The sequence below is a fragment of the Nakamurella sp. genome (assembly GCF_044224575.1).
Lineage (GTDB): Bacteria > Actinomycetota > Actinomycetes > Mycobacteriales > Nakamurellaceae > Nakamurella.
In genome coordinates, this window is the sequence record NZ_JBGAKE010000017.1 from 57,672 (window position 1) to 106,691 (window position 49,020).

The 49,020-nt window shown below is 70.0% G+C and carries 49 protein-coding genes, 1 tRNA gene and 2 pseudogenes (1 of these 52 cut by a window edge); 30 read left to right on the forward strand and 22 right to left on the reverse strand.

The features are described 5' to 3' along the window. Positions 1 to 1,606 carry the 5' portion of a gamma-glutamyltransferase gene (ggt, locus tag ACILSK_RS18150; RefSeq protein ID WP_395728586.1) on the reverse strand. 254 nt of this gene lie to the left of the window's left edge, so 1,606 of the gene's 1,860 nt are visible here — the first part of the coding sequence; the start codon lies at positions 1,604 to 1,606; the stop codon falls past the left edge of the window. A 260-nt stretch (positions 1,607 to 1,866) separates the two neighbouring features. Next, a complete protein-coding gene (locus tag ACILSK_RS18155; protein WP_395728587.1) occupies positions 1,867 to 2,430 on the reverse strand; it encodes a TetR/AcrR family transcriptional regulator in 564 nt (187 codons plus the stop codon). Between the two features lie 95 nt (positions 2,431 to 2,525). On the opposite strand from ACILSK_RS18155, the gene ACILSK_RS18160 reads away from it, so the two are divergent. Next, positions 2,526 to 3,458: a ketopantoate reductase family protein gene (locus ACILSK_RS18160; protein ID WP_395728588.1), complete on the forward strand. Its 933-nt coding sequence runs from the start codon at positions 2,526 to 2,528 to the stop codon at positions 3,456 to 3,458. A 39-nt stretch (positions 3,459 to 3,497) separates the two neighbouring features. Here the strand turns inward: ACILSK_RS18160 and ACILSK_RS18165 are convergent, their stop codons facing one another. After that, positions 3,498 to 4,199, reverse strand: coding sequence for a winged helix-turn-helix transcriptional regulator (locus ACILSK_RS18165; protein ID WP_395728589.1), 702 nt, complete (start codon positions 4,197 to 4,199; stop codon positions 3,498 to 3,500). 137 nt (positions 4,200 to 4,336) lie between these two features. Here ACILSK_RS18165 and ACILSK_RS18170 point away from each other — a divergent pair, with 137 nt between their 5' ends. Continuing rightward, a complete protein-coding gene (locus tag ACILSK_RS18170; protein ID WP_395728590.1) occupies positions 4,337 to 5,161 on the forward strand; it encodes a methyltransferase domain-containing protein in 825 nt (274 codons plus the stop codon). 82 nt (positions 5,162 to 5,243) lie between these two features. Then, positions 5,244 to 5,678, forward strand: coding sequence for a DUF1801 domain-containing protein (locus ACILSK_RS18175; protein WP_395728591.1), 435 nt, complete (start codon positions 5,244 to 5,246; stop codon positions 5,676 to 5,678). A gap of 21 nt (positions 5,679 to 5,699) precedes the next feature. On the opposite strand, the gene ACILSK_RS18180 is transcribed toward ACILSK_RS18175, so the two are convergent. Genes ACILSK_RS18180 through ACILSK_RS18190 form a run of 3 tightly spaced genes read right to left on the reverse strand, consistent with a single transcriptional unit; the run spans position 5,700 to position 8,238 of the window. Further along, positions 5,700 to 6,791, reverse strand: coding sequence for a hypothetical protein (locus ACILSK_RS18180; RefSeq protein ID WP_395728592.1), 1,092 nt, complete (start codon positions 6,789 to 6,791; stop codon positions 5,700 to 5,702). Continuing rightward, positions 6,788 to 7,288, reverse strand: a complete 501-nt coding sequence (locus ACILSK_RS18185; RefSeq protein ID WP_395728593.1) for a hypothetical protein — start codon at positions 7,286 to 7,288, stop codon at positions 6,788 to 6,790. The genes ACILSK_RS18180 and ACILSK_RS18185 overlap by 4 nt, the downstream gene beginning before the upstream one ends. Then, positions 7,285 to 8,238, reverse strand: a complete 954-nt coding sequence (locus ACILSK_RS18190) for a hypothetical protein (protein WP_395728594.1) — start codon at positions 8,236 to 8,238, stop codon at positions 7,285 to 7,287. Before ACILSK_RS18190 ends, ACILSK_RS18185 begins: the two co-directional genes overlap by 4 nt. 163 nt (positions 8,239 to 8,401) lie before the next feature. Between ACILSK_RS18190 and ACILSK_RS18195 the strand changes: the two genes are divergently transcribed. Then, a complete protein-coding gene (locus tag ACILSK_RS18195; protein ID WP_395728595.1) occupies positions 8,402 to 8,569 on the forward strand; it encodes a hypothetical protein in 168 nt (55 codons plus the stop codon). Between the two features lie 100 nt (positions 8,570 to 8,669). Here the strand turns inward: ACILSK_RS18195 and ACILSK_RS18200 are convergent, their stop codons facing one another. Together ACILSK_RS18200 and ACILSK_RS18205 are read right to left on the reverse strand one after the other, a co-directional pair. Further along, complete coding sequence (locus ACILSK_RS18200; protein ID WP_395728596.1) at positions 8,670 to 9,578, reverse strand: toll/interleukin-1 receptor domain-containing protein; 909 nt, start codon at positions 9,576 to 9,578, stop codon at positions 8,670 to 8,672. A 351-nt stretch (positions 9,579 to 9,929) separates the two neighbouring features. Then, a complete protein-coding gene (locus ACILSK_RS18205; protein ID WP_395728597.1) occupies positions 9,930 to 10,253 on the reverse strand; it encodes a pyridoxamine 5'-phosphate oxidase in 324 nt (107 codons plus the stop codon). 79 nt (positions 10,254 to 10,332) lie between these two features. Here ACILSK_RS18205 and ACILSK_RS18210 point away from each other — a divergent pair, with 79 nt between their 5' ends. The 3 genes from ACILSK_RS18210 to ACILSK_RS18220 all read left to right on the forward strand — a co-directional run bounded on the left by ACILSK_RS18210 (position 10,333) and on the right by ACILSK_RS18220 (position 13,406). Further along, positions 10,333 to 11,460 (forward strand): FAD-dependent monooxygenase, encoded by a 1,128-nt coding sequence (locus ACILSK_RS18210; protein ID WP_395728598.1) that lies wholly within the window; start codon positions 10,333 to 10,335, stop codon positions 11,458 to 11,460. 135 nt (positions 11,461 to 11,595) lie between these two features. Beyond that, positions 11,596 to 12,573, forward strand: coding sequence for an ATP-binding cassette domain-containing protein (locus tag ACILSK_RS18215; RefSeq protein ID WP_395728599.1), 978 nt, complete (start codon positions 11,596 to 11,598; stop codon positions 12,571 to 12,573). Further along, positions 12,570 to 13,406, forward strand: a complete 837-nt coding sequence (locus ACILSK_RS18220) for an ABC transporter permease (RefSeq protein WP_395728600.1) — start codon at positions 12,570 to 12,572, stop codon at positions 13,404 to 13,406. Before ACILSK_RS18215 ends, ACILSK_RS18220 begins: the two co-directional genes overlap by 4 nt. A gap of 88 nt (positions 13,407 to 13,494) precedes the next feature. On the opposite strand, the gene ACILSK_RS18225 is transcribed toward ACILSK_RS18220, so the two are convergent. Further along, positions 13,495 to 16,752, reverse strand: a complete 3,258-nt coding sequence (locus ACILSK_RS18225) for a BTAD domain-containing putative transcriptional regulator (protein ID WP_395728601.1) — start codon at positions 16,750 to 16,752, stop codon at positions 13,495 to 13,497. Positions 16,753 to 16,979: 227 nt separating this feature from the next. On the opposite strand from ACILSK_RS18225, the pseudogene ACILSK_RS18230 reads away from it, so the two are divergent. Continuing rightward, positions 16,980 to 17,186, forward strand: a pseudogene (locus ACILSK_RS18230) (acyl-CoA dehydrogenase family protein); the annotation flags it as partial. A 479-nt stretch (positions 17,187 to 17,665) separates the two neighbouring features. Continuing rightward, positions 17,666 to 17,875: a hypothetical protein gene (locus ACILSK_RS18235; RefSeq protein WP_395728636.1), complete on the forward strand. Its 210-nt coding sequence runs from the start codon at positions 17,666 to 17,668 to the stop codon at positions 17,873 to 17,875. A gap of 25 nt (positions 17,876 to 17,900) precedes the next feature. Here ACILSK_RS18235 and ACILSK_RS18240 read toward each other — a convergent pair whose 3' ends face one another. Together ACILSK_RS18240 and ACILSK_RS18245 are read right to left on the reverse strand one after the other, a co-directional pair. Next, a complete protein-coding gene (locus ACILSK_RS18240; RefSeq protein ID WP_395728637.1) occupies positions 17,901 to 18,530 on the reverse strand; it encodes a hypothetical protein in 630 nt (209 codons plus the stop codon). Continuing rightward, positions 18,527 to 19,741: a hypothetical protein gene (locus tag ACILSK_RS18245; protein ID WP_395728602.1), complete on the reverse strand. Its 1,215-nt coding sequence runs from the start codon at positions 19,739 to 19,741 to the stop codon at positions 18,527 to 18,529. The genes ACILSK_RS18240 and ACILSK_RS18245 overlap by 4 nt, the downstream gene beginning before the upstream one ends. Here ACILSK_RS18245 and ACILSK_RS18250 point away from each other — a divergent pair. The 14 genes from ACILSK_RS18250 to ACILSK_RS18315 all read left to right on the forward strand — a co-directional run bounded on the left by ACILSK_RS18250 (position 19,691) and on the right by ACILSK_RS18315 (position 32,603). Next, the gene (locus tag ACILSK_RS18250; protein WP_395728603.1) at positions 19,691 to 20,014 is read left to right on the forward strand and encodes a TcmI family type II polyketide cyclase; all 324 of its coding nucleotides are present in this window, start codon (positions 19,691 to 19,693) and stop codon (positions 20,012 to 20,014) included. The genes ACILSK_RS18245 and ACILSK_RS18250 overlap by 51 nt on opposite strands. Positions 20,015 to 20,116: 102 nt before the next feature. Further along, on the forward strand, positions 20,117 to 20,335 hold the full coding sequence (locus ACILSK_RS18255; RefSeq protein ID WP_395728604.1) for an acyl carrier protein: 219 nt from the start codon (positions 20,117 to 20,119) through the stop codon (positions 20,333 to 20,335). Further along, complete coding sequence (locus ACILSK_RS18260) at positions 20,332 to 20,817, forward strand: SRPBCC family protein (RefSeq protein WP_395728634.1); 486 nt, start codon at positions 20,332 to 20,334, stop codon at positions 20,815 to 20,817. The genes ACILSK_RS18255 and ACILSK_RS18260 overlap by 4 nt, the downstream gene beginning before the upstream one ends. Positions 20,818 to 20,832: 15 nt before the next feature. Then, on the forward strand, positions 20,833 to 21,255 hold the full coding sequence (locus tag ACILSK_RS18265) for a cupin domain-containing protein (protein ID WP_395728605.1): 423 nt from the start codon (positions 20,833 to 20,835) through the stop codon (positions 21,253 to 21,255). Next, the gene (locus ACILSK_RS18270; protein ID WP_395728606.1) at positions 21,252 to 22,511 is read left to right on the forward strand and encodes a beta-ketoacyl-[acyl-carrier-protein] synthase family protein; all 1,260 of its coding nucleotides are present in this window, start codon (positions 21,252 to 21,254) and stop codon (positions 22,509 to 22,511) included. Before ACILSK_RS18265 ends, ACILSK_RS18270 begins: the two co-directional genes overlap by 4 nt. Beyond that, a complete protein-coding gene (locus ACILSK_RS18275) occupies positions 22,508 to 23,791 on the forward strand; it encodes a beta-ketoacyl synthase N-terminal-like domain-containing protein (protein WP_395728607.1) in 1,284 nt (427 codons plus the stop codon). The genes ACILSK_RS18270 and ACILSK_RS18275 overlap by 4 nt, the downstream gene beginning before the upstream one ends. Positions 23,792 to 23,795: 4 nt before the next feature. Further along, entirely contained in the window at positions 23,796 to 24,296 is a 501-nt protein-coding gene (locus tag ACILSK_RS18280; protein WP_395728608.1) for a hypothetical protein, read from the forward strand. A gap of 30 nt (positions 24,297 to 24,326) precedes the next feature. Beyond that, a complete protein-coding gene (locus tag ACILSK_RS18285) occupies positions 24,327 to 25,268 on the forward strand; it encodes an anthrone oxygenase family protein (protein ID WP_395728609.1) in 942 nt (313 codons plus the stop codon). Between the two features lie 114 nt (positions 25,269 to 25,382). Further along, positions 25,383 to 26,060, forward strand: coding sequence for a class I SAM-dependent methyltransferase (locus tag ACILSK_RS18290; RefSeq protein WP_395728610.1), 678 nt, complete (start codon positions 25,383 to 25,385; stop codon positions 26,058 to 26,060). After that, positions 26,053 to 27,264, forward strand: a complete 1,212-nt coding sequence (locus ACILSK_RS18295) for an FAD-dependent monooxygenase (protein WP_395728611.1) — start codon at positions 26,053 to 26,055, stop codon at positions 27,262 to 27,264. Before ACILSK_RS18290 ends, ACILSK_RS18295 begins: the two co-directional genes overlap by 8 nt. 80 nt (positions 27,265 to 27,344) lie before the next feature. Further along, positions 27,345 to 28,958 (forward strand): MFS transporter, encoded by a 1,614-nt coding sequence (locus ACILSK_RS18300; protein WP_395728612.1) that lies wholly within the window; start codon positions 27,345 to 27,347, stop codon positions 28,956 to 28,958. A 26-nt stretch (positions 28,959 to 28,984) separates the two neighbouring features. Next, entirely contained in the window at positions 28,985 to 29,860 is an 876-nt protein-coding gene (locus tag ACILSK_RS18305) for an alpha/beta fold hydrolase (RefSeq protein WP_395728613.1), read from the forward strand. Further along, positions 29,860 to 30,186, forward strand: a complete 327-nt coding sequence (locus ACILSK_RS18310) for an antibiotic biosynthesis monooxygenase family protein (protein ID WP_395728614.1) — start codon at positions 29,860 to 29,862, stop codon at positions 30,184 to 30,186. Before ACILSK_RS18305 ends, ACILSK_RS18310 begins: the two co-directional genes overlap by 1 nt. A gap of 2 nt (positions 30,187 to 30,188) precedes the next feature. Continuing rightward, positions 30,189 to 32,603, forward strand: coding sequence for an MMPL family transporter (locus ACILSK_RS18315; RefSeq protein WP_395728635.1), 2,415 nt, complete (start codon positions 30,189 to 30,191; stop codon positions 32,601 to 32,603). A 96-nt stretch (positions 32,604 to 32,699) separates the two neighbouring features. Here ACILSK_RS18315 and ACILSK_RS18320 read toward each other — a convergent pair whose 3' ends face one another. The 4 genes from ACILSK_RS18320 to ACILSK_RS18335 form a co-directional block, all read right to left on the reverse strand. Further along, on the reverse strand, positions 32,700 to 34,928 hold the full coding sequence (locus ACILSK_RS18320) for a heterodisulfide reductase-related iron-sulfur binding cluster (protein ID WP_395728615.1): 2,229 nt from the start codon (positions 34,926 to 34,928) through the stop codon (positions 32,700 to 32,702). Positions 34,929 to 35,239: 311 nt separating this feature from the next. Beyond that, positions 35,240 to 35,830 carry a TIGR03086 family metal-binding protein gene (locus ACILSK_RS18325; RefSeq protein ID WP_395728616.1) on the reverse strand — a complete coding sequence of 197 codons (591 nt, stop codon included), beginning with the start codon at positions 35,828 to 35,830 and terminating at the stop codon, positions 35,240 to 35,242. A 149-nt stretch (positions 35,831 to 35,979) separates the two neighbouring features. Beyond that, a complete protein-coding gene (gene dcd / locus ACILSK_RS18330; RefSeq protein WP_395728617.1) occupies positions 35,980 to 36,561 on the reverse strand; it encodes a dCTP deaminase in 582 nt (193 codons plus the stop codon). A gap of 71 nt (positions 36,562 to 36,632) precedes the next feature. Further along, the gene (locus ACILSK_RS18335; RefSeq protein WP_395728618.1) at positions 36,633 to 38,111 is read right to left on the reverse strand and encodes an alpha-amylase family glycosyl hydrolase; all 1,479 of its coding nucleotides are present in this window, start codon (positions 38,109 to 38,111) and stop codon (positions 36,633 to 36,635) included. A 251-nt stretch (positions 38,112 to 38,362) separates the two neighbouring features. On the opposite strand from ACILSK_RS18335, the gene ACILSK_RS18340 reads away from it, so the two are divergent. Both ACILSK_RS18340 and ACILSK_RS18345 read left to right on the forward strand, forming a co-directional pair. Continuing rightward, entirely contained in the window at positions 38,363 to 39,010 is a 648-nt protein-coding gene (locus ACILSK_RS18340) for a class I SAM-dependent methyltransferase (protein WP_395728619.1), read from the forward strand. Positions 39,011 to 39,022: 12 nt separating this feature from the next. Next, a tRNA-Gly gene (locus tag ACILSK_RS18345) sits at positions 39,023 to 39,096 on the forward strand. A gap of 19 nt (positions 39,097 to 39,115) precedes the next feature. Here ACILSK_RS18345 and ACILSK_RS18350 read toward each other — a convergent pair. Both ACILSK_RS18350 and ACILSK_RS18355 read right to left on the reverse strand, forming a co-directional pair. Further along, positions 39,116 to 40,729: a sulfatase-like hydrolase/transferase gene (locus ACILSK_RS18350; protein ID WP_395728620.1), complete on the reverse strand. Its 1,614-nt coding sequence runs from the start codon at positions 40,727 to 40,729 to the stop codon at positions 39,116 to 39,118. 96 nt (positions 40,730 to 40,825) lie between these two features. Then, entirely contained in the window at positions 40,826 to 41,482 is a 657-nt protein-coding gene (locus ACILSK_RS18355) for a TetR/AcrR family transcriptional regulator (RefSeq protein WP_395728621.1), read from the reverse strand. Between the two features lie 173 nt (positions 41,483 to 41,655). On the opposite strand from ACILSK_RS18355, the gene ACILSK_RS18360 reads away from it, so the two are divergent. After that, positions 41,656 to 42,060 carry a cupin domain-containing protein gene (locus ACILSK_RS18360; RefSeq protein WP_395728622.1) on the forward strand — a complete coding sequence of 135 codons (405 nt, stop codon included), beginning with the start codon at positions 41,656 to 41,658 and terminating at the stop codon, positions 42,058 to 42,060. A gap of 274 nt (positions 42,061 to 42,334) precedes the next feature. Continuing rightward, positions 42,335 to 42,859, forward strand: a complete 525-nt coding sequence (locus ACILSK_RS18365; protein WP_395728623.1) for an LURP-one-related/scramblase family protein — start codon at positions 42,335 to 42,337, stop codon at positions 42,857 to 42,859. Positions 42,860 to 42,875: 16 nt separating this feature from the next. Here ACILSK_RS18365 and ACILSK_RS18370 read toward each other — a convergent pair whose 3' ends face one another. Further along, on the reverse strand, positions 42,876 to 43,370 hold the full coding sequence (locus ACILSK_RS18370; protein ID WP_395728624.1) for a TIGR03668 family PPOX class F420-dependent oxidoreductase: 495 nt from the start codon (positions 43,368 to 43,370) through the stop codon (positions 42,876 to 42,878). Positions 43,371 to 43,649: 279 nt separating this feature from the next. On the opposite strand from ACILSK_RS18370, the gene ACILSK_RS18375 reads away from it, so the two are divergent. After that, the gene (locus tag ACILSK_RS18375) at positions 43,650 to 44,111 is read left to right on the forward strand and encodes a hypothetical protein (RefSeq protein WP_395728625.1); all 462 of its coding nucleotides are present in this window, start codon (positions 43,650 to 43,652) and stop codon (positions 44,109 to 44,111) included. Here the strand turns inward: ACILSK_RS18375 and ACILSK_RS18380 are convergent. The 4 genes and pseudogenes from ACILSK_RS18380 to ACILSK_RS18395 all read right to left on the reverse strand — a co-directional run. Next, complete coding sequence (locus ACILSK_RS18380) at positions 44,052 to 45,704, reverse strand: bifunctional 3'-5' exonuclease/DNA polymerase (RefSeq protein WP_395728626.1); 1,653 nt, start codon at positions 45,702 to 45,704, stop codon at positions 44,052 to 44,054. The genes ACILSK_RS18375 and ACILSK_RS18380 overlap by 60 nt on opposite strands. Before the next feature lie 13 nt (positions 45,705 to 45,717). Next, the gene (locus ACILSK_RS18385; protein ID WP_395728627.1) at positions 45,718 to 46,002 is read right to left on the reverse strand and encodes a hypothetical protein; all 285 of its coding nucleotides are present in this window, start codon (positions 46,000 to 46,002) and stop codon (positions 45,718 to 45,720) included. A gap of 263 nt (positions 46,003 to 46,265) precedes the next feature. After that, the gene (locus tag ACILSK_RS18390) at positions 46,266 to 46,436 is read right to left on the reverse strand and encodes a hypothetical protein (RefSeq protein WP_395728628.1); all 171 of its coding nucleotides are present in this window, start codon (positions 46,434 to 46,436) and stop codon (positions 46,266 to 46,268) included. Between the two features lie 331 nt (positions 46,437 to 46,767). Then, positions 46,768 to 47,577: pseudogene (locus ACILSK_RS18395) on the reverse strand (SDR family oxidoreductase); the annotation flags it as partial. Between the two features lie 173 nt (positions 47,578 to 47,750). On the opposite strand from ACILSK_RS18395, the gene ACILSK_RS18400 reads away from it, so the two are divergent. Then, on the forward strand, positions 47,751 to 48,608 hold the full coding sequence (locus tag ACILSK_RS18400) for a helix-turn-helix transcriptional regulator (RefSeq protein WP_395728629.1): 858 nt from the start codon (positions 47,751 to 47,753) through the stop codon (positions 48,606 to 48,608). A gap of 120 nt (positions 48,609 to 48,728) precedes the next feature. After that, the coding region (locus ACILSK_RS18405) for a hypothetical protein (protein WP_395728630.1) at positions 48,729 to 49,020 on the forward strand (292 nt) is incomplete at its 3' end.

Genomic DNA, 49,020 nt, shown 5'->3' on the forward strand with positions numbered 1-49,020 from the left:
CGAGGTGGCCCAGCAGGACCTGGGTGACGGTGGTGATGATCGTCGCACCACCCGGCGATCCGACGGCCAGGACCGGGCGTCCGCAGTCGAGCACGATGGTCGGGCTCATCGACGATCGCGGCCGCTTGCCCGGCCCGGGGAGATTGGGATCCGGCACGTTCGGGTCGGCCTGCTGGAAGTTGAAGTCGGTCATCTCGTTGTTCAGCAGGAAGCCGTAGCCCGGCACGGTGATGCCGGAACCACCGGTCTGCTCGATGGTCAGCGTGTACTCGGCGACGTTGCCCCACCGGTCGGTCACGGTCAGGTTCGTCGTGCCGTGTTCCTCCTTGTCGGCCGGTGCCGGCGCCACCGCCGGCCGGCAGCCCGCGGTCGAATATCGACCGTCCGGCTCGCCGAACGGGATCGGTCGAGCCGCCGCCTTCATCGGGTCGAAGAACTGGCAGGCCCGTTCGTCGGCGAAGCCCGGGGACAGCAGCTCGCGGGTCGGCACCCGGCGCACGTCGCCGACCCAGCGGTTGCGGTCGGCGAACGCGGTGGCGGTCGCCTCGGCGAAGCGGTGCAGGTACTGGACGTCGTCGACCGCCGACAGCAGTTGGCCGGTCATGCCCTGGTACGACTCGATCAGGTTGAGGGACTCGCCGACGGCGATTCCGCCGGATGACGGGGTCGGCATCCCGTAAATGTCCAGACCGTCGTACTGGGAGCGGGTCGGCGCGGGCGTCAGGGCCCGATACTGGCGCAGGTCGCGGCTGGTGATCTGGCCGGGGTAGACGGTCACGCCCGGCGCGGTGGCCGGCGTCCGCGCGGCCTGGACCAGGGCATGACCCATGTCGCCCCGGTACAACTCGTCGACGCCCCGATACCGCAGGGTCCGGTAGGCGGCGGCGAGATCGGGGTTGCGGAAGGTGCTGCCGACCACCGGAAGCTGTCCGCCCGGCAGGAAGACCCGGGCCGTCTCGGGGAACTTGCGGAACCGGGTCTCGTTGTCCTTGGTCTGCTGGGCGAAGGTCGCATCGACGACGAACCCGTCCGCGGCAAGCTGCTCGGCCGGGCGGAGCAGGTCGCGCAGCGGCCAGGTGCCGAACTGGCGAGCTGCCTTGTCCCACAACGCCGGCGTCCCCGGCACGCCCACCGACAGTCCCGAGCTGACCACGTCGGCGAACACCAAGGGCTTGCCCGAGCTGTCCAGGAAGGTGCGTTCGGTGAAACTCGCCGGGGCCGTCTCCCGGCCGTCGACGGTGAACACGGCTCGGCGCCGAGCGTCGTAGTAGACGAGGAACCCACCGCCGCCGATGCCGGCGGAATAGGGCTCGGTGACGCCGAGCGCGGCGGCCGTCGCGATCGCCGCGTCCGCCGCGTTCCCGCCGGCCCGCAGGACGTCGATGCCGACCTGGCTGGCATCCCGGTCGACCGTCGCGACCGCACCGCCGCTGCCGGTCATCGCCGGCTGTTTCGGAAGATCGGAGCCTCCGCCGTGGCCGCCGCCGCGGAACTCCCCCTGGTCCGCGGGCCGGGGTGCCCCGGACGCCGGAACGGCCGGGGCGAGGACCAGCGCGACGGTCGCGACGATCAGCGTGATGAGCGTGCGAGAAGCAAGGTGGCGCATCCTCAACTCCAGCGGTAGACCCGAACGATCGGTTCGCCATCACTCACTCAGGGTGGCTGTGCACTTACTGTGCGCCGCAGGTCAGCGCTGCGCCACCCTGCCGAGCGAATGATCCCGTCAAGTCCGAGTCCGCCCGTTCGTGCACCACCAGGGTCCAGACTCCCTGTATCGAGCGCGGAAGGTGGACGGTCTGGCGGAGAACCAGAACGACACGGACACCACCGGAACTCTCCGGGGGTACCGACGGCCCACGGAGATCGCTACGTGGCCTTGAGGCCCCGGAGCAGTATTTCGACGGCCTGCCTCGCCTCGGTTGCCCAGTGGGTGCGCGAAGCGGCCGCGCCGATGCCGTGCAGGATGAGCATGAGTGCGCCCGGGTCGGTGTCCTGACGAACGCTGCCTTCGCGTCTCGCGGCAGCGACGAGATCGGCCACCGTTCGCTCCAGCGCGTACCCCGCTTCGGCGTGGTCGTCGGACAGGCCGCTGACGCGGACGGCGAGCGTTCGCGCGAGCGCCACATGCGTGACGACGTAGTCGACGAATTCGCGCAGGAAGGTCGCCAAGGCCTCGCCGGCCGGTTGCCGGGCCAGCAGTTCGCGGGCGCGATCGCACAGCGCGGTGACCTCCCCCTGGTAGACGGCCATTGCCAGGGCCTCGCGCGTCGGGAAGTGCCGGTACAGCGTTCCGACGCCCAGACCCGCGAGCGCGGCGAAGTCATCGAACCGGATCGGCTCCTCGCCGCAGTCGAACGCCGCGCGCGCGGCGGCCACGAGCGCGGTGCGGTTGCGCTGGGCGTCGGCGCGCAGGACCCGCTTCTCGGTCACTCCAGACCCTCTCGTTGACAAACGGAGATCATCTCCATAACTTATCAGAAAAGCGGAGGCAACGTCCGTTTCAACCGTGAGCGACGAGGTGCGATGTGCGGATCTTGATGTTCGGCCGAGGAACGATTGCCACGATCTACGGCTGGGCACTGTCGCAAGCCGGCCATGACGTCGAGTTCTACGTCCGCCCCGGTCGTGCGGCCGAATACGGTGACACCATTCAGTTCGACCTGCTGGATGCCCGGGGCCGGCGGGCCGGCGAACGCGTCGTCGGTGAGTTCTCGATCCGGCTTCGCGAGGAGTTCGGCCCCGACGACGGTTTCGACCTGGTCGTCGTCAGCGTCGCGCACCACCGGCTGACCGCCGCCGCGGAGTTCATCGCTCCGCGCATCGGCGAGGCGACCGTCCTGGTGTTCGGCAACGTCTGGGCGGAACCGAGCACCGCGGTCGGGCCGATCCCGGCCGATCAGATCGTCTGGGGGTTTCCGCTGGCGGGCGGCGGATTCGACGATGCAGGCGTCCTCCGCGGTGCACTCCTCCGGAGGGTGGTCTTCGGCACGCTCAGGACGGCGCCGAGCGCGCGCGGTCTCGCCACCCGCGAGGCGTTCAGGCGCGCCCGCCTGATCATCCAGGAACAGCAGGACATCCGCGGGTGGCTCTGGATCCACTTCATCGCCGACGCCGGGATGCACGCGCAAGGCGTTCGGCTCGGGTCCCTCTCCAGGCTCATCGGGAATCGACGCGGCCTGCGCGAGGCGCTGCTGACCAGTCGTGAATTGTTGCCCGTCGTCGAGGCGCGAGGCGTCGACCTGCGCCGCCACCGCGCCAGTACTTCGCCGTTCCGGGTACCGGCCTGGCTGGTCGCACCCGCGATCGCATTGGCGACGTCCCGGGTGAGGCTCGCCCGCGCCAGCCTCGAAATGCATACCGACCCGAACGCGACCGAGCCGGCAGCGGTGTGCCGGGACGCGCTCCTCGAAGCGCGGCGCCTCGACGTCGCCGTACCGCGGCTCGACGCGGCAATGTGACGCCGACGCCAGCCCGGAACGCTCTGGGGGCACCGCACGTCACCGCACCTCGCGCGCCCCGGCCGGATCACCCGGTCGATCGACCGGCGCGAAATCCGACCGGGTGAGCCAGTACGGCAGATTTCGCCGGACCGAACCGGGCCCGTCGACCCTCAGTTCGCCGGACCGGAATGCCTGGGCCCAACCGACGTCGCCGCGCCACACCCGGGTGAAGAGTTGCAGTGGGGTATCGACCCGGCCGGTCACCGGGTGACCCGGATCGAAGTCGCACAGGTCCACCGCACCCTGACCGAGCACCAGCCACCAGTTCCGCTGACCCGGCGGCACGTCGCGGAAGCAGAACTGCAAGACGGTGCGACCCGGGGGCAGCGCATCGACGTCGATGTGGCGCTGCACATCCCACATCAGCAGATGCGGGTCGTAGTCCTCGTCACCGAGTTCCGGCATCCACCGGATGCCCCACCGGCCGATCGACTCGATCACCGGTTGCAGCTCGCGGCCGGCCGGGGTGAGTGTGTAATACACCCGCTTACCCTGCTCGTGCCGGTCGATCACCCCGGCGCGGGCCAGGGTCCGTAATCGGGTCGTCAGCAGCGTGGGCGACATCTTCGGCACGCCTCGCTGCAGGTCGCCGAAGGTGCGGCTGCCGGCGATCAGCTCACGAACGATCAGCATGGTCCATCGCTCGTCGAGCAGCTCCATCGCCTTGGCCACCGGGCAGAACTGGCCGTATTGGGTCATGCCCACGCTCCTCGTTCACTCCAGATCTTGTAGTGGATCACTACAAAACCCGCACTGACCAGCACCGCGGTCCCGGGAGCACGCTCAGTGACGTCACCGGGCCGGAACCGCCGGCCACGTCACTGTCAGGAGTCACCATGACGACCAGCACCGCTGCCGGACCCGATCTCGTGGCGCTCAAGACCGGGCAACATCAGACCTGGAGCAGCGGCAATTACGGGAGGATCGCCTGGATCACCGAACCGCTGGCCGACGAGCTCGTCGCGGCGGTCGATCTGGTCCCGGGCCGCACCGTCCTCGACGTCGCCACCGGCACCGGTCACGTCGCTATCGCGGCCGCCCGGGGTTTCTGCCCGACCACCGGGATCGACTATGTCGCCGGACTCGTCGACACCGCCGCCCGCCGGGCGGCCGCCGAGGGCCTGGACATCACCTTCGAGGTCGGCGACGCGGAAGCGCTGCCGTACGCCGACGGCCGGTTCGACTACGTGCTGTCCGCGATCGGCACCATGTTCACCGCGAACCACCAGCAGACCGCCGACGAGATGGTCCGGGTCTGCCGCCCCGGCGGCCGGATCGGCATGGCCAACTGGACACCGTCGGGCTTCGTCGGGCGCATGCTGCAGACCGTCGGGCGCCACGTCGCGCCGCCGGCCGGCGCCCTGCCGCCCACCCGCTGGGGAGATCCGCGCGTGGTGGCCGAACTGTTCGGCGGGCAGGTCGACGACCTGCGCACCTGGACCACCGCCGTGCGGCAACGGTTCCTCGGGGCCGAGCACTTCGCCGACTTCTTCCTCGCGAACTACGGACCCACCCTGAAGGCCGCCGGGAAGCTGAACGACGCCGGCCGGGCCGCGTTCCGGGCCGATCTCGTCGCCCTCGCCGAGGAATTCAACCTCGCCACCGACGGCACCTTCGTCTCCGAGTGGGAGTACCTGCTGGTCTCCGCCCGGAAGCGATGATCTGCCCGTCCACCTGCATGCCGGGTGCCGGGTCGCGTCGACGAGTCCCGGCACGGACGCCCTGGGGCATAGCATCTGGGCCGTGACGGATATCCCCGCACAGATCGAGGCCTACCTCGCGAGTCATCCCGAGCCCAAGCAGGCCGATCTCCGCCGGTTGCACGCGCACATGGTCGCGGAGTATCCCGATTGCCGGTTGTGGTTCAACGACGGCCGGAACGAAAGCGGCAAGGTGGTCGCCAACCCCAACATCGGCTACGGCGTCTATCCGATCAGCTACGCCGACGGGTCGTCGCGGGAGTTCTACCGGATCGGCCTGAGCGCCAACACGTCCGGAATATCGGTCTACGTGCTCGGACTCGACGACAAGAGTTTTCTGATGCGAACCTACGGGGCCTCGATCGGGAAGGCCACCATCACGGGCTACTGCATCAAGTTCCGGCGCCTGTCGGCGATCGACACCGAAGTACTCCAGTCGGCCATCCGCCACCGCATGCACGTTGATGGGGCGGGCTGAGGACTACCTGCTGACCTCCTTCTACTCATCGACCGATCGATCGGGCCGATCCGGCAGGATCTTCCGCACATATTTGCGTAGCCGCGCTCGAAAGTCCTCCACCAGCGTCGGCCCGGCGCCTGATTCGAAGGTCACGATCGCATGTGGCTTGAGGTAGAACGGTATCTCCGCCGGGTCGACATCGATCGCCACGCGCTGGTAGAGCAGGGGCGAGACGCCTTTCGCATGGACGTGACCCAGTTCGTACATGACGTTCCGGTTGAATCCCGTGATGTCGACGAGAACGACGTCCGCGGCGGCCAGGGATCGGGTGAACTTGTCGTAGATCTCACCACCCTCGGGTTCGAGGTCGACCCGATCGACCACCAGTCCTTCATCCTCGATCACCATCTGGACAACGCCGGCAAAGAACTCCTTGGATTCTCCATCGAAGGGGAGGAGCGCCAGGCATCGCCGCTCGATCCCGCGCCAGAGATACGTGAGGACCCGTTCGGCGAGTTCGGTCATCGCCGCACCGTCCAGCGAGCCGAGATCGACTGCCTCGAGCCCGTTCCACTCGTCGTCAGACAGCTTGAACCACTTCTGGATCTGCGGGCGATTTCTCCGCCAGTATCGTGCCGAGGCCGAGGCCGCCCCGGTGAAGGGGAGGGGCAGGGCGCTCCGGTTGATCGCGAGAGCAAGGTCGAGCACCTGAGCGGTATTGGCCTTTCCTTCAACGGTGACGACGGCATCGACGCCTTTGACCAGCACGAATCGCCGGGCCTGGGGTGTGGCGCCGTCTATGCTCCTGACCGCTCCCGCCCGGAAGTAGCGGGCGTCATCGGAGCCGCGGTTGAATTCCGAGGGCAGCCAGGTCTCGATCCACTCGGCTTCGCTCCGCTGCCCAGCGCCGAGGACTTCCCGCGCGCCCTCGACGGCCTCGTAGTCGGTGGACGTCAGCCTGGCCTCGTTCGGATCGGCGTCGGCTCCCTCACCGGAGACCCGGTCGCTGAAGCCGCCGGTGACCAGGGTCAGCCTGGTATCCGTGGCGATCGCCTGACCGAGGCAACGCGCGAACCGGGCAACGTGGCCATCAAGACTCGAGCCACCGTGGACGGCAACGCGGTGAATCACGGCTCCACCTCCAGCGCCCATCCGGCGCCCTCGAACAGACCCTTCCGCGCGGCCTCGAGCGGCGCGGTCGGCAGGTTCAGCACACCAAGGAAATCCAACTGCCGAAAGGTGCTGCACAGATGCCCATCGGGCGGGCGCACCTGGCCGGCGGCCTGAAAGGCCAACCGGATGGCGTCAATATCACCGGCGGATTCCAGGATGACCCGATGGAGCAAGCATTCGGCGATAGCTGCAGCGGCCCAGTAACGTTCATCGGGTCTGGCCAGGGCGAGACCCGATGCGACCCGGACGACCGGCAGCAGTTCGCGGGCCTGGGCGGCGGACCGCACATCACCGTCGCCGACGGCCAGGGTGACGTCGATCGCGACGACGTTGACGCGCATCAGGTCGGCGTCCCGCAGTTCCCGGGCCAGTGTCAAGGAGTGGCGCGTCGACTCCCACCGGTTGTCGGGAACCGTGCGTCGGCGCACCAGCCCCCACCGCGCAACCTCCATCACCGACTGGACGGCGAATCGTTGGCCGGTCGCTTGCCGGCCCGGGCGACGAACCCGCCCAGGGCCGACCATGCCTCGACGGCCGCGTCGTCGGAGATGCCGGCCGCGTCGTCGCGGTAGCGGACGTGCCGCAGGGCGGACACGTCGAACGGCGCCCTCGTGCCGGCCGGGCCGATCAGTATCGTCTGACCCGGCCGAAGCAGGTGGCGCAGGCCGAGTTCCCAGCCGACATTGAAGTTCCCGGTCTGCAGATCGGCGATGACCAGGTCGGCCCGGGCCAGTGACTCGATCATCGGCTCAAGCACGATTCCCGAGTCGATCTGCGCGTCCGCGCGTTCGTAGTCGAGTTGGGCGTTCTCCAGGGTCGGCACCAGGATCTTGGAGTACACCAGATCGCAGTCCACCTCGAACCTGCGCTCCGCATCGGTCCTGACCCCGAAGGGCATGAGGATGAAGCACTTCGGCCGGCTCGGGATGTCAACGGTCGGATCGATCCGCAAGACCGGCGTGCCGGTCAGAGCCGACCGGTGCAGCAGATCGTCGATCATCCGACCCTCGCCCGGAGCGGCCACCACCAGCCCCACGCACCGCTGATCCCCCTCGGCAAGCTCGGCGGCGCGGTCCAGAATGACCTGATTCGCCCGGCGATACGCCCCCTCCCCGGGTTCCAGATCGAGCGTCTCCACGGTTCCGCCGCGCTTCAGCACCTCCGCCACCACGTTGTCGAAACGATGGCGCGACCCGGATTCCACGGAGTCCTCGCGAAAGATCTGGCGGGTGGTCGGCAGCACCACATGCACCGCGGGGCCGTCCGGGAGGGCCAACGCGGCCTCCAGCACCAGCAAGTCCGCTCCGTCGGCGGCGGCGCCCACCACGGCCGAGGGCGCCAACCCGGCCAGCAACCGTCGGACCCGAATCCCGACCACCTCGGGATTGCCCTCGAGAGACCTCATGCGACGTCCCGCGTAGGCCACGATCACCGGCCGACTGTAACCCCGTAACCGGATTGCGGCCGATCGGAATGTCCGTGACGATTTCCCTTTGTCCGAATTCGAGGAGGGGGCATCACGGTCACCGATGTGCTGCCGGACCGGGCCTGACGAGCGGCAAGGACAGGTGGGGCGACACGCCGAGCTCACGCCACGATGGCTCGAGGAGAACGACCTGGGCCGCATTCGCGCCCGGCACGTCCAGGCCCTCGACTCGGTCGACCACCTGGACGAACTCCGCGAAGTGGGCCGGAAGGTCGCCGAACAGGTTGTCGCCGAACACTTCGCCGGGTAGTGGGAGCGAGCAACGCGCGCACCGACACCACCGTCACCCCCGCGGGGGGGACCCGACTATGAAGGCAGCGTCCCAACTCCCCCGCAGGCCGGGCAGGTGGTCAGCACGTGTAGTAATTCCCGAACTGGTCCTGGCACACGTCGGTTCCGCCCGCAGCGCCCCCTGACATGCCGCCTGCAATGGCCCCAAAGACGATCAAGGCCACCACAATTCCGCCGATCCAGGCGAAGACTTTGACCGTCGTCGTTGTACCGGTCGCCGGCCGAACGAGATTCTGCCCGGCACCGGGCCCAGCAGCCATTGCGGATCCGTTCGAACCGACCCGATTGTCGTTCATCGCGGCTGGGAACGCAGCCGGTCCCGCTGCGAACTGAATTCGTTCTATGTGCTGAGCGGTGTCGGCGTAGATGTCCCGGCGGCTACGCAGCCGGCTGAGGAGCGCAACACCACCGCGCCGCTCGTCGAGATCCTCCGACCGCGCAGCATTCTGCAATTGGTTCACGATGGCGATCTGCTCTTCGTACGAGAGTTGCCGTCCCAGATCGATCTGATCGCTCAGATTCGACAGATAGGACAGCGGAATCGGCGGAGGTGATGGCAATGGGCGCGGCAACGGCCGTACCGGCGGCAGCCGATTCAGTGCCCGGACCAGGGCTGCCGTCTCGCTGCCGATGTCGGCGGTGGTCGCGTCGACCAGTTGAACCATGCTGAGGTCCGCCGGGAGGGCGGACACGGATATCGGGGCGATCATGATCGGTAGAATGCTTTTTCCCAGCCGGTTGGCATAGTCCCGCTCGAAGCGACACGCCTGGGATGCCAACGAGGCGGGGGACAGGATCACGATCATGACGTCGGACTCCTGAATGGCCCGAATGATGACGTCCCACCACAACTGGCCCCCGGATAGGTGCCGGTCGGCCCAGGGCTGGTGATCGATCTCCGCCAGCAGAGCGCTGATGCGGTCGGCAGCCGGCTTGTCGTCGCGCGAATAGGAAACGAAGATCTTCACGGAGCGCCCCCCACCGAGTCGCTGTCACTGAATGCAGATTCTCTCGCAACCGACGATGCCTTTGGCATCGCATCGATCAACGTCCGTTCGGCACCACCCCCGACACTCTTGAGAGTAGTGCCGGCCGGCTCGTACACAACTGATTTTCCATTCATGCCAGTTGATACGTCGGCCGGTGACCACACGGTTCTCGCCGACGGGTCAATCGTGGATGCGCTGGCCCCGTCGCACGCTCGGCGGCCGCCCGGCTCGCTCGGCCAGGGGCAGACCAGAACGACGCAACCGCATCGCGACATGCACCGGCGGAGGCGAACGTGAATACCGCCGCACCGGGGCCAGGCGAGATGGTGTTCAGGCCGGCTTGTGCAGCACCCCGCTCGCCGGCGTCACCCGCAGGTCCTCCCCCTCGCATTCGGCACTGCCGTCCACGATCAATGACATCCCGCCCGGCTCGCGCGGCGGCCAGACGACCGTGACGGCCGGGTTCGCCCGGGCGTTCGCGATGGATCCCCGCCCGGGCCGAGTGATCACCAGCCGGCCGTCGGCGAGCGACGGCCGCACCGACACCACCTTCACCCGCGCCGGGGACCCCACAGGATCCACGGTCAACAGGTAACCGGCGTCGAAGTCACCCAGCACTCGCGGCAGGTCGTCGGGTTCCACCTTGATGCTCATGGCGGCGAGGCTATCGCCGCACGTCTGCCGGCAACCAGCGCGCAGCACGAAACCACCGGCGCGGGGTAAGGATGGTGGGGTGAGCATCCGCACCGTGCTGGTGGTGGGGGCGGGCATCGCCGGCTCGACGGTCGCGTGCCTGCTGGGCCGGCGTCGGCTCGCCGTGACGGTCGTGGAGCGCTCCGGCGGCCACCGCTCCAGCGGCAGCCCGGTGGACGTCCGCGGGCCGGCCCTGCGGGTGGTCGAGCGGATGGGCCTGCTGCCGCCGATCCGAGCCCGCGCGACGAGAACGACCCGGCTCGCCGCGGTCGACGCCGACGGCGCCCTGATCGGTTGGATCCCCACCCAGAGCGGACCGCGGGCGATCGAGATCCCGCGCGGCGACCTCGCCGCGATCCTGGCCGCCGCCGCCCGCGACCAGGCCGAGTTCCGCTACGACGACACCGTGACCGGCCTGCGGGGGGACGCCGGCGGCGTGGACGTAGCGTTCGAGCACGGTCCCGCGCAACGGTTCGATCTCGTCATCGGCGCCGACGGCCTCCACTCGACGGTGCGACGTCTCGCGTTCGGTCCGGAGCAGCGGTTCGCCACCCACCTCGGCCTGTCCATCGCGACGCTCATGCTCGGCGCGCCCGCCGCCGACCCGCGGACGGTGCTCATCCACGGAGCGCCCGGGCGGGCCGCGATCCTGCATCCGACGAACGGACGGGAGGGCGCGGCCTTCATCTTCCGACACGCCCGGTTCCCGGCCGAGGCCACCCGGGACCCCGGTGCTCGACTCGACCTGCTGACCACCACGTACGACGGCATGCAGTGGCGCGTACCCGAATTCCTCGACCGGTTCCGTACCGCCGACGACATCTACTTCGACGGGGTCAGCCGAATCCGGGTGGATCGCTGGTCGCGCGGGCGGACCGTGCTGGTCGGTGACGCGGCCGGCTGCGTCTCCCTGCTCGGCGAGGGATCGAGCATGGCCGTCGTGGGCGCCGCGACCCTGGCCGCGCACCTGCGGCAACAACCCGATGACGTCGCCGTCGCACTGCGCGAGTACGAGCGGGTTCACCGCCGACGGCTCCGCCCGCACCACGCCGGCGCCCCCCTGGCCGGACACCTGCTGGTGCCGGCCACCCGGGGCGGCGTCGCCACCCGCGACGCCCTGTTCCACGCCTACGCGGCGACGCACCCGCGGGCATACGGCGGCCGCTGATCACCGGTGGTCGCCTCGCTGACACCACTGACACCATCGGTGACACCACATGCCAGCGGGATGTGCGCCGGATGTCAGGGCCCCCGGGCAGGGTGAGTGTCGGACAGCAACGAGACATCGAGGAAGGGGTCCCCTATGAGCTTCATTATCGAGGCCGAGGGCCTGCGCAAGGCGTTCGGCAAGACGCAGGCGCTGGACGGAGTCGATCTCGCCGCCCGGGAGGGCACCGTGCTCGGCGTACTGGGGCCGAACGGCGCCGGCAAGACCACGGCGGTCCGAGTGCTGGCCACGCTGCTCCGGGCGGATGCCGGCACGGCCCGGGTCGACGGGTTCGACGTCGTCTCCGAGGCCGGCAAGGTGCGCCGCACCATCGGCCTCACCGGCCAGTACGCCTCCGTCGACGAGGACCTGACGGGCATCGAGAACCTGGTCATGATCGGCACGCTGCTCAACCTGTCGACCCGCGACGCCAAGGCCCGCGCCCGGGAGCTGCTCGACTGGTTCGGGCTGGCCGACGCCGCCGGGCGCCGCGCGAAGACGTATTCCGGCGGCATGCGGCGACGCCTGGACCTGGCCGCCAGCCTGGTCGGCCGGCCGCGAGTGATCTTCCTGGACGAGCCCACCACCGGTCTGGACCCGGCGAAGCGGGAGGACATGTGGGACGTCGTCCGCCGCCTGGTGTCCGACGGGTCCACCGTCCTGCTCACCACCCAGTACCTGGAGGAGGCCGACGCGCTGGCCGATGAGATCAGCGTCATCGACCGCGGCCGGGTGATCGCTCACGACACCCCCGAGGGGTTGAAGCGGACGATCGGCGGTCAACGTATCCGGGTCCGGCCGACGGACCCCGACCGGCTGGACGACGTCGCCTCCGTGCTCACCGAGATTGCCGGCCGGACCCCCGAGCCGACCGGCCGGAACGAACTGACCGCCGCGGTGGACACCGGCGAGCTGGCCCTGGCCGCGACCGTCGGCCGGCTCGCCGAGGCGGGCATCGGCGTCACCGAACTGTCCCTGCACCTGCCCACGCTGGACGAGGTCTTCATGACGCTGACCGGCCAACGCGTCGGTTCCGAGATCACCATCGACACCAGCAAGGAGGTGGCCGCATGACGACGGTCACGACCACCCCGGCGAGCGGCCGCCACGCGGCCGCTCCCACCCCGAGCGAGACCCCGGCCGCGGGCGCGCTGGCCTATCCGCGGCACACGTTCTCGCTGGCCAAGCGCAGCCTGCTGAAGATGTGGCGCACCCCCGAGGCGCTGATCGACGTCACCCTGCAGCCGATCATCTTCCTGCTGATGTTCACCTACATCTTCGGTGGGGCGATCGCCGGCAGCTCGTCCGACTACCTGCAATTCCTGCTACCCGGTCTGCTCGGTCAGTCGATCGCGATGGCCGGCGTCGCGCTCGGGCAGAACCTGAACGCCGACATCGAGAAGGGCGTCTTCGACCGGTTCCGCTCGCTGCCCATCGGCCGCTCCGTGCCGCTGGTCGGCGCGGTGACGGCGGACATCGCGCGGTACTTCATCCTGTGCGTGGTCACCCTGGGTTTCGGCATGATCATGGGCTTCCGGGTGGAGACCAATGCCGCGGCGGCGGTGGCCGCGGTGTTGCTGGCGATCGCGTTCGCGCTGTGCTTCTGCTGGATCTCGGTGTTCGTCGGGATGAAGGCCCGGACGTCCGGCGCGGTGCAGGGCATCATGTTCCTGATCGTGCTGCCACTGTCGTTCGCGTCCAACACGTTCGTGCCGACGACGACCATGCCGAGCTGGCTGGCCGCCTTTGCCAACTTCAACCCGATCTCCCAGCTCGTCACCACCATGCGGGGGCTGATGGTCGGCGGGCCGGTGGCCACCAGCCTGATGTGGACGTTCGTCTGGATGGCCGTCCTGCTGGTGGTTTTCGTGCCGCTCGCGCTGCGCGGGTACCGCCGCCGGGTCTGAGGCACGAACACGCAGAAGGGCTCCCCGACCACTGGTTTCGTCCGGTCGGGGAGCCCTTCTGGTTGTCGAGTTTCGGCCGGTGAATGGGTCAGGTCGAGCCGACCGGATCGACGATCAGGACCCGGTCGGGGTCGATCGCCGCGATCGCGTCCTCACGGTCCAGCACCTTGCCCTGCGCGTAGGCCGCGTCGTAGCCGGACCCGAGGTCCGCGCGCAGGCGCTCCGTCAGCCGCGCGACCATCGGATCGAACGGGTCGTCGCCGCCGCGCAGCCGGGCAGCGGCGCCCAGCGCCCGGCTCGCGACCGCCGGCGCGCCCTGGGCCGCAACGACCCAGGCCACCGCCACGCCGACAGTGGCGATGACCGGCATGTCCTGCGTGGTCAGGGCCATGGGAAAGCCGACGCGCAGGTCGGCGACGGCCTCGTCGATCTCGCCGACGTGCACGGCGACGATCGCGGTACTCCCGCAGACGACCGCCATGGCATGTCCCTCCCGCAATTCTTGGACGCGGTGCTCCCGGTCCGCCCGCAACCGGGCGGCCAGGTCCGCCGCCCCGGCCAGGTCGCCGGCGAGCAGCTTGACCATCGCCGCCATGCCGGAGACGAACAGCTCGCGGTCGAACCCCCCGGTCCGGGGCGGCATCAGGTCACGAACGTCGTCGATCATCGCCGAGGCCCGGGCCAGCTCGCCGGCCCGCATCAGCAGCGCGGCCATCCGCACCCGGACCATCGCCTCGTCCTGCGCCGAGCCCAGTTCGCCGGCCAGGGCGAGGGCCCGCTCGTAGTCGGCGATCCCGCCCGCGACGTCGCCGTCCATCGCCCGCAGATTCCCTCGGGTGGTCAGTATCGAGGACAGGCCCCAGCGATCCCCGATGCTGGCGAAACCGGCCAACGCCTGGTCGATCTCGACGCGCAGGTCGGGCAGCCGGCCGTCGTTCTCGGCGAACAGGGCCCGGCCCATGGCCAGCGCCGACCGCGACCATTCGTCGGCCGTCGCCCACTCGGCGCCCATGGCCCGGTCGGCGGTCTCCGGGTCGTTGCCGAACAGCGCCAGGATGGTGGGCATCATCGAGAATCCATTGTTCGGCGGCGCCGAACCGGCGATCATCAGGCGGGCCAGGCGGCGGCTCTCGGCCCGGACGGCAGCCGCCTGCAGATCGCCGTCCGCGTTCTCGAACGAGTTCAGCAGGAACAGCATGGCCGCCGCCCACGGCCGGTGGGGATGGTCCGGGCAGGCGGTCAGCACCAGCGTCAGCGCGGCCATCGACTCCGCGATCGCCCCGGTCATCTGCCAGAACCAGGCCATGTCCATGGCCAGCCCCAGGCTCGCCGCGCGGTCGACCGGGTCGTCCGCCTCGGCCAGATACCGCAGTGCTGCGGCGATGTTGTCCCGTTCGGCGGTCATCGTGGCGATCGCGTCGAGCTGGTCGGCGGTGCGCAGCAGCGGGTCCATCCGGTGCGCGAGGTCGGCGTAGTGCCGCGCGTGCGCGATCCGCACCGCCGCGACCTCACCCCGTTCGGAGAGCCGTTCCACCCCGTACTCGCGGATGGTCTCCAGCATCCGGTACCGGGTGGCCGGCCCATCGACGACGGTCAGCAACGACTTGTCGACCAGCGACAGGACCAGGTCGCCGACGTCATCGGCGGGCAGCCGGGCGTCCGCGCACACCTCGGTGGCCGCGTCCAGGTTTGCGCCGGCCGGGAACACGGCGAGCCGCTCGGCCAGCAGCCGTTCGTCGTCGCGCAGGAGCCCCCAACTCCACTCCACCACCGCCCGCAGGGTGCGGTGCCGCGGCATCGCGGTCCGGCTGCCACCGGTCAGCAACCGGAACCGGTCGGACAGGCGGGTCGCGATCTCTCCGATCGGCATCACCCGCAGCCGCGCGGCGGCCAGTTCGATGGCCAATGGCAACCCGTCGAGTCGCCGGACGATCTCGACGACCTCGTTGACGTTGGCCGGCGACACCTCGAATCCGGAGGCGACCGCCCGGCCGCGTTCGACCAGCAGGCGGACCGCCGGATAGTCCGCGGCGTTGTCCGCGGCGACCCCGACCGGCGGCAGACCCAACGGCGGAACCAGGCATAACGACTCGCCGACGATGCCGAACGGCTCGCGGCTGGTGGCCAGCACCCGCAGTCCGGGGCTGCGGGCGAGCAGGGCGTCGATCAGTTCGGCGACGGGGTTGATGAGATGTTCGCAGTTGTCCACCACCAGCAGGCAGTCGGTGTCGGCGAGGACGTCGAACAGGTAGTCGGTGGAGTCCCGGGCGGTGCGCTCGGTCCGGCGGTCGACGGCCCGGGTATCCAGCAGCCCGAGGGCGCCGATCATCGCCGGGACGATGCCCTTGCGGTCGGTGACCGAGGCCAGTTCGACCAGCCACACCCCGTCCCGCCGGTCGGCCGCGATCATCGCGCCGACCTCCTGGGCCAACCGCGTCTTCCCGGCGCCGCCCGGCCCGACGACCGTGACCAGCCGTCCATCGGCGAGCAGCTCGCCGATCCGGCGCACCTGCTCGTCCCGGCCGATCAGCCGGGTCAGCGGGACCCGAAGGTTGGTGCGACGCCGGTCCGGCCGATTGTTCGTCCCCGGGGTGGCGGGCGCTGCCGGCGGGACGATCTCGCCGCGCAACACGGCCAGGTGCACCGCCTGTTCCTCGGCGCCCGGATCGACACCCAACTCGCCGGCCAGCCGGTCCCGGAGCCGTTCATGGACGGCCAGTGCGTCGGCCTGGCGGCCGGTCAGGGCCAGTGCTCGCATCAGTTGCCCGGCCAGGCGCTCGCGCAGCGGGTGGGCCGCAACGAGCTGCTCCAGGTCGGCGACCACCTCGGCGGCCCTCCCGAGCTGCAACCGGGCCTCGATCAGGTCGATCTGCGCGGCCAGCCGCAGCTCCGACAGGCGAGCCCGGGTGGCAGTGGCGTACGGGCCGTCCGCGGCGTCGACCAGTGGCTCGCCGCGCCACAGCGCCAACGCACCGGCCAGATGCTCCTGGGCATCGGACGGGCGCGCCTGCTGGAGGTCGCGGCGCCCCTCGGCCACGAGTGCGGCGAAGACCGCGAGGTCGACGTCGGCGGCGTCGACGGTGATCCGGTACCCGCCGGGGACCGGTTCGACCCTGGTCGCGTCACCCAGGGCGCGACGGACCCGCGAGACCAACGATTGCAGTGCGTTGGTGGGATCGACGGGCGGCGCCCCCGGCCACACCGCGTCGACCAACTCGGCGATCGACACCGGCGCCGGCGCGTCGGCGGCCAGCCGGGTGACCAGCGCCCGCAGCCGGGTCCCGGTGACGGCGACCGGACGGTCGCCGGCGTGCACCGCAAGCGGCCCGAGGATCCCGATCTGCACCTCACCACTGTCCCAGAGTCGACGCGGCGGCTCGGAGCCGGCAAATACGGCAACGCGGGGCAGTTGCGCCAACCAGGAGAAAAAATCATTCAAAATGGGTGAACTCGTTGCGCTCAGATGTGCACCGACTGGCCCGATTGGTTGACACAATGGTCAGAATGGACGACGAATTCGGCTGGGTGCCTCGGGCCCAGCGCATCGCGGACGATGTCCTGTTTCCAGCGGCCATGGCCGTGGAGCGGGCGGACCAGGTGCCGACCGCCCATCTCGACCTGCTGGCCGACGAGGGCTTCTACGGCGTCGCCGCCCCGCCCGAGTTCGGGGGGGTCGGACCGGCCGGATTCCCGATCGTCGCCGACGTCGTCGCCGCCCTTGCCGGCGGATGCCTGACGACCGCATTCGTCTGGCTTCAGCACCTGGCGCCGTTGATGGCGGTGGCCGGGGTCGCCGGCGAACGGGAGCGGGCGGCGTGGTTGCAGCCCCTTGCCGGCGGCCGGGTTCGGGCCGGCCTGGCGATGGCCCGTCCCGACCTGATCCACGTCCGGCCGGTCCCCGGAGGTTACCGACTCTCCGGCGAATCGCCCTGGGTGACCGGGTGGGGGCTGGTCAACGTCCTGCTCGTCGGCGCCGTCGACGACCGCGGGCTGCTGCACTTCTTCATCGTGGACGCCGCCGGTTCGGGCAGCCTGGTCGCGCACGACTCCCACCTGCTCGCGGTGCAGGCCAGCCGCACCGTCTCGCTGCGGTTCGCCGACCACTTCGTGCCGGGCGACCGGCTGGGTCACACCCAACCACTCGACACGTTCGTCGCGTCCCAGGTCGCCGGCACGGTGATGAACGGGTTCCTTGCGCTCGGCGTGGCCGGACGGTGCGCCCGGCTGCTCGGCGACCCCTCCGACCTCGAGGCGACGAGGTGCCCGATGCCCGGGCCACCTCCAGCCTGCTCGCCGCGCGGGCCGCGGCCCGGCTGGTGGTGCACACCGGCAGCCGCTCGGTGCTGGCCGACCAGCACGCCGGCCGGCTCTACCGGGAGTCCGGCTTCCTCCTCGTCTTCGGGCTGCGCCCGGCGATCAAGGACGCGATGCTCCAACGTCTGGCGGTGCCGGCGACGGCGACGGTATAGCCCCAGCCGGGTCCCTGCGGAGCGCTCAGGCCGCCCGTTGCTGCAGGTCGGCCAGGTGTCGGGGCGCCGCCGGCCGCTCCCGGCCCACCTCCTTGGGGCGGTACAGGCGGGCGATCACCTCGCGGAACTCACCCAGTCCGAGCGGTCGGCGCGAAAAGAGGAAGCGCACCGGGCAGGACGTGCCGATGAGGTCCTCCTCCACGACGACGACAGGCCCCGGCAGGCCGGGGTGGACCCCACTGTCGATCGCCCCGGCTTGCGCGAGGAAGTCGCTTCCGCGCGACCGGTGTTCGGCCGGCAGCCAGGTGAATGGTCGCACCGACAGCAGGCGATCGTGCACACGTCCGACCTCGGGCGTCCGGTCGGTGTGTTCGACCACGCCGGCCGGCAGGACGAGCCGGCGGTGCCCGGGTACCGCGACCGGTCGGTCGAATCCTTCGAAGACGACCAGCGTGCGCCCGCAGCTGCGGACCCACAGCCGCAGTTCGGACCCTGCGCCGACATCGGGCCACAGCCGCAGGACAATGGGATCCCGTTGATCCCGTTGATCCCGGCAGCGCGGCGGCGTCGTCGACAATCCCGTCGGAGTTGCCCATCGCAACCGACGAGTGCCTTCGAAGACGACCGCCACATCGTCGACCTTGATCATCGTCACCGCGTCACATCCGCCTCGATCAGCGTGCGGCGAGGCGCCAGCCCGAGCGCGCGCAGCAAGGTGTCCCGCGCGTCCGGCAGGGGGGCCAGCCCCAATGCGCCCAGTTCGCTGAGCGCGGTCACGAACCGGTCGCCGAGCGAACTCTCCAACGGGCGGCATTGCAGCACTCGCTCAGCCAGCCGGTCGGGATCGAACCCGGCATCGGGCCGGCTTGCGCGCGCGATCGCGTGTCCCTGACCCCGAAGCAGCCGGATGGCGCTGCCCAGAGTCAGTGCCTGCTCGCCGGCGGTCAACCAGAATTCGCCCGAGGACACCCCATGGTCGATCAGCCGAACGATGGCGTCCGCAACGATATCGACAGGGACCACATCCAGCCGGTGGCCCGCGAACGACCGTTCACGTGATTCCGCCGGTTCGAGGAGGGCGGACAGCATCCGGACGGTGTCGTCGGGGGCTCCGGATCGGTCTTCCGACGGTTCGATCGCTCCGGTCACCAGCGAGGTCCGGATGACCACGTGCCGCACACCGCTGTCCGCCAACAGCTGGTTCTCGGTCACCGGGCTCGGCGGTCCGAGTGGTCCGGTGACCGGGTCGTCGGGGAAGGCAGTGCTGACATACACAAGTCCGGCGTCGGCCCGCCGGGCGAAGTCGATGACCTCGCGCAAAGCGTCGTGTCCCTGCCCCGCCGGTGTGCCGGCCGGCCGCCGCGCGATGTGCACGACGACGTCCACCAGGCTGACCGCGGCCCGATAATCCACCGGGGCAGCGCCGAACTCCGGGGCATCAGCGCGGCACCCGATCGTATGGTCGGGCGCCGCCGCCGGTTGATGGTCATCACCCAGTCCGATCGTGACCAGGCGCCGGCGGCCCGGCGCCCGGCGGAGCCGTGCGATCAAGGCTTCGCCGACCACGTCGGCGGGCTCGGTGATCAAGACGGTGCGAACGTGGTGTCTGCCGTAAGTCACGGTTGGCGCCCCCTCGTTGATGGTTCTCGTTGTGGAGAATCGGTTGTGGTGCAGATCGGGACGGGGCCCGATTGATACCTCACTCACCCATTCCGTCTTCGAACGGGTGAATTTCGAGGCCGTCACGGAAAGGGACGTATCACCCGGGAGGGCCGACAGATCTGCGTCGGTAGTCATCGAACCGGGGGGAACCACATGAATCGAACGCTGATCGTCGCGCGCATCCGGCCCGGCGCCCAGGAGCATGTCGCGGAGATATTCGCCCAGTCGGATGCCACCTCGCTTCCGCACGAGATCGGCGTATCCACAAGGTCTCTCTACACTCTGAACGACGTCTACATTCACGTCGTCGAGATGCGCCAGGACGCGGAGCAGGCCCTTCGAGGGGCAAGGTCGCTGCCCGCATTCCGTCGCATCAGCGCCGACCTGGATCCCTACATCAGGCCGTACGACCCCGCATCCTGGCGCTCCCCCCAGGATGCGATCGCCCACGAATTCTATTCATGGACCGCTGAATAACACCTCGAGGAAGAACCCTCACTATTTTCGGATCGCCGAGATCCGGCCACCCTCGCCCGCCCGAAGGAAGGAATGTCCGTGCCATTCACCATGTCTGACCTCATGGATCTGCTGAGCCAGAAGGCCGGCCTGCCGGCCCATCAGCGCACCGATCGTCGGGAGCTGCTGTTCATCGACCTCGACCTCGACTCGCTGGCCTTCCTGCAATTGCAGGGCGAGCTCAAGCGCCGGTTCGGAGTGGAACTCCCCGACGACCGGGCCCAGAGCTACACGTTGGGCGAGATCGTCGACGCCGTCGACTCCACCGCGACGGCCGCCTGATGAGCCGCACCGACAATGCGGTCGTCATCGCCGCGGACCTGGCCGACGTGTGGGAACTGACCAACGATCTGGGCCGCTGGCCGACGCTGTTCACCGAGTACGCCTCCGTCGACATCCTGGAACAGGACGGTGCGACCTTCCGGTTCCGGCTCACCATGCACCCCGACGAGAACGGAAACACCTGGTCGTGGGTCTCCGAGCGAACGCTGGACGCGGAGCGCCGGACAGTCACCGCCCGGCGCATAGAGCCGGGATGGTTCGAGCGCATGGACATCACCTGGACCTACGAACCGGTCGACGGCGGGACCCTGATGCGTTGGATCCAGGAATTCGCGATGCGTGCGGACTCCCCGGTGGACGACGCCGCCATGACCGATCGGATCAACCGCAACACGTCGGTTCAGCAGGCCCACATCAGGGACGAGGTGGAGCGGCTCGCCGGCGACCGCCTCTATGGGCGCCACGCCCGTCCGGCCGGCTGAGAGAGGAACACCGACATGACCACCGCACTGAGCCGTATCGTTCGAGCGGCCGATCTTCCCGCCAACCGGCGTCGCGGCGGCGACATCCGCACGGTGTTGTCGCCGGCCACCGTCGGCTCGACCTCCGGCTTCATGGGCACCGTGACCATCGGTCCCGGCGAGGTCGTCACCGAGCATTACCACCCTTACTCGGAGGAGTTCCTCTACCTGGTGAGTGGGCGGATCACGGTCCGGCTCGACGGGCAGGAGTCCGAGCTGGCCGGCGGGTCCGGACTATTCATCCCGATCGGAGTACGCCACCGGCTGCGCAACGACGGGCCGGAGGTCGCCGTCGGCGTTTTCCATCTGAGCCCGCTGGCGCCGCGACCAGATCTCGGACACGTGGACACCGAATCGCTGCCGGATGAGCCCGCGGCCGGCCCGGGATCGGCCCCGTGAGGCGCACCGCGATCACCGGAATCGGCGTCGTCGCCCCGGGAGGACAAGGACGCGAGGCATTTTGGGAGCGGCTCACCGAGGGCCGTACGGCCACCCGCCGGATCTCGATGTTCGATCCGAGCCGGTTCCGCTCGCAGGTCGCGGCCGAATGCGACTTCGACCCGATCGCGTCCGGGCTGACCCGCCAACAGGTGCATCGCAACGATCGCTTCATCCAGTTCGCTCTGGTCGCGGCCCGCGAGGCGGTGGCCGACAGCGGGCTGGCCATGGACGGCGACGATCGGGGCCGGGTAGGTGTCTGCGTCGGCAGCGCCGTCGGCGCGACCATGCGCCTGGAGGACGAGTTCGTGAACGTGTCGGACGGCGGCCGGAACTGGTTGGTGGACCCGACCTATGCGTCGTCATTCCTGGCCCACGCCCTGGTGCCCAGCTCGGCGGCGACGGAGGTGGCCCGCCAGTTCGGCGCCCACGGTCCGGCCACCGTCGTGTCCACCGGTTGCACGTCCGGGATCGACGCCGTCGGCTACGGTCATCAGCTGATCCAGGACGGCGAAGCGGACGTGGTGATCGCCGGTGCGTCCGATGCACCGATCTCGCCGATCTCGGTTGCCTGCTTCGATGCGATCCGCGCCACCACCGCGCGCAACGACTGCCCCGAAAGTGCCTCGCGCCCGTTCGATCTCACCCGCGACGGGTTCGTGCTGGGAGAGGGGGCAGCGGTCCTGGTGCTCGAGGAGTTCGAAGCGGCGGTTCGGCGGGGTGCACATATCTACGCGGAGGTGTGCGGTTACGCGTCGCGCTGCAATGCCTTCCACATGACCGGGCTGCGTCCCGACGGGGTCGAGATGTCGCAGGCGATCGACGCCGCGCTGGGCCAGGCGCGCCTGCACCCGACGGCGGTGGGATACGTCAATGCCCACGGCTCGGGCACCCGGCAGAATGACCGGCACGAGACCGCGGCGTTCAAAAGGAGTCTCGGACACCATGCCTACGACGTGCCGATCAGTTCGATCAAGTCCATGGTCGGCCACTCGCTCGGTGCCATCGGCGCGATCGAGATTGCCGCCTGCGCGCTGAGCATCGAGCACGACGTCGTTCCACCGACCGCGAACTACGAGCAGCCCGATCCGGAATGCGATCTGGACTACGTCCCCAAGGTCGCGCGCGAAGCCACGGTGAACACGGTTCTGTCGGTCGGGAGCGGATTCGGTGGATTCCAGTCGGCCATCGTCCTGCACAACGGAGGGAAACGATGACGCGAGCGGTCATCACCGGGATCGGGGTCGTCGCACCGAGCGGGATCGGGTTCGAGGACCACTGGGCGGCCACGATTGCCGGCCGGCAGTGCGTGACGCCCATCAAGCTGTTCGACGCCAGCGGCTACCGCACCACCCTGGCCGGTCAGGTGGACGACTTCGTCGCCGCCGACTACATCGACGACCGAATCCTCGTCCAGACCGATCGGTGGACGCATTTCGCCCTGGCGGCGACCGGCCTGGCCCTCGCCGATGGGCGGTTCGATCCGGCCGAACCCGGCCGCGACCCTTACGGAACCGCAGTGGTGTTCGCTGCCGGCTCGGGCGGAAACGAGTTCGGTCAGCGGGAGATCTCCGCCCTGTGGACTCAGGGCCCCGAGGCGGTGAGTGCCTACCAATCGATCGCCTGGTTCTATGCGGCGAGCACCGGACAGGCGTCGATCCGGCACCGCACCAAGGGACCGTCCGGCGTGCTCGTCGCCGAGGCTGCCGGTGGTCTGGACAGCCTGGCCCAGGCGCGGCGAATCATTCGGCGGGGCACCGGTGCGGTGCTCGCCGGCGCCACCGAGGCCGGGCTCACCCCGTACGCGTTGACCTGCCAGATGACCTCGGGCCGGCTCTCCGCCGAACACGAACCCGACCGGGCCTACAAGCCCTTCGACGCGGCCGCGACAGGCTACGTGCCCGGCGAGGGCGGCGCGATCCTGCTGGTGGAGGACGCCGGGCGGGCCGCGGACCGTCAAGCACCACAGGTGTACGGCGAGATCGTCGGATACGGCGCCACGCACGACGCGCACGATCACCGGGCGGCACCCCCGGACGCCCGATTCTTCGCCGCAGCGATGCGCCGGGCCCTCGACGACGCCGGTCTGGGGCCGGAGGACATCGACGTCGTCATTGCCGACGGGGCCGGCGATCCGGAGCTCGACCGGCTCGAGGCGTCGGCCCTGACCGACGTGTTCGGGAAGCGCGCCGTTCCGGTGCCGGTGACTGCGCCGCAAGGCTGGATCGGTCGGCTGTCCGCCGGAGGTTCGGCCCTGGCGGTGGTGAACGCCGTGCTGTCCATCCGCACCGGAGTGATCCCCGCCGTGGGCAACCTGGACACTCCCTTCTCCGGGTGCGACCTCGATCTGGTCAGGCGACACCGCCGGGCCGCGGTCGACACCGCGATGGTCAACGCACGGGGAATCGGCGGATTCAACAGCTCAATGATCATCCGGCGTGTTCGACCCGAAACCGACCGACCAGCCACCCTTTCCAACCACCTCGAGGAGGTCTGACCGCATGACCGTGATCAACCTGGCGGCGGTGACGCTGCCGACGACCGATGGCGCCACCCTGTCTTTCGCAGAGTCGGGGCGTCGAACGATCCTGCTGCTGGCGAATCAGAAGTCCGGACCGGCGGCCCGGACGGTCGCCGCCCGCATCCTGGAGGATCCAGCGCTGGCCGGCATTCCATTGGTGCAGGTCGCGCACCTGGTCGGGGTTCCGCGGCTGGTCCGCAGACTCGCCGAACGGGAGATCCGCAACGGGCTGGCCGGCCAACGCAAGCAGTTGCAGGCCCGGCTCGCCGCGGCGGGACTGCCGGACGACAGCGCGTCGCGACTGCGTCTCGGCCTGGACTGGGAAGGTCGGGTCACCACCCCCCTCGGTTACTCCGCGGCCGACGAGGCGCCGGCCCTGGGGATCGTCGACGAACGTGGCTGTGCCGCTGTCGTCGGCTCCCCGGAGGCGATGGGCCGGCTGCGGGAGTTGGCCACCCGGCCCGCCGAGCTTCCGAACTGAACGGCCGCCGACAGACGCTGGAGGAGAGAAATGCTGACCGCAATATTGCTGTTCGTGAGCGTCGTCCTGGTCGGACTGACCGCAGGTGGGCTCGCATTCATGGGCTTTGCCGTTGCCACTGCGACACCGAAGCTGTCGTCGGGCACCTTCGTCCGCGTGCACCAGGCGTTGTACCGCAAGGCCGACCCGCTGATGCCCATCGTGGTCTGTGCGTCGCTGATCGCCACGGTGCCACTCGGCGTGGCGATGGTGGTTCAGGACACGACGGTCTCGCCGGCCTGGGTCGCCCTGGTGGCCCTCGGCTTCGTGATCGTCATCGTCATCACCCGAATCGGCAACAAGCCCATCAACAAGATCATCGCTCGCTGGGACGCCACCAGCCCGCCGGCTGACTGGGCGGCCGAGCGGGACCGGTTCAATCGCTTTCACGCCTGGCGCACGGTGGCGGCCTTGGTGAGCTTCGTGGTCGTGGTCGTGGTCGGCGTGGTGGTGACCGAACCAGCTGTGATCGGCCCGTCGTGGCTGGGTCTGTCGGTGCTCGTGTCCGGTCTGAACGCCGGAGGCCTGGCGTTCATGTACGCGGTCGTCGGCCGGGCGACGTTGACTGTCGGCGGCTCCACCTACGTCGAGGCGCATCAGCGCATCGCCCTCATGGCCACGCGGTACATGACCGGCATCACGTTGCTGACCGTCCTGATGTCGGCCGGCTACCTGTTCATCCTGTGGCCGACCGGGCCGCTGTGGGCCGTTGTGCACGCCGGCCTTGCCGTGCTGGCCGCCCTGACGGTGATCGTCGTCTCCGTCGGCTTCAGCGTTCCGATGAACCGGCGCATCGCCCGGTGGGACGCTGCGGATCCGCCGGTCGAATGGGACCAGGTGCGCGACCGCTGGATGCGGGTGCACACCGTTCGGACCACCGCGGCGGTGGTGGCCTTCCTGCTGCTGGCGAGTTGTCTGTTGACGGTGTCATGAGGTCGACGATCCGAGCTATCGCGCAATCCATCCAAGGGGTCCACGAGTGTCGTCGGAAGGCAAGTGATGAGCGGGACTGAGTCGAGCACGGACGGCCTGTTGGTTCAATCAACCTTGGTCGAGCACGGTGGCCTGACGCCGGACGACCCTGGCTATCGTGGCCAGGCGGACTACACACCGGGATTCCTGGCGCACGTCTACGATCGTCTGGTCCTGAAGATCGTGAACCGTGCGGTGTGGCGGATGCCGACCGCATCGATCCAACGCCTGTACGACACGCACGTGGGCGCTAGACATCTGGACGTCGGACCGGCCACCGGTTACCTGCTCGATCACTGTCGATTCCCCACCGGCGCACCCGAGATCACACTTCTGGACGTCAATCGGAACGTGCTGGACGCGGCATCCACCCGGATCGCGCGGTATCGACCGAGGCGGTGCCAGGCCGATCTGCTTCAGCCGCTGGATGTCGACCTGGGCACCTTCGATTCGATCGGGATGACCCACGTCCTGCATTGCCTGCCGGGCGAGATGGCCGACAAGGTTATCGTCGTTCAACGGCTGCGAGAGTTCCTGCGCCCGGGCGGATCCCTTTTCGGTACGACGATCCTGGGCAAGGGCGTGCGGCACACGCCGTGGTCGAAGGCGCTGTTGTGGTTCCTCAACCGCAAGGGCGTGATGGGGAATCGCAACGACGACGCCGGGCCGCTCGAGGAGATGCTTGCCGCCAGCTTCGACCGATACTCGCTCACCGTCTGCGGCACGATCGCCGTCTTCGTCGGCTATGCCTGAACCAATCGACGGGGTCGCACCCACCCGAGGAGGGCCGACGAGTCGACGCGCGATCATTGTCGGCGGCGGCATCGGTGGGCTCACCGCCGCGCTCGCCCTGCGGGCCGCCGGCATCGAGGCTCCCGTTTTCGAACGCGATCCCGCCGACTCCGCGCGGGTGACGGCCGGCACCGGGATCACCGTGTGGTCGAACGCCACCCGGGTGCTCGAGGAGTTGGGATTGCTCGACCGGGTACTCGCCGCCGGTTCTCCGCTGGAGTCCTTCGAGAACCGGACCGCCCGCGGGCGCGTGATCGCCCGGTGGCCGATCGGGGACATGGGTCGACGGATCGGTGCTCCCAGCATCAGCATCCGCCGATCCGAGCTCCATCGTGTGCTGCGCGAGAAGGTCGGCGGTGAGCTGAACTTCGGCTCGGAGTACCTGGGGATGGAGGAATCCGAGGGCGCGGTGACCGCCCGCTTCGCGGATGGCCGGCGGGTGTCCGGCGACGTTCTGGTCGGCGCGGACGGCCTGCGCTCCCGAGTCCGGGATGCCGTGCTGCCGTCCGCGGAGCCACGCTTCGCCGGATACGTCGTGTACCGCGGCATCGTCTCCCCCGGTCCCCCCGTGCCGCCGCACATCTTCGTGCAGATGTGGGGCAGAGGAGCCCGTTTCGGCTACTACCGGGTCGCTCCGGACCAGGCATACTGGTTCGCGGTCGTGAATGAACTGGGCGACGGGAGAACTCGTTCCGGCGTATCGAAGTCGGCGCTCCTGGACACCTTCGGGCGATGGGCGGGCCCGGTCGCCGGCCTCATCGAGGCCTCGGCAGAAGACTCGATCGTCCGCTCGAGCATCTACGATCGTGACCCGGTCCGGCCGTGGTCGGCCGGACGGGCGACGCTCCTGGGTGACGCCGTCCATCCGATGACCTTCAACGTCGGACAGGGCGCCTGCCAGGCCATCGAGGACGCGGCCGTGCTGGCCCGAAGCCTGCGCTCGGACGCCGATCCGGTGAGTGCGCTGAAGCAGTACGAGGCGCAACGTCATTCCCGCACCAGCGGCCTGACGATGCGGGCCCGACGGATCGGCAACCTGGGACGGATCCAGGCAGCCACGGCCTGCGCGGTCCGGGACGCATTGCTGCGCCCGGTACTCGGTGGTCCCGCCCGGCGCCAGCAGGAGCTCGCCCTGGCCGGCGGGGCACGGTTGTACGACGGCTGAGCCACATCCGGTCGGTCGCCGGCCGTCAGGATCGAACGCTCCGGATTTCTCGTCAGAACTCTTATGTCGCAGGGGGGACCATGCGGAAGTGGACGCCGCTGATGGCGGTGTGTCTGGGCACACTGATGCTGCTGGTGGACATCACGATCGTCAACGTCGCGTTGCCGGACATCTCCAGCGATCTGGGGGCGAGTTTCTCGGATCTGCAATGGGTGATCGACATCTATGCGCTGGTCCTGGCGACGTTGTTGCTCGCCACCGGTTCACTGGCGGACGCCTGGGGACGGCGCCGCGTCTACATTGCCGGCCTGGTGATCTTCGCGGTGTCGTCGATGGCCTGCGGGCTGGCTCAGAACGCCCTGGAACTGGTCATCGCCCGCGGGGTCCAGGGAGCCGGCGGGGCCGCCATGTTCGCCACCACGATCGCCCTGCTCAACATGTCCTACCTGGGCAAGGACCGGGGCGTGGCCTATGGCATCTGGGGCGCGGTCAGCGGGGCCGCGGCCGGGCTCGGGGTGGTCCTCGGCGGGGTCCTGGTGGAGTTCGTCTCCTGGCGCTGGATCTTCTTCGTCAATCTGCCGATCACGGTGGCCGCCGTCGTCCTCTCGCTGGTCGCGTTCCGCGCCGAGGAGCCTCGGCAGATCCGTCTCGACTTCGCCGGCATGGTGACCTTCATCGTCGCCGCCGGGGCAGTCACCTACGGCATGATCCGCGCCGGCGAGGACGGGTGGGAGGACCTCGGTACCGTCATCGCGCTGGGGCTCGGCGGCGCCGCGTTCCTGCTCTTCGCGCTCATCGAATTCCTGTCCGAGGAACCGCTCATCGATCTGCGCCTGCTACGCCGGCCCAGGTTCCTCGGGGTGAATCTGTCGGCCGCGGCGCTCTCGTTCTCGGCGTTCGGCTACTTCGCCCTGCTGTCGATCTGGTTGCAGACCGTCAACGAAATGACGCCGGTCGAGGCGGGCCTTTCCTTCCTGCCGCTGACCATCACCGCGTTCGTCGTGTCCGGGGTGACCGGCAAGCTCCTCAAGGACACATCACCGACGTGGGTGATCGGTGCCGCTGTCATCCTGATCGGCGTCGGCGCGCTGATGATGCGGATGCTCGGCGTCGCATACACCTGGCAGGCAATGATTCCCGGACAGATCGTCACGGGTGTCGGCGTCGGCCTCGCGTCGCCGCTGATTGCGGCGGCGGCGCTCGGCTCGGTGCCCGCCTCCCGCAGTGGCATGGCATCGGGCCTGGTCAACACCGGCCGACAGCTCGGCCTGGCGTTCGGCGTCGCACTGCTGGGAACCGTCTTCCAGTCGGCGGCCACCACCTCGTTGACCGACGCCGGCGCCCCCCAGGCGGCCCAGACCGCGCAGGGCATTGCGGCGGGTGGCACCGCCCAGATTCTGGCGTCAGTGCCGGCCCAGTCCCGGGGACCGGCCGAGCAGGCCATGCACACCGCCTTCGCCGACGGGCTCGACATGGTCTTCCTTGTTGCCGGCATTGCCGCGCTCGCGGTCGGCATCCTGTTCCTGGTACTGGCCCGCGGCCCGGCCACGCCGGATGTCGCCGACCTGGACATGCCCCCCCGCTACATCGGCCGGCACCGGGCGCCGACCGTGACCGTCGGCCGGCACGGCGGCCGGACCGGCCGTCATACGCAAGCGAGCAGCGAACCGCAGACCGCACTGTCGCGGTCCTGAACACTCACGACCGAAAGGGAAAAATCATGCAGACAGCTCAGGTCAACGGCGTGGATCTCGAGTACGAGATCTCCGGATCAGGCGTGCCGGTCCTCCTGCTGCACGGCGGACTGCTGGCCGACGAGAACCGTCCGCTGGCCAACCAGGCCGGGCTCACCGAGCGTCATCTGGTGGTCAACTACCACCGCCGCGGCTTCGCCGGCAGCACCAGGACGGGCCGTCCGACCAGCATCGAGACCCAGGCGGTCGACGCGATCGCCCTCGTCGAGCATCTGCGGCTCGGGCCGGTGCACCTCGTCGGGCATTCGCTCGGCGGGGCCATCGCCATCGCGGTCTGTCTCGCCCGACCGGACCTTGTCCGGAGTCTGACCCTGCTGGAACCGGCGCTGATGGGCCAGATCGTCAAGGTGGAGGCCGAGCATGACCCGGCGATGGCGGTCTCCCAGGCGGAGTTCCTCAGCGAGTTCGACACGGTGTTGCGGATCGCCGCGACCGGCGACCGGCGGGCCGCGCTGCTGGCGTTTCTCGAGGGCCGGGCGGGCGATTCGGTCCGTGCGGTTCTCGACTTCCTGACCACCACGGGCGAGTTCGAGCAGGCCGTGCTCGACGCGGACACTTTCTTGCAGATCGAGATGCCATCCGCCTTCGCGTGGTCGTTCACCCCGCAGGACGCAGCGCGGATCGATCAGCCGGTGCTGTCGGTGCTGGGCGTGAACAGCCCCGGGCGGGCCGAGCTGGTCCACGAGGTGCTGAGCGATTGGGTCCCGCAGACCGAGCTGCTGGTGCTCGAGCGGGCGGAACACGCGCTTCCGTTGATGGATCCGGCGGGCCTGGCGAAGGACATTGCGGCCTTTCTGTGCCGGGTGGACGGGACCATCGTCGCCGGCGAGCAGGTGGCGTGATGGACGCGGAAGGGCGGGGCCGGGTGGTGTTCGTGATCACCCTCAAGCCGGGGTCCACCGAGCGGTTCATCGAGGCGTACGAGCAGATCCGGCACGAGGTGGCGCGTGGCGTGACGGGCCACCTGATCGACCAGGTCTGCCAGTCCCCGGACCATCCGGACGAATGGCTGATCACCAGTGAATGGCGCACCATCGACGACTTCCGCGCCTGGGAACGCAGTCCGGACCACCGGACGGTGGCGGCCCCGCTTCGTGCGTGCATCGCGACCGCGCGGTCGCTGCAGTACGTCGTCCGGGCCGAGACCACGGCACGTTCGGGGACTTGACCATGCGGGCACTGGCCGATCTCGCCGTCCGCCGGCGTCGCTGGATCTACGTGTTCTGGGGGATCATGCTGGTCGTTGGCGGACTGCTCGCCGGCAAGGCCACCGACTCCCTGACCTACGACTTCTCGCTGCCCGACCAGCCGGGGTACGAGACCGACGTCAAGATCAACGAGATCTACGGCAACGGCGGCACCGTGCCGCCGTTGATCGCGGTGGTCACCGTGCCCGAGGGGACCACGGTCGACGAGCACCTCGACGAGATCGACCGGTTGTTCACCGGGCTACAGAATGCGGTTCCCGGGATTCGCGTGGTCGACTACGGCCTGACCAAGGACCCGACCTTCGTGTCCGGCGACGGCCGGAGTGCGCACGCACTCGTCTTCACACCATCGCCCGCGGGCCTTGGACCCGGCGTTGAACGTCAGGTCGCGCCGGTGCTCGCCCAGCTCGGCCAGCAGGCGGGCTTCGAGGTCGGCCTGACCGGCTACACCATGCTGTCGGCCGGCTCCGCGGCCGATGGCCCGAACGTCCTGGTCGAGACGCTGATCGGGGCGGTCGGCGCGCTGCTGGTGCTGATCTTCGTGTTCGCCTCGTTCCTCGCGCTGGTGCCGTTGCTCATCGCCGGCGTGTCGATCCTGTCCACGTTCCTGGTCGTGCTCTGCCTGACCACATTCACCGAGGTCAGCTTCGTCGTCCAGTTCCTCATCTCGCTGGTGGGCCTGGGCGTGGCGATCGACTACTCGTTGCTGCTGGTGACCAGGTGGCGCGAGGAGCGTGCGCACGGGCACGACAATGCCGAGGCGGTGCGGATCGCCGTCCAGACCGCCGGGCACGCGGTGCTGTCCAGTGGGGTCACGGTCGGCATCAGCCTGATGGCGCTGGTCGCCATCCCGGTGCCGTTCATGCGCAGCATGGGCTTCGCCGGCATGCTGATCCCGCTGATCAGCACGTTGGTCGTGCTCACCCTGCTGCCGGCCCTGCTCGGCGGTGTCGGACCGCGGATCGACTTCCCGCGCATTCGCAACGAGAACCAGGCGTCGCGGTCATGGCTGCGGTGGACGACCGGTGTGGTGCGGCACCGCTGGCTCGCCGCCGCCGGGGCGACGCTCATCCTGGCCCTGCTGACGATCCCGTTGCTGAACATCAAGATCGGTGCCGCGCGTACCGAATCCCTGGCGGTCGGCGGCCCGGCGTACGAGACGTTGCTCGACGTGAAAGCCGGTGGAGCGCCGGCTGGGTCGGTGACACCGATCGAGATTCTGATGGACGGCGGAGATCCCGACGCCGTTGCCGCCGCTGCCCGGCAGGTCGACGGGGTGGCCGCCGCGTTCGCGCCGGACAACGCCATCTGGCGGGTCGGGAACGCGGCGATCGTGACGGTCATTCCCACCGAGGAGACGGTCGACAGCGCGGCTGGCGACATCGTGCAGCGGATCGACGACGCCGTCTCCGGACTCCCCGGCGTGGTCGGCGCGGCGGGCCAGGGCGCAATGGTGCAGGACTACATCAACGCGGTGTACCGGAGCTTTCCGATCGCGCTGGCCCTGATCGTGCTCGCCACCTCGATCCAGCTGATGCGAACGTTCCGTTCGGTCCTGCTGCCCATCAAGGCCGTGCTGCTGAATCTGCTGTCGGTGTGTGCGACATTCGGCGCCGTCGTCCTGTTCTGGCAGTACGGCTACGGATCCGAACACATCTTCGGCATCGACGCCACGGGCGCCATCACCTTCTGGTTGCCGTTGGTGAGTTTCGCCTTCCTGTTCGGTCTTTCGATGGACTACGAGGTCTTCATCCTGGCTCGGATGCGCGAGGAGTGGGACATCCATCACGACAATGACCGTGCCGTCATCGAGGGCATGGGTCGCACCGGACGCCTGGTCACCAGCGCGGCGCTGATCCTGTTCCTGGCGTTCGTGGCGCTGACGTCGGCGCCCGGCACCGACGTCAAGATTTTCGCGACGGCACTCGGCATCGGGATCCTGCTCGATGCCACGGTGGTCCGCGCGCTGCTGGTGCCCGCGCTGGTCTCGCTTTTCGGCCGGTGGAACTGGTGGTTGCCCAATTGGATGGCGACGGTCCTGCGGGTGCAACCTTCCCCGTTGTACGGCCCGTCACCGCTGTACAAGGGACGGCATCGGGCGCCGAAGGTGTCGGCGCGGACCGGACCGGCAGCAGATGCGGCCGGCACCCCACCCGCGTCGGCGACAGCATCCGCAGCGGCCGGGCACCCGTCGGAGATCCCGGTGGACAGCGAATGTGTCGAGCGATCCGGCGGGTCGTGCGAGCCCGGCGCCTGCCGGCTGTCGACGCGGGCCGGCGTGGCCGTCGTCGAGCGGGCCGAGATGGACCCTTCGCGGGAGGACGAACTCGTGTTCAGTGCGGCCGAACCCGCCGGGAGGCACAGCCTCGAGCGCTAGGTCGCGGGGATCAGCAGCGATGGGGCCGCCGTCATTCACCAGCGTCCGGGAGTCCGGTCGAGGTTGTCGGCGGCTCGGCGGGCCGGCACCCACCGATCAGCCGTCGCCCTTCACCCCGGCGAGGAGCATCTGCGCGACGTCCATCACCTCGACCCGTGAGATGTCACGGTCGGCGACGTCGGCGCGGGTGTCGGCGGTGGGGGTGTTCTGCCGGGCGGTCAGGCCGTCGGTGAGCATGACGCGGCAGAACGGGCACCCGGTGACGACGGTGTCGGCACCGGTCGCCAGGGCCTCGTCGGTGCGTTCCAGGTTGATCCGCTTTCCGGTCTTCTCCTCCATCCACATCCGCGCGCCCCCCGCCCCGCAGCAGAACGACCGGGCACTGTTGCGCGGCATCTCCGACAGGGTGACACCGGAGGCTTCGATCAGCTCCCGCGGCGGGGAGTACACCTTGTTGTGCCGGCCCAGGTAACACGGATCGTGATAGGTGACGTCCCGGGACTGCGCAGGCTTCTTCGGGATCAGCCGCCGCTCCCGGACCAGCTTGTTCAACAGCTGGGTGTGATGGATGACCTCGTAGTGCCCGCCCAGGTCGCCGTACTCGTTGCCCAACGTGTTGAAGCAGTGCGGGCAGGTCACCACGATCTTCCGTTTGGCCCGGTCCCCGAACGCGTCGTTGATCGTCTCGACCGTCGCCTGGGCCAGCATCTGGAACAGGAACTCGTTGCCGGCCCGCCGGGCCGGATCACCCGTGCACGATTCGCCGGTGCCCAGCACCGCGAACCCGACGGCGGCCATGTGCATCAGCTCGGCCACTGCCCGGGTGGTCTTCTTGGCCCTATCGTCGAACGCACCGGCGCAGCCCACCCAGAACAGGTACTCGTGATCCGGATCGATGACGTCGGTCACCACCGGCACCTCGAACGGCAGATCCTTGGCCCACTCGAGGCGGTCCTTGTTGTTCTGCCCCCACGGGTTGCCCTTGTTCTCCAGGTTCCGGAACAACCCACCCAGCTCGGTCGGGAACTCCGACTCGATCATCACCTGATACCGGCGCATGTCGACGATGTGGTCGACATGCTCGATGTCGACCGGGCACTGCTCCACGCACGCCCCGCAGGTCGTGCAGTCCCACAGGATCCCCGGGTCGATCACCCCACCGACCTGACGGCCCTCGCCGTCGACGTCGGGCGCGCCGACCAGCGGCCGGCCCGCCTCCAGCATCGCCAACGGGTCGGCATGCGCGAACGCCGCAAGGTCACCTTCACTGAGCTTCTCAGACCCGTCCGGGGTCGTGCCGCCGCCGGCCGACAGGTACGGCGCCTTGGCGAAGGAGTGGTCGCGCAACGACAGGATCAGCAGCTTGGGCGAGAGCGGCTTGGCCGTGTTCCACGCCGGGCACTGCGATTGGCACCGGCCACACTCGGTGCAGGTGGCGAAGTCCAGCCAGCCCTTCCAGGAGAAGTCTTCGACCTTGCCGACGCCGAACGTGTCGACCTCTGGATCGGCCTCCTCCAGGTCCAGCACCTCACCGCCGGACAGCATCGGGCGCAGCGCCCCCAACGCGGTCGACCCGTCGTCCTCGCGTTTGAAGTAGATGTTGAAGAACGCCAGGAACCGGTGCCAGGCCACGCCCATCGACAGGTTCCGAGCGATCACGATCGCCCACACCATCGAGATGACGATCTTGACCAGGGCCACGAACGACACCGCCGCCGGCCACGCCGGCAACCACGACCCCAACCACGTCGAGATCGGCGCCGCCCACGTCGGATACGGCAACCACCCGTTCGCCGCCTGGAACCCGCGGATCAGGAAGATGCACAACCCGACGCCCAGGATGATCAGCTCGACGAAGTACGCCTGGGCGAAGTTCGACCCCAGGAACCGGGACTTGCGGTCCGCCCGCCGCGGGTGGTTGAGCTGCCGGATCGTGATCAGGTACCCGATGCCCAGCACCGTCGTGGTCGCGATGATCTCCACGAACAGCCCGTACCAGTCCTGGTACCCCAGCCACGGGATCTCGAACTGCGGGTAGAACGTCTCGCCGGCCGCCTGCACCAGCGTCAGGAACAGCGCCCCGAACCCGATCATGACGAACCAGTGGGCGACCCCGATCCAGCCCCATTTGAGCATCCGGGTGTGGCCCAGGAACTCCTTCACCAACGTCCGCAGTCGCGCCCCGATCGGGCCGGCCCGGTGCGGATCCGGCGCCCCCAACCGCACATGCGCCACCATCCGCGCCGCCGCCCGGATCAGCATCCCGAAGCCGACGATCAGGAACGCCAACCCGACCACGCCGAACGTGATCGACCACCAGGTCATACCCAGACCCTCCCGTTGCGCGGAGCTGTGCCCTCATCGCACCGGTCGGAGGCCCGGACGACAAGCTACTGGCCAGTAACCTACGCGAACGGCGCGGCTCGGCGGCGTTCCTTGACGCACCCCGGAGCGCAGAGCCGCCGAAAACGGCCCGGACAGCCGGTCGAACCCGCCGCAGCACCCCGCCGAACCGGACCGCGGCGCCGGCCGGCGCCGATCCGGCCGTACGGACCGTCCCGAAGAACCGCCCGAACCGGCCCACCCGAGGCCGGCACCAGCGGCGCCGGCCCGACGACCGGCGACAATCGGATCCGTCAGCCGGCCGGAGCCGACCGGCCGAACGCGGCCAGCAGCCGCTCCTGCGGACCGGCGTCAGGCGGCACGTCGAGCCGAGGACCGACCGCGCCGGCCTGCCGGTACCCGTCGGCAACGCCGGCGAACCACACGGCGCAGGCCCCGACGAGTTCCGGGTCGAGCCGGGGATCCTGCCCGGTCGCCACGCTCAGGTCCCACCCGTGGATCAGCAGGTCGGCGAACAACTGCATGGCGTACTCCCGGCCGGGGAAGTCGCCGAACGACAGGTGCACCGTCCGGTCCATCGCGCCCTCGTCATCGACCGCGGCGCGCGCCGCCAGCGCGGCGTCGTCCCACCGGCCGGCCTGGTCGTCGCCGAGCAGGTCCCCCTCGAACCGGTCGCCCACCTCGGCGATCGTCCGCCCGGCCAGCAGCGGCACGGCCCAGCGCAACTCGTCCAACAGATGGTTGACCAGCTGCCGCACGTCCCACTCGGCGCAGGGCGTGGCCGCCGCCCACCCGTCGTCGGCGACGCCGTGCACGCGGGCCCCGAACGCGTCCTGGGCCCGCCGGTACAGCTCGCGTACTTCGGTCCGACCGGTTGATGTCATCGCACCACTTTATCCGGACAAAACACCCGAAAGGGTGTCCCATCTTGACAACGAGATCGCCACTGGACGGTCCCCTTCCGGCGGGTCCACGCGGTCGACGGTCGCGCGAACGCCGCACCAACGGTCCGACCCGCGGGGGGCGGGCCGGGTCAGCGCTTCGTGTCGTCGCGACGGAAGTTCAGGTAGGCCCGCGACGGGGTCGGCCCCCGCTGCCCCTGGTACCGCGAGCCCGCCTCGGCCGAGCCGTACGGGTGCAGAGCCGGCGAGGTCAGCCGGAACAGGCAGAGCTGACCGATCTTCATCCCCGGCCACAGGGTGATCGGCAGGTTGGCCACATTGGACAGCTCGAGGGTGATGTGCCCGGTGAAGCCGGGGTCGATGAAGCCGGCGGTCGAATGAGTGAGCAGGCCCAGCCGGCCCAGGGAGGACTTGCCCTCCAGCCGGCCGGCCAACGAATCGGACAGTGTCACCAACTCGAAGGTGGAACCCAGCACGAATTCACCGGGATGCAGGACGAAGGCGTCGTCACCGTCCACCTCGACCAGGCTGGTCAGGTCGTCCTGCTGGGTCATCGGATCGATGTGCGTATACCGCGAATTGTTGAACACCCGGAAGAAGCGGTCCAACCGCACGTCGATGCTGGACGGTTGGATCAGCGTGGCATCGAACGGGTCGAGCGCCAGGGAGCCGGCGTCGATCTCCGCGAGCAGGTCCCGGTCGGACAGCAGCATAAGCGCGCACTCTATTCGGCCGAGCCGCAGCGCGATCACCCGGCGTTGTCCGACCGGTCCCGCCCCGGTCGTCAGCCGGCGTGCTCGATCCGCAACAGGTGCCAGTCCCATCCGCCGAGCCGGACGAACAACCCGTCGACCAGGTCGTGGCCGTGACGGTCGTAGACGACGTCGTTGGTCGGATCCACCAGCCGCCAGGTGTGCCCGTGCAGGTCGTCGAACGGGACCCGCACCTGACCCGTCACCGGCCCGCCGCTCAGATTGACCACGACGAGCCAGCGGGTGTCGCCGTCCCAGCACCACGCGGCCAGGTTGTCGAATCCGGACCCGGACCAGCCGGACCGCTCGGCGAGCTGCCATCGGCCCTGGTGGAAGGTGGCATCGGCGAGCACGGGCAGGAACGCCCGGTAGAAGCCGGCAACGGCCGGGTCGACGGGCTCGTCGGGGAACCGGCCGAGGAACACCGGCAACCGGGTCCGACGGCCCTGCAGTTGCCCGTCGTGGATCAGCCGGGCGCCGGTCTGGGTCAGCGCCGCGACGGCGGTCACCGGTGCCCGCCCGGCGAAGGCGGTGGCGGCCCGCGGCTCGTCGTGGTTCTCCACGAACCGGACGAGCCGCTGCTGGTATCCGACGTCGCCGGAGAGATGCCCGTTCACCTGGGCGGCCGGGCCGTGCTCCAGCCGGTCGTAGAGCCGTTTGTCGTAGCAGAAGTCGAAACCCTGCTGCTGCAGAGCCCACTCCAGGTCCCAGTAGGCCTCGGCGAGGAACCGGAAGGCCGGGTGGGCGACGCGCACGGCAGGGATGACGGTCGGCCAGTAGTCGGCATCCGGCACCGGGCCGACCCGGTCGCCCCAGGTGCGGGTGACGACGTCGTTCATCATCAGCATGGCCATGTCGCAGCGCACGCCGTCGCATTGCTCGGCGATGTCGTTCAGGGTGTCGATGGCGGCGGCCCGCAGCCGGGGCTCGAAGGCGTTCAACTGGACGACGTCCGGCCAGGCCGGGAAGTAGGGGTCGCGTCCGTTGGCCAGCACGGTGTCGCCGACCCGCAGGAACGACTTCGGATCGGCGGCCAGGTCGGTCTCCGTGCCGGTGACGAACCGCTCGGGGTGCTGCGTGGTCCAGGGGTGGTCCGGTGCGACGTGGTTGGGCACGAAGTCCAGAATCAGCCCGACGCCGCGGGCGGCCAGCGCGGCCCGGGCGGCGGCCAGGCCGGCCGGACCGCCCAGCCGGTCGTCGACGACGTAATCGCGCACGCAGTAGGGCGAGCCGACCACGTCCTCTGCGGCCCAGCCCGGCAGGGCGGCGTCGAACGATGCGGTCAGGTCCGGGTCGGTCAGGGCGATCGCGATCCCCGCCGGGCTGCGGCGCCACACCCCCATCAACCAGACCGCGTCGATGCCGAGGGCGGCCAGCTCGTCCCACGTCGCGTCCGGGACGGTGCCCAGGTCGATCGTCGAACCGTCCCGGCGACCGAGCTCGTGCAGCCAGGGCCAGGTGTTGATCTCGTAGATGACCGGGTGCGCGCTCTGGGCCAGGCGGGTGGTCATCGGCGACTCCGGCTCCTCGATCTGAACGTGGCACCCCATTGTGAGCGAGGGTGCCACGGTCTCGCGTCACTCGATCGGCGGGGCTCGCCGTCCCGGGCCCCGTGGCGCGCCTCGGGCTGATCACGTCGGCCGGGCACCTGGTGATTCGGGCGCGCCGCGCCGAGATGAACAGCCCGGGTCGGCATCGATGGTGGACCGCGGCCGGCCGCGGTGCGCGGGCCCGGTTCGGGCCTGCGCGTAGGTTCGACCGCGTGACGAACCGGGATTGGGCGCGGCGGGCCGACCAACTCTCCGCGCAGGCCTACTCCGCCGGTGAGCCGACGGCCTGGTTCGACCGGCTCTACGCCGAGGGCGCGGCCGGCACGATCGAGATGCCGTGGAGCCGCACGGACCCGCACCCGTTGCTGCGCCGGTGGATCGATGAACGGCCGGCGGTCGAACCGGCGCGCGCGTGTGTGGTCGGCTGCGGCCTCGGTGCGGACGCCGAGTTCCTGGCCGGGCGGGGCTGGACCACGACCGGGTTCGACCTCTCGCCGACGGCCGTCGAGCAGGCCCGGGCCCGGCACCCCGGGTCGGCGGTGACCTACCGGGTGGCCGACCTGCTGCAGCTGCCGGACGACCTGGTCGGCGCGTTCGACCTGGTCGTGGAGATCCACACCCTGCAGGCGATGCCGAACCCGCCACGGGCGGGTGCCGCCCGCGGGGTCGCCTCGCTGCTGACCCCAGGCGGGACGCTGTTCGTCGTGCAGTTCCGGGACACCGGGGTGCCCACCCAGCCGCCGCCGTTCCCGCTGAGCCGGGACGACCTGGCCCTCCTGGAGGTGGGCGGGGTCGTCCCGGTACTCGTGGGCGAGGTGGACGGGCCGCTGTGGCGGGCCGAGTTCGTGCGGCGGGTATAGTGAACGGGCCCTGCGGGCGTAGTTCAGTGGCAGAACTTCAGCTTCCCAAGCTGATAGCGCGAGTTCGATTCTCGTCGCCCGCTCCACGCAGTGCCCGGCCGCCGTTCAGCTGTCGCCCCGCCACTTCGGGGCGCCGAGCAGCAGCGGCTTCTCGGTGATCCACGGCTGGTCGTCGCGGCCCATCTCCGCGTCGATCAGCGCCTCCAGTTTGGCCAGGTAGGTCGCCACCAGCTCGCGGTTGACCGGGTCGACGGCCAGGTTGACCGTCTCCTCCGGGTCGGACAGCCGGTCGTAGAGCACGACGTCGTTCTCGGCCAGCAGCTCGTCGACGGTGCGGGGTCGGTTGGGCGCCAGCGGGCTGAAGTACCGGCCGAAGGTGTAGCGGCGGTCGGTGTAGCCGCGCAGGAACCCGCGCTTGCGCCAGTCCGGCCGGAGCTCGCCGGACTGCACCCGCTGCCCGACGTCGGCGAACCCGAACGCCCGCCAGAAGTCGGCGTCCAGCGTCAGCACGGATTCGACCGCGGTGAGCACACCCTCCCGGCCGGTGGCGTTGCCGTCCAGCGCCGGCACCAGCGAGTGGCCGCCGAGCCCGTCGAACCGGTCGCGCAGCTCGTCGGGATCGACCCCGGCCAGGTGCAGGATCGTCGGTGCCAGGTCGACCGCGGAGCCCATCGCGTCGCTGCGCGCGCCCCCGTCGACGTCGGGGTGGCAGATGATCAGCGGCACGTGGAAGTTCTCGTCATAGACGAGATTTCCCTTCTGCCGCAGGCCGTGCGAGCCGGCCAGTTCGCCGTGGTCGGAGGTGAAGATGACGACCGTGTTGTCGGCCTGCCCGGACGCGACGAGGGCGTCGAGCACCAGGGCGACGCTGCGGTCGACGTCGCGGATGCAGTTGACGTAAAAGTTCAACCCCTTCCGGAAGTCGTTCGGGTCCTCCACCTGTCCGAACATGGCGTCGGCCAGGCCGGCGAACTCGCGCACCGCCTGCGGGGCACCGGACAGGTCGTCGGTGGCGCTGGCCGGCGTGTCGATGTCCCAGTCCTTGCTGTACAGCGGGGTTTCCGCCGGCGGCTTGACCTTGACCGCCTCGGCCAGGTTCGGCGGCGGGGTGATCGAGCGGGTGGTGCCGTAGTCGTAGCTCATGATGTCGTGCGGATTGACGAAGTTGACCGTCATGAACCAGGGCTGATCGCGGACCACCGTCGGGGCCTTCTCGCGCAACCATTTCACCGCCTGGCCGGCGATCACCGGATCGACCTTGAGCCCGGCCCAGGCCCCGCCGTCGATGTCACCCCAGTCGTTGAACTCGGTGAACCCATACGGCTGCAACGCCTTTGCCGTCGGATCGGGGTTCTCCGGCGTCCGGTAGGCGTTCGACAGGTGCCACTTGCCCTGGTAGGCGGTGTAGTACCCGGCCGCCTGCATCATGGTGCCCAGGGTGGCCATCGCCGTGTCCAGTGGCCGGATGTAGGGCATGTTGTCGTTGTCGTAGATCTTGGTCTTGGTGACGTGCTGGCCGGTGTACATCACCGACCGGGACGAGCTGCACATCGCCGAGGCGACGTAGTAGTTGTCGAACGAGGTGCCCCGCCGGTGCAGCCAGTCCCGGGCCGGCAGGCTGAAGCCCTCCAGCCTGGGCAGCTTGTAGCGCTCCTCGTCGGTGGTGATCAGCAGGACGTTCGGTCGTCCGGAGGCGCTGCCGAAGGATCGGTCGGTCACGGGGGTCTCCCTGCTCGGTGCGGGACTGCTCGATGGGGACTGCACAACGGGCACTGCTCGGTGCGGGACTGCTGGGTGGAGTCAGCGGGGTGGGGGTCAGCGGGGTGCGGCGAGCATTGGGAGGGGCCGGTGGGCGACCTCGTGCGCGTCCGTCGGGTTCAGGCCGAGGGTGGTCAGGACGGTGGCGGCGAGATCGTCGGCGTCCTCATCGGTCAGCCGGCCGGTCCCCGCAGCACCGGACAACCGGATCTGCACGAAGGCCAACACGCTGCCGGCCACCACCGCGAGCGCGAGCGCGGGGTTCGGCGCGGAGAACCGCCCGGCCCGGACGCCCTCGACGATGTCGCGCAACGCCTGCGGGGCCAGCCCACGGTCGGCCACGGTGAACTGCGGCCCGGCCATCACCAGGATCCGGGCCACCTCCGGTTGGGAACCGGCCAACCGGCAGGTCAACCGGATGCCCACCGCGAAGACCTCGGCCGGATCGGTCATGCCGGCACAGGCGGCGTCGAGCGCGGCACCGAAGTCGGACAGCAACTCGAGCACGGCCTCCTCGAACAGTTCGGCCTTGGAGGTGAAGTGGTTGTAGAACGAGCCGAGACCGACGTCGGCCTCGTCGGTGATCTCCTGGACCGCCACCTCAATGGTCCCGCGCCGGGCCAGAATCCGCTGCGCCGCGCCGATCAGGGCCCCGCGGGTCCGGGTCTTGCGCCGGTCGGTCCGGCCGGCGCGAGCGACTTCGGTGGTGGGCACGGGTCGAGCGTAGGACAGAATCTGATGATTTCGTCAGTTCTGACGATGACATCACCCGATGAGGATGAGACGTGCCCGGATCGGATGCAACGTTGGTGCAACGTCGCCGCCATAGGTTCAGTGACACCCCGGCCGGGTCCGCAACGACGCAGATCGCACAGGCAGGAGCATTAATGGGCACCGTCCCGTCCAACCAGATCGAGCTCACCGTCGCCGACTCCGGTCGAATGCCATGGGACATACTCGAGGTCCCGCAGATCGACGCCAAGATCCCGGTCAAGGTGCTGTTCAGCGATCCGGACACCGGCATGCAGGTCTTCCTCATCCGATATGCCGCGGGCTTCACCAATACCTGGCACACCCATCCGCATGCACACGGGATGTACATCCTCGACGGGGTTCTCAAGACCCACAAGGGCGAGTACGGGCCCGGCAGCTTCGTCTGGTTCCCGGAGGGTGGCTGGATGGAGCACGGCGCGACCGCGGTGAACGACGTGACCTTGCTGTTCATCACGAACAAGCCGTTCGCGATCTGCTACGAGCAGGACGACAACCACCCCTACCCCATGGAATCGTGATCCACCGCTCGTGACGTCACGCCGGGGGCACCGCGAGGTGCCCCCGGTCGTCGGCCGGCACGACGTCGGCCTGGTGAAGTCGAGAACGGCCGGTCGCCCCGGGAACACCACCGTGGCGCTGCGCGACGACCGCCGCGGCCCGCGGCCCCGGCCGGGTGCAATGCCGACCCGAAGGGGTATTGCCGCCGCGCACCACCCGCCCGGCACTGCGCTCCGGTGCTTGGCTGATCATCGTCCGACCGAAGCGTCGCCGCATCGATCCCCTGGAGGTCCGGTGTTCCACCACCAGAGCGCGCCCGACGTCACCGGCCTGCCCACCGGGGCGTACCTGGTGCGCCGCAAGCTGTCCAGCATCGAGGGCTACCTGGTGTACGACGCCACCGACACGCAGATCTACCACTTCAAGGGTCACCTGGCGTTCCCCGGAGCGCGGTGGAGCATGCTCGACGCCGGCGGGTCGGAGGTGGCCGGACTGGTGCGTCCGGCGATGCACATCCACCCGACGTTCACCGTCACCCGGCCGGGCCGCACCGACGTCACGATCCGCAAGGCCACCTTCGCGCCGATCATGGAAACGTGGCGGATCGAGGGCGCCGAAGAGGGCGATATCGACCTGCACGGGGACGTGCTGAACCACGAATTCAGCTTCGAGCACGACGGTCGGACGGTGGGTACGACGACGCGACGGTGGATCTCGCTCACCGACGCGTACGCCGTGCAGGCCGACGGAATGGACCCGGTGCTGGCGATCGCCGCCGCCGTCGGCATCGACTCCGTGGAGAACGAGCGCAACGGCTGACCGCCCGGCCCGCCGGTCAGTCCGCCGGAGGTTCGGCCGACCAGCCCGACCAGCGGACCACCCGTGCCCCCACGACGGGTCCGTTCGGCACCCGCCGGCGGTACTGCCGGTACTTCTCGGTCAATGCCTCGAGGGCCGCGTCGCGCGGCGCACCGTGCAGCACCGCGGCCCGCGCATCCGCCCGCACCCACCACAGGCGAGCCCAGTCGTCGTCGTACTCGTCGACCAGGAAGCACACCGCGGAGTTCGCCGCGATGTTGGCCAGGCGGCGCAGCCTGGTGGTGGTCTTGGGTTTGTGGTCGACGGCGAAGACGAGCAGATCCCCGGCGTTCCCGTCCCCTGTGTCCACACCGTCCTCGTCACCGCGGTTGACATCGACACCGGCGCCGACGCCGACACGGGCGAAGGTGACCGGGACGAGGTGCGGCACACCGGCGAGGTCGGCGGTGGCGAGCCGGGCGATCGGCGAGGACAGGAATCGCTCGCGCGCCTGCGTCGCCGGGATCCGCATGCCAGCAGAGTCTGCCCTCCTGAAAACCGGACCGCGGAACATCCGCCGGTCACAGCCCGGCCGAACTTCCGCAGCCACCCGATTCCCTCGGTCGACGCGAACCCCCCGGGCGCCGCAACCTCGACCGCGGAACATCCGCCGGTCACAGCCCGGCCGAACTTCCGCAGCCACCCCGGGGCGGGCCCACACCCAGGGCAGCTGCCCGAGCGCGGGCGCCCGCGGCGAAGCCGGATCGCACGATTCCGGGCGGGCGCCGGCGAGCGGCCTTACTGTCCTGATGTGCACCCGACGATTCCCCGTCGACCGGAGGTGACCGTGGCCCGGCCGGCCGCGGCGGTGATGGTGGCCTGCGCTCTCGTGCACACGGTTGGCGCCGCGCAGCACTGGTCGACCGGGCTCTCGCTGCTGACCATTGCGGTCGCGCTGGTCTGCCTGCATTGTGTGCCCCACCTGTGGCGCGCGCCGCGCACCGTCGACTGGGTGTGGGTGACGTTGGGCGGTGCGGCCATGCTGGTCCTGCACCTGATCATGCTGGCCGAGCCGGCCGGCGCCGGCCATCGGCATGCCGCGGCCACCCTGTCCGCAACCAGCAGCCTGGACGCGCTGTCCGTGCTCGGCCTGGTGCTGCCGTTGGTCGGGTTCGGTCTGGCGTGGTGGGCGCTCGGCGCGCAGCCACACCGATCATTTGGCGTCGGCGTACCGGTCGACGATCACCGGTCGGACCGGGGTCAGCACCGCTGATCCGGGGAACACCAGCCGGCGGGCGGCGTCGGCGGCCCGTTCGATGAGTCCGGCCACCTCGCCGGCTGCGGGCGCCGGGGCGTGCACGATCAGCTCGTCGTGCTGGAAGAACACCAGCTCCGCGCCGGCCACGTCGGCCAGCGAGGTGCGTAGTCCGGCGAGCCACACCGCGGCCCAGTCGGCCGCGGACGCTTGGACCACGAAGTTGCGGGTGAACCGGCCGCGGTCGCCGGCCAGCCGATCCGCGCGCTTGCGCTCCGCCGCGGTGGCGTCCTGTTGCCGGCCGATCCGGACGGCCTCCCAGTAGGTTCCGGGCGGCGGGCACGCCCGGCCGAGTACGGAGTGCACCACCTCACCGCGCTCCCCGGCCCGGGCGGCCCCGTCCACGTATCCCATCGCGGCGGGATAGCGCGTCCGCAGGGTGCCGACCAGCCGGCCACCCTCCCCGGTGGTCTGCCCGTACATCGCGCCCAGCATGGCCACTTTCGCCGACGCCCGGTTCCCCCCGAAGCCGTCCGCGGCGAGGCCGGCATACAGATCGGCCTTCGACTCGCCGCTGGCCGACACCGCCTGCAGTCCGGCGTCCCCGGAGATCGCGGCCAGCACGCGCGGTTCGAGCTGGGCGGCGTCGGCGACGACCAGCCGGTACCCGTCCTCGGCGACGACGGCCTGCCGCAGCAACCGCGGGATCTGCAACGCGCCCCCGCCGCGCGTCGCCCATCGACCCGAGACCACCGATCCGGAGAGGTATTCCGCGCGGAACCGGTCGTGGCGCACCCACTGGTCGAGCCAGGCCCAGCCGTTCGCCGAATGCAGGCGGGCCAGTTCCTTGTAGGCCAGCACGGGTCCGACGGCCGGATGATCGATGCCCTTGAGCACCCACGAGCGGGTGGTCTCGATATCGAACCCGACCCGGCGGAACGCCTCTCGCAGGTCGACCGCCGAGTCGGGATTGACCGGAAACCCGAACGCGGCGTCGATCTCACCGGCCAGTTGGGCCAGGCGCGGCGGACGGCCGCCGAGCGCGGGCCGCGCGCCGAGCATCTCGTCCAGCACCGCCAGGTGCACCTTTCGCCGCCAGGGCAGGCCGACCGCCCCCATTTCGGCCGCGGCCAGCGCGGACGCGTTCTCGGCGGCGAGCAGCAGCGACAGTGCACCGCCGCCATTCGCCCGGCGCCGCTGGTCCTGGTAGGCGAGCCGCAGCACCTCGAGCGGATCGACGCCGTCGTCGGCGGGACCGGTCAGGTCGAACAGGGACGGGGCGTCGCCGACCGGCCTGACCGGCGGGCTCGGTACCGGCTCGCCGGCGGCCCGGGCGAGCACCGCGGCCGGGGTGACCGGGTCACCAAATGCTCCCGCCCGGCCGAGCAGGATCCGCTCCACGGCGGCGATGTCGTGGCAGCGCGGCACCCGCAGACCGGTCGCGATCAGGGCCGGGTAGTCGTCGACCGTGGACGCCCACAACCAGCGCTCGTCCGCGGCGGCGACCAACTCGCCGGCCCCGATGCGACGTGGTGGTCCGTTCGGCGCTCCATCGTCGGTGGTGCCCTGGACGGCGTACCGGCCATCCGGCAGCGGAACGCAGGCGAGCACCGTCAGCGGGTCGTCACGTCGCCGCGCCGCCGTGCAACGATCGCCGGATCGCGTCCAGCTTGTCCTTGGCGGCCTGCTCCCGGTCCTGCTGCTGCTCGGCCGCCGACCGCGCCTCGGGGGTCTCGGCGGCCAACTCGGCCGAGCCGATCGACTGCGCGAACCGGCCCTCGATCTTGTCGCGGACGAAATCCAGGCTGGGCACCCCCTGAGCCGAGTAGTCCGGCGGCGGAACGACCACGCTCGGGACGTCGGCATCGAGGGGCGGCTCGGGCACCGCGGGCTCGGACGGGTTTGCCATGCCCCCATCTTGCGCCGACTCGCCTCAAACGCTGCCTCCCGGGGCGGCGGAGCCTGCGGATGGGGCGAGTCGACGGAGTTCAGCCCGGCCGCCGGACCGACTCGGACACCGCCGACTCGCCTCAAACGCGGCTTCCCCGGCCGGCGGAAGGTGCACATGTGGCGAGTCGACGGAATTCAACCGGCCCCGTACCCACTCGCGAGTCGACGAAGGTCAGCCAGCCCGACGCCCACCGGCGAATCGGCGAAGGTCGGCGGGTGCGGTCAGGCCCGGGAACGACCGTCGACGAGCTGCTCGGAGATCTCCCAGATCCGCCGGGCGTCGTCGGGGCTGCGCAGGCGGGAGTACAGCTCCTGCTCGGCCGGCGGGCCGCCCAGGTGCCCGGGGCCGCTCGGCCCGTAGAACCGGCCGCCCTCAGCGTCCGGCGAGGTCACCGCGTACACGGCCGGCAACCCGGCCGACGCCACGGTGCCGATCAGCAGGCCTCGATCGGCCAGCACCTTGACCACCCGCCCGCCCAGGGTGGCCCGGGGCCGTCCGACCTCCGGCCGGGCGGCCAGCAGGCTGGTGGCCGCGACGCCCGGGTGGGACAGGTTGCTGGTGATGCCCCAGCCTTCGGCCGCGCTGCGCCGCTCCAGCTCGAGGCCGAACAGGCCGAGCGCGATCTTGGACTGGCTGTAGGCCTTCGTGCCGTTGTACGAGCGCTCCCAGTTCAGGTCGTCCCAGTGCATCCCGCCCCGGTTGGCGGCGATGCTGACCTGCGACGTCACCCGGGCCCGGCCCGTCGACGAGCTGCTCGGAGATCTCCCAGATCCGCCGGGCGTCGTCGGGGCTGCGCAGGCGGGAGTACAGCTGCTGCTCGGCCGGCGGGCCACCCAGGTGCCCGGGGCCGCTCGGCCCGTAGAACCGGCCGCCCTCCGCGTCCGGCGAGGTCACCGCGTACACGGCCGGCAACCCGGCCGACGCCACGGTGCCGATCAGCAGGCCCCGATCGGCCAGCACCTTGACCACCAGGCCGAACAGGCCGAGCGCGATCTTGGACTGGCTGTAGGCCTTCGTGCCGTTGTACGAGCGCTCCCAGTTCAGGTCGTCCCAGTGCATCCCGCCCCGGTTGGCGGCGATGCTGACCTGCGACGTCACCCGGGCCCGGCCGGTCCGCAGCAGCGGCATCAGCTCGCGGACCAGGGCGACGTGGCCGAGATAATTGGTGCCGAACTGCAGCTCGAACCCGTCGGCGGTCACCTGCCGGTCGGGGGGCGTCATGACGCCGGCGTTGTTGATCAGGATGTGGATGGGCCGGTCCTCGTCCCGCAGCGTCCGCCCGAGCGCGGCGACCGAGGCGAGCGAGGACAGATCCAGCTCCCGCAGTGAGACGTCCGCGTCGGGCGCCGCATCGCGAATGGTCGCCAGCGCCTGGGCGCCCTTGCGGGGATTGCGGACGGGAAGCACGACCTCGGCGCCGGCCGCGGCGAGCCGGCCGGCGATGCCGAGCCCAATCCCGTCGCTCGCGCCGGTGACGACGGCCCGCCGGCCGCTCAAGTCGGGGACGGTGATGCCGATCGTGGTCCGGGTCATGGTGTCGTCGCTCCTCGTGGTGTCGGTGTCTCCACCGTCGCTGCGCCGCGGGCACCTATCCAGGGACTGTCGATCCGCCGATCCCGGATCTACCCGAGAAACCGCCATCGGCCGGTGAGGGGTGGATCGACGATCCGTGGCTCCGGCGCGCGGCCGCCGGTACAAGGGTAGGCATGGACATCGATCGGGAGGGTCTGGCGGCGTTCCTGCGACGGCGTCGGGAGACGCTGCAACCCGAGGACGTCGGCCTGCCGCGCGGGCCGCGCCGGCGCACCGACGGGCTGCGCCGCGAGGAAGTGGCTCTGCTCTGCCACATGTCGACGGACTACTACGCGCGACTGGAGCGGGAACGGGGTCCGCAACCGTCCGATCAGATGCTGGCGTCGATCGCGCAGGGCCTGCACCTGTCGCTGGCCGAGCGGGACCATTTGTTCCGGCTGGCCGGGCACCAGCCACCACCGCGCGGGGCAACCAGTGATCACATCGGACCCGGCCTGCTGCGCATCCTGGACCGGCTCGACGACACCCCGGCGGAGATCGTCACCGAGCTGGGCGAGACGCTGCGGCAGAGCCCGCTGGGCGTCGCGCTCACCGGGGATGCGAGCCGGTATTCCGGCCCGGATCGCAGCTTTCCCTTCCGCTGGTTCGTCGACCCGGCGGCCCGGGAGCGGTACGCGCCGCAGGACCACGACGGGCTGTCCCGGTTGTTCGCCTCGGGCCTACGGGAAATCGCCACCCGGCGCGGCGCGGGCTCCCGGGCCGCGGCCTACGCCGACCTGTTGCTGGCCCGGAGCGCGGAGTTCCGCGGGCTGTGGGACAGGCACGAGGTGGGCGTCCGGCCGGACGCCGTGAAGCGCTTCCGGCACCCCGAGGTGGGCCTGCTGGAGCTGAACTGCCAGTCGCTGCTCGACCCGGACCAATCGCACCGGTTGCTGGTCTACACCGCCGACCCGGGCAGCGAGAGCTACGAGAAGCTGCAGCTCCTCGCGGTGATCGGGGCGCAGCCGATGCGCACGTCACCGCCGACGTGACCGCTCGGCGCCGCGGTCCGGGGCGTGCCGACGGGGCACGTCGGCGGCTCCGCCACCCGGGACTTCCACCCGGCGGGAACGACTCCGGCCGCCCGAGCGCGGGTGGGTTACCGTGGGCGCATGGGGCGTCGCAGCATGCTGGACTGGCCGGTCATCCGGCAGTTCCGCACGGGCGACGTGTTCGGCCGCGGCCCCGCCGTGATGTCGGACAAGACCAAGGAGATGACCGCCCGCACCACCACTGCGGACCGGGTCGCCCGCAGTGTCTGCCCGTACTGCGCGGTCGGCTGCGGGCAGAAGGTGTTCGTCTCCGGCGAGAAGGTCATCCAGATCGAGGGCGACCCGGCGTCGCCGATCTCCCGCGGGCGGCTGTGCCCCAAGGGCAGCGCCAGCGAGCAGCTGGTCAACAACC

Excerpts from the sequence above, each read along its gene's own strand:
- ACILSK_RS18165 (WP_395728589.1), bottom strand. The coding sequence starts at position 4,199 with ATGACCCAATACGGCCAGTTCTGCCCGGTGGCCAAGGCGATGGAGCTG.
- ACILSK_RS18170 (WP_395728590.1), top strand. The coding sequence starts at position 4,337 with ATGACGACCAGCACCGCTGCCGGACCCGATCTCGTGGCGCTCAAGACC.
- ACILSK_RS18190 (WP_395728594.1), bottom strand. The coding sequence starts at position 8,238 with ATGAGGTCTCTCGAGGGCAATCCCGAGGTGGTCGGGATTCGGGTCCGA.
- ACILSK_RS18205 (WP_395728597.1), bottom strand. The coding sequence starts at position 10,253 with ATGAGCATCAAGGTGGAACCCGACGACCTGCCGCGAGTGCTGGGTGAC.
- ACILSK_RS18215 (WP_395728599.1), top strand. The coding sequence starts at position 11,596 with ATGAGCTTCATTATCGAGGCCGAGGGCCTGCGCAAGGCGTTCGGCAAG.
- ACILSK_RS18220 (WP_395728600.1), top strand. The coding sequence starts at position 12,570 with ATGACGACGGTCACGACCACCCCGGCGAGCGGCCGCCACGCGGCCGCT.
- ACILSK_RS18250 (WP_395728603.1), top strand. The coding sequence starts at position 19,691 with ATGAATCGAACGCTGATCGTCGCGCGCATCCGGCCCGGCGCCCAGGAG.
- ACILSK_RS18245 (WP_395728602.1), bottom strand. The coding sequence starts at position 19,741 with ATGCTCCTGGGCGCCGGGCCGGATGCGCGCGACGATCAGCGTTCGATT.
- ACILSK_RS18255 (WP_395728604.1), top strand. The coding sequence starts at position 20,117 with ATGGATCTGCTGAGCCAGAAGGCCGGCCTGCCGGCCCATCAGCGCACC.
- ACILSK_RS18265 (WP_395728605.1), top strand. The coding sequence starts at position 20,833 with ATGACCACCGCACTGAGCCGTATCGTTCGAGCGGCCGATCTTCCCGCC.
- ACILSK_RS18275 (WP_395728607.1), top strand. The coding sequence starts at position 22,508 with ATGACGCGAGCGGTCATCACCGGGATCGGGGTCGTCGCACCGAGCGGG.
- ACILSK_RS18280 (WP_395728608.1), top strand. The coding sequence starts at position 23,796 with ATGACCGTGATCAACCTGGCGGCGGTGACGCTGCCGACGACCGATGGC.
- ACILSK_RS18285 (WP_395728609.1), top strand. The coding sequence starts at position 24,327 with ATGCTGACCGCAATATTGCTGTTCGTGAGCGTCGTCCTGGTCGGACTG.
- ACILSK_RS18295 (WP_395728611.1), top strand. The coding sequence starts at position 26,053 with ATGCCTGAACCAATCGACGGGGTCGCACCCACCCGAGGAGGGCCGACG.
- ACILSK_RS18300 (WP_395728612.1), top strand. The coding sequence starts at position 27,345 with ATGCGGAAGTGGACGCCGCTGATGGCGGTGTGTCTGGGCACACTGATG.
- ACILSK_RS18305 (WP_395728613.1), top strand. The coding sequence starts at position 28,985 with ATGCAGACAGCTCAGGTCAACGGCGTGGATCTCGAGTACGAGATCTCC.
- ACILSK_RS18310 (WP_395728614.1), top strand. The coding sequence starts at position 29,860 with ATGGACGCGGAAGGGCGGGGCCGGGTGGTGTTCGTGATCACCCTCAAG.
- ACILSK_RS18315 (WP_395728635.1), top strand. The coding sequence starts at position 30,189 with ATGCGGGCACTGGCCGATCTCGCCGTCCGCCGGCGTCGCTGGATCTAC.
- ACILSK_RS18320 (WP_395728615.1), bottom strand. The coding sequence starts at position 34,928 with ATGACCTGGTGGTCGATCACGTTCGGCGTGGTCGGGTTGGCGTTCCTG.
- ACILSK_RS18325 (WP_395728616.1), bottom strand. The coding sequence starts at position 35,830 with ATGACATCAACCGGTCGGACCGAAGTACGCGAGCTGTACCGGCGGGCC.
- dcd (WP_395728617.1), bottom strand. The coding sequence starts at position 36,561 with ATGCTGCTGTCCGACCGGGACCTGCTCGCGGAGATCGACGCCGGCTCC.
- ACILSK_RS18335 (WP_395728618.1), bottom strand. The coding sequence starts at position 38,111 with ATGACCACCCGCCTGGCCCAGAGCGCGCACCCGGTCATCTACGAGATC.
- ACILSK_RS18360 (WP_395728622.1), top strand. The coding sequence starts at position 41,656 with ATGGGCACCGTCCCGTCCAACCAGATCGAGCTCACCGTCGCCGACTCC.
- ACILSK_RS18370 (WP_395728624.1), bottom strand. The coding sequence starts at position 43,370 with ATGCGGATCCCGGCGACGCAGGCGCGCGAGCGATTCCTGTCCTCGCCG.
- ACILSK_RS18385 (WP_395728627.1), bottom strand. The coding sequence starts at position 46,002 with ATGGCAAACCCGTCCGAGCCCGCGGTGCCCGAGCCGCCCCTCGATGCC.
- ACILSK_RS18400 (WP_395728629.1), top strand. The coding sequence starts at position 47,751 with ATGGACATCGATCGGGAGGGTCTGGCGGCGTTCCTGCGACGGCGTCGG.